The organism is Paraburkholderia sp. Cy-641, assembly GCF_011752945.1.
Lineage (GTDB): Bacteria > Pseudomonadota > Gammaproteobacteria > Burkholderiales > Burkholderiaceae > Paraburkholderia.
The window spans coordinates 1-57671 of record NZ_VWWM01000016.1; the positions used below are offsets into that span (position 1 = coordinate 1).

A 57671-nucleotide genomic window follows, 5' to 3' on the forward strand; every position below is an offset into this window, starting at 1 on the left:
TAGCCGTTCCCGCCGCGTTGCGGCCGCTCGCGGGCGGCCGCCAGATCGTCGGTCGCGCGTAGCGGCCCCGCGTGGTTTTCGGCGCCATCGTGTTGGTGGCCGGCGACGCATGCGAGGGCGCGGCCTCGTCGACGCTGCGGTGGCGGCGCGCTTCCTCGTCGCGCTTCGCGAGTCCGCGCGACAGGCCGAGGCCGAACGCGCCGTCGGCCCATTCGACGACGTCGCGCCAGCGGAAATCGACGAGCCACGGCAGGCTCACCACGAACAGCGCGAGTGCCGCGAGCGGCGTGCCGATATGGCCGAGCAGACGGCCGGGCCCCGCAGCCAACGCATGGCCGAAACCGTTGACGCCATCCATGCCGATCAGCGACGCCTCGAGCGTGCAGCTGGCGATCAGCACGCAAACGAAGCCGAGCCACAGGCGGATCGTGCCGGGGCCGCGCAGCCCCACGCCGCCCGGCAGCACCGACTTCACGAGGCGCCACAGAAGAGGAAGAAACCAGACGGCCGACCCGCCGAACCAGCCGAAAACTACCGTGTGCATACCAGACATCTACGTATGACGGAGCGCGCGCAAGCGCAACCCGTCGAGTTTAAACCGGCGAAGCCCGCGGCTTCGAAGGCCGGCGCAAGTCTGCTTGCGTCGAACGGGATCGCGGACCGGCAAGCGGTCCGCGATCGGGAAAATACTGTTGCGGCTGCGGCGAGCTTCGCGCCTCGCAAGGAGCGTCGCGGCTCCGCATGCATGTCGGCCTGGGGTGGCCGGCGCCTGGCCAGGCAACGCCGTTCGATCCGCGCGGCGGCGATGCGTTCCATCGCGTCGATCGCGAGACGAACCGCTGTACCAACTACGGCATGAACGACGGCACCAACCGCGCGGCAAAGCGCAACGCGCACCGTAAGGCAAACTGCAACACGAACCGTGACGTGATCCATCAGGCGATCCATCACGCGAACGAGGCGCGCTTTGCTCGTCACCGTCACTTGCCGTCGCTGCGATCGAACACGAGCGTCGCGCCGTCATCGAGGATCAACTGCATCTGTTGCGGCGGGCGCATCTGCACGCCGGTGCGATCGATGTGCGCGAGCGCGTCGAGGAACGGCTGTTCGATCTCGCCGCCCGGCGAGGCGCACGCCATGCGCGTGCCCGCGAGCGGACCCAAGCTCAGCTTGCCGTCCTTCAGCATGTACGGGCCCATGAAGCGGTTGCAGCCGGAAAAGCCGCTTGCGTGCCGCTTGCCGCCTTCGGTCGACAACGTCAGCGTGAGCGGCCCCTGATCCTGCGACGGAATTGCGCGCGCCGTGCCGTCCGCCTGCTTCCACGCGCTGAGCGTCCAGCTCGTGTTGTCGAGCAGCTGGGCGGCGGCGGGATTGAACGGATCGGGCGGCGGCGCCGACGTGTCGGGATGCTTCGGCATCGCGCACGCGCCGAGCAGCGCGGCAATGCTCAACGTGGCAACGGCCGTGCGCAGACACGGGGTGAAGCGCGCAAGCCGTCGCGGGCTGGAGCGGGTGAGCATGGGCGTCGTTCTCTTCAAACAGGCGAAGGCGTAAGGGTAACGTACTAAGCTGGCCGTGCGCGAGCAAAGACGCGCGGCGAGGCGCCGGATCGATAGGGCGGCGCCTCGCCCGCGCCGGACGCCCGCACCGCGGTTCCCGTCGCGCGGCAGCAGCCCCGCGAGCGCCGCGCGGCAAGGGGCCCGCATGTTAACATCGCGTCCTGTTCAATCCCACCCTCATCCGACTTTTTCTGGAGACCCCATGCAGATCGGCCAACGGATCGGCACGCCCCTTTCTGAATCCGCGACGCGCGTCATGCTGCTCGGCGCCGGCGAACTCGGCAAGGAAGTGATCATTGCGCTGCAACGGCTGGGCGTCGAGGTGATCGCCGTCGACCGTTACCCGAATGCGCCGGGCCATCAGGTCGCGCATCGCGCGCACGTGATCGACATGACCGACCGCGCCGCGCTGCGCGCGCTGGTCGAACAGGAGCGCCCGCATCTGATCGTCCCCGAGATCGAGGCGATCGCCACCGACGAACTCGCCGCGATCGAAGCCGAAGCGCTCGCCGAGGTGATCCCGACCGCGCGCGCGACGCAACTGACGATGAATCGCGAAGGCATCCGCCGCCTCGCCGCCGAGGAACTGGGCCTCGCGACTTCGCCGTATGCGTTCGCCGATTCGCTCGACGAACTGCGCGCAGGCATCGCGACGGTCGGTTACCCGTGCGTCGTGAAGCCGGTGATGTCGTCCTCGGGCAAGGGGCAGTCGGTGCTGCGCAGCGACGCCGACGTCGAGCCGGCCTGGCAGTACGCGATGGCAGGCGGTCGCGTGAATCACGGCCGGGTGATCGTCGAGGGCTTCATCGACTTCGAATACGAGATCACGCAGCTGACCGTACGCGCGATCGATCCCGCGAGCGGCGCGGTCGGCACGTATTTCTGCGATCCGATCGGCCACGTGCAGGTTGCCGGAGACTATGTCGAATCGTGGCAGCCGCAGCCGATGAGCGCGCTCGCGCTCGAACGCTCGCGCGAGATCGCGCACAAGGTGACGGCGGCGCTCGGCGGCCGCGGCCTGTTCGGCGTGGAACTTTTCGTGCGTGGCGACGACGTATGGTTTTCGGAAGTGAGCCCGCGTCCGCATGACACGGGGCTCGTCACGCTGTGCTCGCAGCGCTTCTCGGAGTTCGAGCTGCATGCGCGCGCGATTCTCGGTCTGCCGGTCGATACGTCGCTGCGCGCGCCGGGTGCGTCGGCGGTGATCTACGGCGGCCGCGACGAAGCCGGCATCGCGTTCGAAGGCGTCGCGGCGGCGCTGGCGGTGCCCAATGCGGACCTGCGCCTGTTCGGCAAGCCCGAGAGCTTCGTCAAGCGCCGCATGGGCGTTGCGCTCGCGACCGGCGAGACGATCGACGAGGCGCGTTCGCGCGCGAAGCAGGCTGCGGCGGCGGTGCGGCCGGTGTCGGCGAAGTAGAGGGGTAGGCGGGGCATCGAGGCGGGCTGCTGCGAAGCGAGGCTTTGAAGCCAGGTGTCGAAGCGCGGCGCGGCGGTTTGCAAAACCCCCGGGATGCCCGATCGAACACGGTGCGCGGCATGTTCGCCGTGCGCGATCCGAATGATCGACGCAAGCAGGCTCGTCGCATGGCCCGGGCTCGTCGACGTGGAAAATCCGAAGCAGAGGAACACATGGCAGTCGAATCGCGCAGTATTCCGTGGCGCCGCAGGGCTCGCCGACTCGGTGCGCTCGGCGTGCTGTTCGCGCTGTGTGCCGGCATGAGCGGCTGCGGTCTCGCGGCCGCGCCGTGCCGCGTCGCATCGGCGGGGCTGAAGATCGTGCCGCTGGTCGGGCACGTCGCCGCCGCGCCGACCGACGCCTGCGCCGACGCGATCGATCCCTGAGCAGGCCGCGGCCGTCGAGCCGCGCTGCGCCGGTCGGTGCGGGGCCGAAACACGAACCTGGCGTGGTCCGCTTGAGGCCGTGCCGGGTTCGCGGCAACATCCACGGCAACTTCACGGCAACAATCGAGGTGTTCGATGAAGACATGGCTCGTTGCGGTTCTCTCGCTGACATCGACGGCCCTCGCGCTCGCGCCTCATGGCGGCGCATGGGCCGCGCCGCTGCGGTTCGGCCAGATCGAGGGCAAGAACCATCAGACGAACAAATACACGTGCGCGACCGGCAAGATTCTGCAGGTTACCTACTGGAACGCGCAGAACGGACAGAGCTTCGCCGTGCTGCCCGTGAAGGGTACGTCGATGCTCTTCGTCAACACGCTCTCGGGGTCCGGCGCGAAATATCAGGCCGGCAGCTATACGTGGTGGACCAAGGGCCCGCGTGCCGATCTGTATGACGCAATGAACGGTGAAAACGCGCCGCCGGTGCTGTCCGACTGCGTGACCGTGGTGCGCTGAACGTGGTGTGCTGACCGTGGACGGCATGCGGCGCTCGTTTCCGCTCGGGCCGGGCCGTCCGCGGTCGTCTCGTGCGTTGCCCGCTGCGCGCCTGCGCGCACGGCTTCGCCGATTGCTTCGCGCGCGCCCATGGCGTCTTCCCGCTACGGGCTTTCGCGGCCCTCATCCCTGTTGTCCCGCCTTGCCTGCACGCGCGCGTCATTGCCTCTCGAGTAGTAAGCTGTCCGGCGTGGCATTCGCCATGCCGTCCGCCATGCCGCGCGCGAGGCGCTGTGCGGCATGCACGTTGTGCGTGTTGTACGCGGCCGTCGTTGTCGTCTTCGATCGTCCGTTTTTGGCCCCGAACTTCGGCCCCTAACCGCGGAGCCAACTGCTGAGCCCGCTGGGCCCGGCCTGCGGCCCGTCGCCGTTCCATCAAGCGAGACCCTTAATGAAAGCATCGGACCTGTTCGTCAAGTCGCTGGAAGCCGAAGGTGTCGAGTACGTGTTTGGCATTCCCGGTGAAGAAAATCTCGATCTGCTCGAGTCGCTGCGGCGCTCGAAAATCCGTCTGATCCTCACGCGCCACGAGCAGGCGGCCGGCTTCATGGCCGCCACCTACGGGCGCCTCACGGGCCGCACGGGCGTGTGCCTGTCGACGCTCGGCCCCGGCGCGACCAACTTCGTGACTGCCGCCGCCTACGCGCAGCTCGGCGGCATGCCGATGCTGATGGTCACGGGCCAGAAGCCGATCAAGTCGAGCAAGCAGGGGCACTTCCAGATCGTCGACGTGGTGCGCATGATGGAGCCGCTCACCAAGTACACGCGGCAGATCGTGTCGATCGGCAATATTCCGGCGACGGTGCGCGAGGCCGTGCGCCGCGCCGAGGAGGAGCGTCCCGGCGCCACGCACCTCGAACTGCCCGAGGACGTCGCGCATGAAGAGGGCGACGGCAAGCCGATTCCGAAGAGCTACAGCCGCCGTCCGGTTGCCGAGGAAAAGGCGGTCGCGCGCGCGGTCGAGGCGATCACGGCCGCGCAGCATCCGCTGCTGATGATCGGCGCGGGCGGCAACCGCAAGACCACGACCAAGATGCTGCGCGAATTCGTCGACCAGATCGGCATTCCGTTCTTCACGACGCAGATGGGCAAGGGCGTGATCGACGAATCGCATCCGATGTGGCTCGGCAACGCGACGCTCTCCGACGGCGACTTCGTGCACCGCGCGATCGAGCACGCGGACTGCATCATCAACGTCGGCCACGACGTGATCGAGAAGCCGCCGTTCTTCATGCGCAGCGGCGAGGCGGGCGAGAAGACCGTGATCCACGTGAACTTCCTCGGCGCCGAAGTCGATCCGGTGTATTTCCCGCAGATCGAAGTGGTCGGCGATATCGCCAACGCGGTGTGGCAGTTGAAAGAGCGCCTGAAGCAGCGCCAGGAGCATTGGGACTTCACGCGCTTCAAGGAGATCAAGGAGCACTTCGAGGCGCATCTCGTGAAGGGCCAGCACGACGACCGCTTTCCGATGTACCCGGTGCGGATCGTCAACGACGTCTACGAGACCACGCCGGTGGACGGCATCGTCTGTCTCGACAACGGCATGTACAAGATCTGGTTCGCGCGCTACTACCGCGCGCACGAGCCGAATTCGCTGCTGCTCGACAACGCGCTGGCCTCGATGGGCGCGGGGCTGCCGTCGGCGATCGCGAGCAAGATCGTGCATCCGGACCGCAAGGTGATCGCCGTGTGCGGCGACGGCGGCTTCATGATGAACTCGCAGGAGCTCGAAACGGCGGTGCGCCTGAAGCTCGATCTCGTGATCCTGATTCTGCGCGACGACGCGTTCGGCATGATCCGCTGGAAGCAGGAGAACATGAACTTCCCCGACTACGGCATGACGCTGGCGAACCCGGATTTCGTCGCCTATGCGCAGAGCTATGGCGCGCAGGGGCATCGCATCGAGGCCGCCGAGCAGTTCGCGCCGCTTCTGCGCGAGTGCTTCGCGACGCCGGGCGTGCATGTGATCGACGTGCCGATCGACTACTCGGACAACGAGCGCGTGCTCAATCGCGAGATCAAGCGGCTGTCCGCGCGGCTGTAAGCCGCGGTGCAGCCAGGCCGCGCATCGACACCGCGTGCCGGCACTGTGTATCGACTCCAGGAGAACCCGATATGTTGCAGAAGACTTACCCGTACTACCTCGCCAACGAGCCGGTGGCCGCCAACACCGATCTCGACGTCACCGACAAATTCAGCGGCGAAGTCGCCACGCGCGTGGCGATGGCCGACGCGGCCGCGATCGACAAGGCGATCGGCCTCGCGGTCGAGGCGATGCCGGCCATGCGCGCCTACCCGCCGTTCAAGCGCCAGGCGGTGCTCGAACACTGCGTGACGCGCTTTCGCGAGCGCTACGACGAACTCGCGCTCGCGCTGTGCATCGAGGCGGGCAAGCCGATCAACGATTCGCGCGGCGAGGTGACGCGCCTGATCGATACGTTCAAGGTGGCCGCCGAGGAAAGCGTGCGGATCGACGGCGAGATCGTCAATCTGCAGATTTCGCCGCGCGCGAAGGGCTATCACGGCTATGTGAAGCGCGTGCCGATCGGGCCGTGCTCGTTCATCTCGCCGTTCAATTTCCCGTTGAACCTGACCGCGCACAAGGTCGCGCCGGCGATCGCGGCGGGCGTGCCGTTCGTGCTGAAGCCGGCGAGCCGCACACCGGTCGGCGCGCTGATCATGGGCGAGATTCTCGCGGAAACCGATCTGCCGAAGGGCGCGTTCTCGATCCTGCCCGCGCATCGCGACGGCGCCGACCTGTTCACGACCGACGAGCGCTTCAAGCTGCTGTCGTTCACGGGGTCGCCCGCGGTCGGCTGGGAGCTGAAGCGCAAGGCCGGCAAGAAGAAGGTGATTCTGGAGCTGGGCGGCAACGCGGCCGCGATCGTCGACGGCGATCAGGGCGGCAAGCTCGACTACGTAGTCGAGCGGCTCGCGTTCGGCGCGTTCTACCAGTCGGGGCAAAGCTGCATCGGCGTGCAGCGGATTCTCGCGCATGCGAGCGTCTACGACGCGCTGCGCGAGAAGCTGATCGCGAAGACGAAGTCGCTCGTGATGGGCGACCCGAAGAACGAGAAGACCTTCGTCGGGCCGATGATCTCCGAGTCGGAAGCGAAGCGGCTCGCCGGCTGGATGGACGGCGCCGTGCAGGCGGGCGCGCAGATCGTCGCGGGCGGCAAGGTCGATGGCGCGATGTTCGAGGCGACGCTGCTCGAAGGCGTGCGGCGCGACACCGATCTGTATCGCAAGGAAGCGTTCGGGCCGGTCGCGATCCTCGAGCGTTTCGACGACTTCGAAGCGGCGCTCGCGCAGGTCAACGACAGCGACTTCGGGCTGCAGGCCGGCCTATTTACCGATTCGCTCGCGCATGCGCATCGCGCGTGGGATGCGCTCGAAGTGGGCGGCGTGGTCATCAACGACGTGCCGTCGTTCCGCGTCGACAACATGCCGTATGGCGGCGTCAAGGATTCGGGGCTCGGGCGCGAGGGCGTGCGCTACGCGATCGAGGACATGACCGAGCTGCGCCTGATGGTGATGCGCGAGACGTGGTGAGCCGAACTCAGCCGGCGCGAGGACGATGGGCGCGGGGGGCGGTTGCGCTGTCATGCAACTGTCGCCCGCGCGCGTTACGCTGCGAGCGCGGCGGGCACGGGCGATTTTGCAGTGTGTATCGTTTTCGGCCGTTTTCGGTGGTTTCCGGCGCAGCGATTTCCGCCGCGCGCCGCTCGCGAAACGGCAGGCGAGATGGGCGAGCGCGGTGCCTGCAAGGAGCGCAGGCTCCCGCCGCCTGAGCAGAAATCCGCCGTTCGCGCCATGAGTGTTTTTGCTGAAGTGCTACAATACCGGCCTTTCGGCGGGGGTTCCCGCCGGCCGGAGCCGGCCGCATTGTCCGAACTCTGACGGGTCCCGTGCGGAACGCCGTGGCTCCGCCTTCATCCTGATGCCCGCCGCGGTTGCGACCGCTGCCGCGCGCATTGCGCCAGGCGCATTTTTAGCGAAAGCCACCATGTCCGACACAGCCGTCACGCCCAGCACCGAGACTTTTGATCAATTCGGCCTCGCGCCCGACATCCTGAAAGCCATCAAGGAATCGGGCTACACCACGCCCACGCCGATCCAGGCGCAGGCGATTCCCGTGGTGATGGCGGGCCGCGACGTGATGGGCGCGGCGCAAACCGGCACCGGCAAGACCGCCAGCTTCTCGCTGCCGATCATCCAGCGCCTGCTGCCGCAGGCCAATACCAGCGCTTCGCCGGCGCGCCATCCGGTGCGCGCGCTGATCCTCACGCCGACGCGCGAACTCGCCGACCAGGTCGCCGCGAACGTGCACGCGTACGCGAAGCACACGGCGCTGCGCAGCGCGGTCGTGTTCGGCGGCGTCGACATGAACCCGCAGTCCGAGCAACTGCGCCGCGGCGTCGAAATCCTCATCGCGACGCCGGGCCGCCTGCTCGATCACGTGCAGCAGAAAACCGCCAACCTGGGCCAGGTGCAGATGCTCGTGCTCGACGAAGCCGACCGCATGCTCGACATGGGCTTCCTGCCTGACCTGCAGCGCATCCTGAACCTGCTGCCGAAGGAGCGTCAGACGCTGCTGTTCTCGGCCACGTTCTCGGGCGAAATCAAGAAGCTGGCCGCGACCTACCTGCGCAACCCCCAGACCATCGAAGTCGCGCGCAGCAACTCGACCGCCACCAACGTCACGCAGATCGTCTACGAGGTCGCCGAGGGCGACAAGACCGGCGCGGTCGTGCAGCTGATCCGCGAGCGCAGCCTCAAGCAGGTGATCGTGTTCTGCAACAGCAAGATCGGCGCGAGCCGGCTCGCGCGCTCGCTCGAACGGGACGGCGTGGTGGCGACCGCGATTCACGGCGACCGCTCGCAGAGCGAACGCATGCAGGCGCTCGATGCGTTCAAGCGTGGCGAAGTCGCGGCCCTCGTCGCGACCGACGTCGCGGCGCGCGGTCTCGACATCGCCGAGTTGCCGGCCGTCATCAACTTCGACCTGCCGTTCAATGCCGAAGACTACGTGCACCGGATCGGCCGCACGGGCCGCGCGGGCGCGTCGGGCGACGCGCTTTCGCTGTGCAGCCCGAACGAGCGCAAGCAGCTGGCCGACATCGAGAAGCTCATCAAGCGTCCGCTCGAATTGCAGCGCCTGACCGTCGATGCGCCGGTGCGCCATCATCACGAAGACCGCCCGCCGCGCCGCGATCGCAGCGAGGCACGCGACGAGCGCAGCCGCCGCCGCACGGGTGGTGCGTCGGGTTCGTACGACCGGCCGCATCATCATCGCGCGCAACCGGTCGACGATTTCTTCCTGAAGCCGTATGAGCCGTCGCCGGCTTCGGTGCGCAAGGTCGAAGAGAGCGCGGCGTCCGATGCGGCGCCGCAGAAGCAGGCGCCGAAGCGGCAACTGGCGGCGCTGCTCGGCGGCTTCGGGATGCCGCGGAAGACGCCTTCGTCGTCGTAAGGCGAGTTGCGCTTGCGCTGCCGTACCGGGGCTTGCCGTTGCGCGAATCCCGTGAGTGACCGGCAGCATGTTGCAAGCGTTTGCAGCGGCTGTGCTTCGAATCCCGTGCTCCCGCGCGCGACGCATGTTACGCGTGCCTCAGGCCGATGCCCCCACCTTCATCCGTTTGACCCATGCCGCCGTCGCGGCACGATAGAACTGCTCGAGCGTCGTGGGCGGTTCGCCGCCGAGGTCGAGTTCCAGATGCCGCGCCGCCGCGCCTAGCGCTTCGAGCGGGTTGGCGCTGTCGAGCGCGGTCGCGCCGTTCTGCTTGCTCAGTTTCTCGCCGTGTTCGTTCGCGACGACCGGCACATGCAGATACCCGGGCGTCGCCACACCGAGACAGCGTTGCAGATAGATCTGCCGCGCCGTCGAATCCAGCAGGTCCGCGCCGCGCACGACGTGCGTGATGCCCGCGTCCGCATCGTCCACTACCACCGCGAGTTGATAGGCCCACTGGTCGTCGGCGCGACGCAGCACGAAATCGCCGACTTCGGTCGCGAGATTCTGCGTCTGCCGGCCTTGCCAGCGGTCGTCGAATTCGATCACGGCGGCCTTGCCGTCGGGCACGCGCAGACGCCATGCGCGCGCCGGCTTGCCGTGCAGCCCCGTGCGGCAGGTGCCCGGATAGGCGAGCGTCGTGTTGCGCGCGTGCGCGTTGAGCAGCGAATCGGCGATTTCCTTGCGCGTGCAGCCGCACGGATAGACTAGGCCGCTGGACTTCAACAGGTCGAGCGCCTGCTGATAGCGCGCCATGCGCCGGCTTTGCCAGATCGGCGTTTCGTCGGCGCGCATGCCGAAGCGTTCGAGCGTCGCGAGGATGTCCTCGGCGGCGCCGGGCACGGTGCGCGGGCCGTCGATGTCCTCGATGCGCACGAGCCACGCGCCGCGATGCGCGCGCGCATCGAGCCAGCTGGCGAGCGCGCCGACCAGCGAGCCGAAGTGCAGCGGGCCGGTCGGCGACGGCGCGAAGCGTCCGCGATAGGTCATGATGAGCGGGGCAAGGGGTTGGCGGATGACGGCGTCAGCGCCCGGGCGCGGCCGCTGGCGGGGACGTCAGGGCACGTTGGGACACAGCGTGACCGGTCGGCACATGCCGCGGCGCACGCGCGGGCAGTGGCCAGGCCCATGCCCGACGGCGCACGCCGTTTGCGGCGACTTGCGTCTGCCATGCGCGCTTTGCCATTTGCGTTTGCCATTGACATCCGCGACCCGCATCGATTACGCGGCCGTGCCGTCCGGATGGCACGCCGGGCACGTCTTGCCCGCCACGTACAGCGGCGATTGCTGCTGTTCGGGCGTGACCACCGCGCGGCAGCCGAAGCACTGCGCGGTCGCGGTCGGTTCCAGTTGCGGATTGAGCGCGGTGCGATAGTCGAACACGAAGCAGTCGCCGTGATAATGCGCGCCGCCGACTTCCTCGAAGTACTTCAGGATGCCGCCTTCGAGCTGGTACACGTTCTCGATGCCGACGTCCTTCATATGGATCGCCGCTTTCTCGCAGCGGATGCCGCCCGTGCAGAACGACACGACCGTCTTGCCTTCGAGGACGGCGCGATTTTTTTCGATCACCTCGGGGAATTCGCTGAATTTCGCGATGCGATAGTCGAGCGCGTTGTCGAACGTGCCGACGTCGACTTCGAACGCATTGCGCGTATCGAGCATCACGACCGGACGGCCTGCGTCGTCGTGACCGCGATCGAGCCAGCTTTTCAGCGTGGGCGCGTCGACAAACGGCGCGCGGCCGAGCTCCGGGCGGATTGCCGGCTTTTTCATCGTGATGATTTCGCGCTTGAGCTTGACGAGCATGCGCGTGAACGGCTGCTTGTCCGACAGGCTTTCCTTGAATTGCAGATTCGCGAACTTGCCTTCGAAGAGGGCGTCGTGGCGGAGGTAGTCGATGAACGCGTCGGTGTGCTCGCGCGTGCCCGCGACGAACAGGTTGATGCCTTCCGGCGCGAGCAGGATGGTGCCGCGCAGGCCGAGCGCATTGCAGCGTTCGGTGACGAGCGGGCGCCAGGCGGCGGTGTCTTCGATGGTCGCGAATTGATACGCGGCGAGATTGACGATACTCATGTGTGTTCAGCGGTAAAAATGGCCGGCGTGGCAAAGGGCGGAGCGGCTGGCGGTGGGTTGCGCCGCGGGCGTTGTCGGGCCGGCGTCGTGCCGGATCGGGCCCGTGTTCTCGCGCGCTGGCGGCCACGTCGAATGAGGCGAAACCGCTATTATCCCTCAAGCCGGCGGTTTCCCCGACCTGGCCGAATGGCCAGGTGTTTGCTTCGGCGCAAACGCCGCGCGTTATGGCGAGCGGCACTGCAAAATCCCGCGCGTATCGTCACGAGCGTGGTCGTTGGGCGGCCCGAAGCGCCACGGCGCCGCGCCCGCGCGCCCATGCTGCCGGCCATGCCTTGGCCGAATGGCTAACGCGCCGCTTTGGGCTGAAATCTGCGGAATGGTGGAGTTACAATGTCGCCCATGTCAGATCCCCGCTTCGTTCATCTCCGCGTTCACTCCGAATTCTCGATTGCCGACGGCATCGTGCGTCTCGACGACATCGTCAAGGCGGCGGCCAAAGACGGTCAGGGCGCGCTCGCGCTCACCGACCTCGGCAACGCGTTCGGCCTCGTCCGTTTCTACCAGGAAGCGCGTGGCAAGGGGGTCAAACCCATTGCCGGCTGCGACGTCTGGATCGCCAATCCGGACGACCGCGACAAGCCTTCGCGTCTGCTGCTGCTGGTCAAGGACCGCGGCGGTTACCTGAACCTCTGCGAACTGCTCAGCAAGGCGTCGCTCACGAACCAGTACCGCGGCCGCGCGGAAATCGAAGCCGGCTGGCTCGAATCCGGTCTCGGCGAAGGGCTGCTCGCGCTGTCGGGCGCGCAGCAGGGCGACATCGGTCTCGCGCTCGCGGCCGGCAACGTGGAAGCGGCGAAACGCAACGCGCAGCATTGGGCGAAGGTGTTCCCCGACGGTTTCTATATCGAGTTGCAGCGCTGCGGCCAGCCGGGCGGCGAGCAGTACGTGCAGCAGGCGGTCGCGATTGCGGCGTCGCTGAAACTCCCGGTGGTCGCCACGCACCCGATGCAGTTCATGACGCCGGACGACTTCACCGCGCACGAAGCGCGCGTGTGTATCTCGGAAGGCGATATTCTCGCGAATCCGCGCCGCCAGAAGCGGTTTACCGACGAGCAGTATTTCCGCACGCAAGAAGACATGGCCGCGCTGTTCGCGGACATTCCCTCGGCGCTCGCCAACACGGTGCAGATCGCAAAGCGCTGCAATCTCACGCTCGAACTCGGCAAGCCGAAGCTGCCGCTCTTTCCGACGCCCGACGGCATGTCGCTCGACGACTACCTCGTGCAGCTCTCGAAAGAGGGCCTCGAAAAGCGCCTCGAACAGCTTTATCCGGACGAGGCCGAGCGCGACACGCAGCGCGCCACGTACTACCAGCGCCTCGAATTCGAGTGCGGCACGATCATCAAGATGGGCTTTCCGGGCTACTTCCTGATCGTCGCGGACTTCATCAACTGGGCGAAGAACAACGGCGTGCCGGTGGGCCCGGGCCGGGGCTCGGGCGCGGGCTCGCTGGTCGCTTACGCGCTCGGCGTGACCGACCTCGATCCGCTGCGCTACAACCTGCTGTTCGAGCGTTTCCTGAATCCGGAGCGGGTGTCGATGCCCGACTTCGATATCGACTTCTGCCAGCACGGCCGCGATCGCGTGATCCAGTACGTGAAGGAGAAATACGGCGCGAACGCGGTGTCGCAGATCGCCACCTTCGGCACGATGGCGGCGAAGGCGGCGGTGCGCGACATCGGCCGCGTGCTCGATCTCGGCTATATGTTCACCGACGGCGTCGCGAAGCTGATTCCGTTCAAGCCGGGCAAGCACGTCACGATTGCCGACGCGATGAAGGAAGAGCCGCTGCTGCAGGAGCGTTTCGACAACGAAGACGAAGTGCATCAGCTGCTCGAACTCGCGCAGCGCGTGGAAGGCCTGACGCGTAACGTCGGCATGCACGCGGGTGGTGTGCTGATCGCACCGGGCAAGCTGACCGATTTCTGCCCGCTCTACACGCAGGGCGACGAAAGCGGCGTCGTGAGCCAGTACGACAAGGACGACGTCGAAGCGGTCGGCCTCGTGAAGTTCGACTTTCTGGGCCTCACCACGCTGACCATTCTCGACTGGGCCGAGCGCTATATCCGCCGGCTCGATCCGTCGAAGCAGGACTGGTCGTTGGCCCAGGTGCCGCTCGACGATCCCGCGTCGTTCTCGATCCTGAAGAAAGCGAATACGGTCGCCGTGTTCCAGCTGGAAAGCCGCGGCATGCAGGGCATGCTGAAGGACGCGCAGCCCGATCGCTTCGAGGACATCATCGCGCTCGTGGCGTTGTACCGTCCGGGCCCGATGGACCTGATCCCGAGCTTCTGCGCGCGCAAGCACGGCCGCGAGGTGGTGGAGTATCCCGACCCGCGCGTCGAACCTGTTCTGAAAGAGACCTACGGCATCATGGTCTACCAGGAGCAGGTGATGCAGATGGCGCAGATCATCGGCGGTTACTCGCTCGGCGGCGCCGACCTGCTGCGCCGCGCGATGGGCAAGAAGAAGCCCGAGGAAATGGCCAAGCACCGCGAGATTTTCGCGGAAGGCGCGGCGAAGAACGGCCTCACGCGCGAGAAGGCGGACGAGACCTTCGACCTGATGGAGAAGTTCGCGGGCTACGGCTTCAACAAGTCGCACGCGGCCGCCTACGCGCTGCTCGCGTATCACACCGCGTGGCTCAAGGCGCACCATCCGGCCGAATTCATGGCGGCCAATATGTCGCTCGCGATGGACGACACGGACAAGGTCAAGATCCTGTTCGAAGACTGCCTCACGAACAGGATGGCCGTGCTGCCGCCGGACGTGAATCTGTCGGCGTATCGCTTCGAGCCGGTTGCCGAGGCGGACGGCAAGCGCTCGCGCACGATCCGCTACGGTCTCGGCGCGATCAAGGGCAGCGGCCAGAACGCGATCGAAGAAATTCTGCGCGCGCGCGAGGAAAGCCCGTTTATCGACATCTTCGATTTCTGCAATCGCGTCGATCGCCGCATCGTCAATCGCCGCACGGTCGAGGCGCTGATTCGCGCCGGCGCGTTCGATGCCCTGCACGCGAATCGCGCGCAGCTTATCGCGTCGGTGTCGCTCGCGATGGAAGCGGCCGAGCAGGCGAGCGCCAATGCGCTGCAAGCGGGCCTGTTCGACATGGGCGACGCGCCGTCGCAAGGCCATGAACTTGTCGACGAAGCCGAGTGGCCGGAAAAGAAAAAGCTCCAGGAAGAAAAGGCCGCGCTCGGCTTCTACCTGTCGGGCCACCTGTTCGACGCATATAAGGACGAAGTGCGCCGCTTCGTGCGCCAGAAGATCGGCGAGCTGAAGGAAGGGCGCGACAAGCTCGTTGCCGGCGTGATCGTGTCGCTGCGCACGCAGATGACCCAGCGCGGCAAGATGCTGATTGCGTTGCTCGACGACGGCACCGGCCAGTGTGAAGTGACGGTGTTCAACGAAGTCTTCGAAGAACACAAGCAGCTTTTCAAGGAAGACGAACTGCTCGTCGTGCAGGGCATGGCGCGCAACGACGCGTTCACGGGCGGCATCCGCTTTACCGTCGACACGGTTATGGATCTCGGCCGCGCGCGTTGCCGTTACGCGGATTCGGTCAAGGTGCAGATGAACGGCAACGCCGATGCGCTGGCGTTGCGGCGGGTGCTCGAAGCGCACTGCGCGGGCAAGGACGAGCCGGCCGCGGCCGCTGCGCCGGCGGCTGCCGCACGTGGCAACGGCGGCGGCAACGGCGGTGGACGCAACGGTGGACGAGGCGGCTTCGGCGGCGACAACGGCCGGCAGCCGGTGCAGATTCCGAACGGACTCGCGGTGCAGGTCGTCTATCGCAGCGAGAATGCGCAAGGCGAAATGCGCCTCGGCGACGCATGGCGCGTGAAGCCGACCGACGAACTGCTCGCCGCATTGCGTGGCGAGTTCGAGGGCAGCTCGATCGAGATCGTTTATTGATCGATGGTGGTGGTTTTGCGCGTACGGTTTATCCGGGCGGGCAAGACCTCACTGGATGGTCTCAGGCTACGGCGGGCGGGTCTTCGCGATGCGAATCTGTCTGCGACGAGTCTCGGTTGTATTGCGCTGAGTACCGGCGGCGGCAGATAGCGAAACGCAGCGGCAAGCAAATGCAAAAAACAAAAGCAGCCGCCATCGTCGCGCAGAATCGGCACAAAGGCCAAAGGCGGTCCGTCATCCAACGGCCGCCTTTTTTATCGCCGCCTAGCGTCCGCCCGTTTTCTCCAGGTGCGCGAGCTTCAGAAACCGGTAGTACACCGTTTCGGCATTGAACAGGGCGATCATGAAGCCCGCGCGGCCGTCCAGAAAACCGCGCCGCAGCAGGTAGGTCCGCACGAACGCCCACAAGCCGCGTCCGAGCGCCTTGCCGAAGCTGCCGCGCTGTTCCGCTGCATAACGCTGTCGCGCACCGGCCGTCGAATAGGCGTCGAGCTTGCGCAGCACGCTCTCGTAGTCCTCGTACGAGTAGTGCATGAGCTTGCCGGTGAGGCGTTGCGCGGGCGTGTCGAACACGAGGCGCTCGTGGACGAGGTCGTCGGAGAAGCGCGCGCGGCCGCGTTTGAAGAGGCGCGGAATCCAGTCCGGATACCAGCCGCTGTGGTGAACCCAGTGGCCGCAGAAGCTCGACAGGCGGTCCACCGCATAGACGTCGGCCGTGGGTGCCGCGAGCGCCGCGCGAATCGACGCGGCCAGCTCCGGCGTGACGATTTCGTCGGCATCGATCGACAGGACCCAGTCTGTCGCGAGCGCATCCACCGCGCGGTTTTTCTGCGGGCCGAAGCCGGGCCAGTCCGTCTGTTCGATTACGCGGGCGCCGTGCGCGCGGGCGATCCCGGCCGTGCCGTCGGTGCTGCCGCCGTCGATCACGACGATCTGGTCGGCGAAGGCCAGCGCCCGCAGGCATTCGGCCAGCCGCGCCGCCGCGTTCCGGGTGATGATGGCGACGCCGAGGGTGGTTTCTTGCATACCTGAGTTCGTGAGGGACGACATGACGGAGCGGGCTACGCATGCGGGCCGGTTGCGTTCGCGTATCCATACCCGTATCGGCGCACGGCCGTGCTTGCCGGATCGAGCGAGCCCGAACCCGAGCCGGAGAGGCAGCGCACGATACACAGCCTCGGGCGAATCCGCGAGCCCGCCGACGGGCAACGAGGAGCAACGAGGAGCAACGGGCAGCGAGGAGTATACACAGCCCATCCGGCCCCACACCAGCGCACCGGCCCGTCAACCCTTGCGTGCATCCGGTCGCGCGCGGTGCACCGGCCATCATCTGCGAGCGATTACAATGCTCTCTTTTAATATTTCGCGCGGCGGCAACGCCCTGTGCCGCGTGTTCGCTGTTCCGCATTTCCAGAGGATTCCTTGAGCGCGAAGCCAACGTTAAGCAAACCCATGGGTTCAGGCGATGCGTCGTCGCCGGCCGTCGTCATGCGCCGCCTGTGGCCGTTCATCAAGCCGCTGCTGTGGGTCGTGGTTGGCGCGATTGTCGCGATGGCGGTGAGCGCCGGCACCGACGCCGCCATTCCGGCGCTGCTCAAGCCGCTGCTCGACAAAGGCTTCGGCTCCCATGCCATCGACAAGACCAAGTGGCTCGTGCCGGTCGCCGTGATCGGCCTTGCGCTGATCCGCGGCGTCTCGCAATATGCATCGGGCTATCTGCTCGCCTACGTGTCGAACAAGATCCTGCTCGAACTGCGCCTGAAGATGTTCGACCGCATGATCCATACGAGCGTCGCTTTCTTCCAGCGCGAAACCGCGAGCACCGTCATCAACGCGATCGTCTTCGAGGTCAACCAGATTCTCAACGTGCTGCTGAGTGTGATGGTCACGCTCGTGCGCGATTCGCTGACTGTGATCTTCCTGCTCGGCTATCTGTTCTATCTGAACTGGCGCCTGACGCTGATTGTCGCGGTGCTGCTGCCGGGCATCGGCTGGCTGGTCGGCAAGATCAATCGCCGGCTGCGGCGTCTGAACCGCGAGCATCAGCTGCTCACCAACGAGCTGTCGTATATCGTCGAGGAGACCGTGGGCGGCTACAAGGTCGTCAAGGTGCATAATGGCGAGCAATACGAGACAGACCGCTTCACGGCGATGAGCAAGCGCCTGCGCGGCTACGCCATGCGCATGACCGCCTCGGGCGGCCTCGCGCAGCCGTTGACGCAGTTCCTCGCCTCGATCGCGCTCGCGGTCGTGATTACGATCGCGGTGGTGCAGTCGTCGTCGGATCAGACCACGGTCGGCGGCTTCGTCGCGTTCGTCACGTCGATGCTGCTGATCATCTCGCCGCTCAAGCATCTGATGGACGTGAACCAGCCGTTGCAGCGCGGCATGACCGCAGCCGAGCTGATCTTCGGCCTGATCGACGAGCCGGCCGAGCCGGAAGGCGGCGGCCAGCCGCTCGAGCGCGCGCGCGGCGAGGTCGAATTCCGCGACGTGTCGTTCTCGTACGGCGCGAACGCCACGCATAGCCGCCACACGCTCGACCAGGTCTCGTTCAAAGTCGCGCCGGGAGAGATGGTCGCGCTCGCGGGGCCGTCGGGCAGCGGCAAGACCACGCTCGTGAACCTGCTGCCGCGCTTTTTCGATCCGACCGGCGGCGCGATTCTGGTCGATGGCGTCGCGCTGCCCGACTACGATCTGCACGCGCTGCGCAGCCAGATCGCGATGGTGAGCCAGGACGTCGTGCTGTTCAACGACACGATCGCGCACAACGTCGCCTACGGTCAGGAGGTCGACGCCGACAAGGTCAAGGCGGCGCTGCGCGCGGCCAACCTGTGGGACACCGTGCAGTCGATGCCGCAAGGTATCGAAACGCTGGTCGGCGACAACGGCATGATGCTCTCGGGCGGCCAGCGCCAGCGTCTTGCGATTGCGCGCGCGATCTACAAGGACGCGCCGATCCTGATTCTCGACGAGGCGACCTCGGCGCTCGATTCCGAATCCGAACGCCACGTGCAGGCGGCGCTCGAAACGCTGATGAAGGGCCGCACGACGCTCGTGATCGCGCACCGTCTTTCGACGATCGAGCGCGCCGACCGCATCCTCGTGATGGAAGCGGGGCGGATCGTCGAGCGCGGCAGCCACCGCGAACTGCTGGCGCAGGACGGGTTGTACGCGCATCTGCATCGCATCCAGTTCCAGCAGAGCGCGGCCTGATCCAGGGTGTTTGAGCGGCGCGCGCCGGCGCGCGTGTTCGCGTCGCGTGGCGCTGGTCGCATTCGTGATGAACCGCCGCGCCAGCGGGACCTTGATCCGCACGGCGAAGATGCTGAGGCGCTTGCGGCGCAGCGTGCCGGGCATCGGCGCCGAGATGCTGCCGCCGGGAATCGAGCGGCGTTCGGCCTCGGCGCTATGGCGCGGCCTCGCTGTTCAGCCTTGCTATTCAGCCTCGCTTCCCACGCACGACGCGCTTGAGCCAGATCCCCGGCGCATACACCGCTGGGCAGCTCGCATACAGAAACATACGGATACGCAGCCCGAGCTTCACGCCGGCGCCGCGTGTCAGCAGCGCGACACGCTCGCCGAAGCTTCGCGCCTCGAACATCGCCGCGATGAACCGTTCGCGCGCGAGCTTCGGCGCCATCGCGGCGCGCATGCGCTCGCCGAGGCCGGCGACGTCCGCGTCGCGCTGCAACTGCGCGAGTTCGGCGAGGCCATAACGATTGCTCTGGCGCATCCGCGCGATCAGTTCATCGACCGACCGGTAGCGGCGTTTGCGCGACAGCCCGCCGCGCCGGTAGCGCACGAGCGGCTCGCGCAGGCTGATCGCGCCACCCGAGAGGATCGCGCGCAGCACCATGATCTGGTCTTCGGCCGCGGCGCCCGGCAGCATCGGCCCGAAGCGCTCGAAGAGCCGCCGCGACCACGTGTGCGCCGCGCCGATCAGCCACGGGCGGCCGGCGAGCCAGTCGTCGAAGCTGCGATAGCGGTCGAGTTCGTCCGGGCTCACGCGCTCGTGCACGTGGCCCGCTTCGGCCATGTCGGCGAGATCGGTGGCGATCAGGTCGGGGCGGCGCTCGTGGGCGAGCCAGCAGTCGACCACGCGCTCGCAGCGCTCGGGCGCGGACATGTCGTCGCCCGCCGCGACGAACAGCAGCTCGCCGTGCGCCATCAGGGCGAGCTGCGACAGGTGCGCGCTGATGCCCTGGTTGACCGTGTTGCGCCGGGCGATCACGCGATGCGGTCCGGCGTAGCCGGCGAGCGCCGCTTCGATCGCGGTGAAGGTGGCGTCGCTGGACGCATCGTCGGACACGATGATTTCGAGCGGCTCGTAGGTCTGCGCGAGCGCGCTGCGCACGGCATCGCCGATCTGCTGCGCCTGGTTGTAGGCGATCACGAGCATCGAGACGAGCGGGCGCGCGGTGTTGGAGGCGGATGTGGCGGACATGCCGGATTCATCTGCCCCGGCGGGCCCGCCGGTCGGGACGCCGGCGTTGGACGCACCCGACGCGGAGGGCACGTCGGGCGTATCAGGCGCATCGGGTCCATCTGACGCACCCATGCCCGACGCCGCGAACCGCGCGGGCGCGTCGGACGGGTCCGGCGGATCAGACAGGGAAAACGAGGCGGGCGGCAGGCTGTCGGTCATGGAGTCGAAGCGGAAGCGATTGGCCTAGATTCTAGCCGTTGGCGGCCATGCCGCGCGACGCGGGCGGCTTGCGGCATGGTGGCCGCGAACCTGAGCGGGTCCGCACCCGATTTCCGCCCGAGCCCCGGCAGGCCGCCCGACATGAGTCTCCCGAAACCCATCCTTTACAATTGCCGCTGCCCCGAAACTCCGCGCGCGGCTTGCTGTGAGCGTGCGCCTCACCGAGACCCGAGCCTTGCCTGAGTCAACCCGAGAGCCGTCCCGCGACGCGCACCGCCTGCCCCTCACTGACATCGCACTGACCGCCCAGGCGCTCAAGAACAGCGGCGGCGCCGAGCGCTACACGCGCGACGTGATCGCCGGTCTGCATCGGCTCGGTCTGCGCCCGACGCTGTTCGCCCGCGAGATCGACCGCGCGCTGCCCGAGGCGGCGTGGATCGACGCGCAGCCGCTCGACGTGCGCTGGGCGCCGCGCAAGCTGCGTAACCTCGCGTTCGACTGGCGCCTGAAGCAGCGCCTGAAGCGCCATCGTCCCGCCTGCGTGTTCTCGATCAATCACTCGACGCATGCCGACGTCGCGCTGTGCGGCGGCACGCATCCGGGTTCGCTCGAAGCCGCAGGCCGCGCGCCGCGCCGCAGCGACACATGGCAGATCGAACTGGAGCGGCGCGTCTACACGCGCGCGCGCTCGATCGTCGCGCATTCGCAATTGATGAGCCGCGAGTTGCAGCGTTTCTATGACGTGCCGGCGGAGCGTATCGACGTGCTCTATCCGCCGGTCGATACCGCGCGCTTCAAGCCGCTCGACGCGGCCGAGCGCGCCGCCGTGCGCCGCCAGTTCGAGCTGCCCGAGGACCGCGTGATTTTCCTGTTCTCGTCGACGAGTCATGAGCGCAAAGGCTACCCGCTGCTCGAAGCGTTTTTCGAGCGCACGACGCTGCCGGTGTGCCTCGTGGTCGTCGGCCGGCCGGTGCCGAAGACCGGCGACACGATCCGCTACGCGGGCTACAGCAAGGAGATCGGCAAGCTGTTCGCGGCCGCCGATTTTACGGTCGTGGCGTCGGCGTACGAGCCGTTCGGCCTCGTCGGCGTCGAGTCGGTGATGTGCGGCACGCCGCTCGTGATCGCGGATAACGTCGGCTCGGCCGAGACCGTGACCGGCGCGGCGAAGATCGAGTTTTCGCGGCAAGAGGCGGGTAGCTTCGAGCGCGCGATCGGCGAGGCGGTGGAGCGCGTGAAGCGCGGCAATGCGCGGATCGCGGAGCCGCGCGCGAGTCTCGTCTACGACCCGGGCGTCGATGCGCATGTCGCGGCGCTTTACGAACTGTTCACACGCTGATGAGAGGGTTCAAGCATGGGCTCAATCACGGGCTCAAGCATGAGCCCAGCCCTGCGCCGAGCCGTGCCGGGCGCCTTAGCCCGGTCGCGCGCCCGTGGTCGTGCGCGCAACTTCCGCCAGCTCCCGCTTTCTCGCGTCGATCATCGCCAGCAGCGTCGCGACGAGCAGTGCGAGCAGCACCGTCACCATGATCGGCACGAGCACGTCGATCGTGAGCCCGAAGATCACGGTGCTCGTCGCGACCGCGAGACCTGTGTACGAGGCCGCGCGGATCACCGGATCGGCCATGTGCCGGTGCCGCCAGAAATACACCGCCATGCCGTGATAGAACAGCAGCAGCGCGATCACGCCGATCGCGCCCATTTCGGCGAGCGTCGAGAAAAAGTCGCTGTGCGCGCGCTCGTTGACGATCTCGGCCTTCACCTGGCCGCGCTTGGCCATCGCGCCGAGCTCATCGACCAGATGTCCCTTGCCGATGCCATAGAGCGGATGCCGCTCGAAGATCATCCGCGATGCGTTCCACAGTTGCAGGCGCAAGCCGGTGGCCGTGTCGTCATCGCCCTTGTGCATCATCGACACGTCGTTCGGCACTTCGGCGAGGCGCTTGTGAATCCGCCCGGTCGAGAGCAGCGCGCCCGCCGCGAGCACGATCGCGAGCGTCACGATCACGAGACGCTTTTTTTGCGCGAACCACCGGTACTGGATGCCGAGCAGCACGACGAACACCGGCACCGCGAGCCAGCCGCCGCGCGTGCCCGACAGATACGACGCATAGCCGCCGCCGACGAGCGCCGCGAGGCGCGGCAGCAGCATGCGCCAGTCGCGCGGGTTGTCCCAGCCGAGCGTAAACACCGACAGGAAGCCGAGCAGCAGCGCGGTGTCGCCGAACGGAATCGCGTTCGTGTAGGAGTTGTTGAGCCGGTTCGCATCGGTCCAGCCGCCCGGCGGCTGGTCGAGGAACGCCCACAGGCCGACCGCGAGCGCGCCGGCCGCGCAGCCCCAGCCGATCATGCGCAGATTGCGCGACGGCAATTGCCGCAGCAGCAGGAACACCGGCAGCGCGAGCACGAAGCGCGACAGCGCGTCGAACTGCCGGGGCAGCCAGTAGCCGAGCACGAGCTGCTGCGCGCCGATCGCGACGACGAGCGCGAGCATCCCGACGGTGAACCAGCGGTAAGTGCGCAGCGCGGAGAAATAGCCCGGCATGCGCCGGTTGACGACGGCCGCGCCCAGCGCGAGCGCGACGATGACGAAAAAGCAGTAGCCGGTGCCGCCGCGCCACATCAGATTGACCGCGGGGGCGAAAAACAGCAGGGCCGTAGTGAGACAGACCAGACTGGGAGCAAAAATCATAGGCCTACGATATGAATGAACACTACCGTTCCGGTGGTGAAATTGCGGGGACGCCGGACCCTTCGAGTCGTTGCAAGACGGTAGAGCGATCCGGATTATAACCATGCGTCTCCTTGCAAAATGCTTGCTGCCGAACGCGGTAAGGCAGCCGCCGCCTCGCGCCCATGCGCGGGCGACGGCGGTACAATCGCGCGAAACTCATGGCCGGCGCGCGGCGCATGCCGCGCCCAAGCCCCGCTCAACGGACCGAATCGATGTTCTCAATCATCATCCCGACCTGGAACAACCTGCCGTATCTGCGCCTCGTGATCGAGAGCCTGCGGCGTCACTCGACGCACGCGCACCAGATCATCGTGCACGTGAACGACGGCTCGGACGGCACGCTCGCCTGGGTGCGCGACGAGGGCATCGAGCACACAGCGTCGCCGGGCAATATCGGCATCTGCCATGCCGTCAACATCGCGGCGGCGCGCGCGCGCGCGGACTACGTCGTCTACATGAACGACGACATGTACTGCTGCCCCGGCTGGGACGACGCGCTCGCGCGGCGCCTCGCGCAGATGCCGGCCGATCACCTCTTCATGCTGTCGGGCACGATGATCGAGCCGGTCGATTCCGGCAATCCCTGCGTGGTCGTGCAGAACTTCGGCCGCGACGTCGAGACGTTCCGCGCCGACGAGCTGGTCGCCGCCGCGCCGCGGCTCGCGCGGGCCGACTGGCGCGGCGCGACGTGGCCGCCCACGCTCGTGCATCGCGACTGGTGGCACAAGCTCGGCGGCTACAGCAGCGAGCTGAGCCCCGGCATGAGCAGCGACAACGACTTCTCGATGAAACTCTGGGATGCCGGGTGCCGCGTGTTTCTCGGCGTCGGCGACAGCCTCGTCTATCACTTCCAGCAGAAAAGCACCGGCAAGATCGTCAAGAACGACGGGCGCCGGCAGTTTCTCAACAAGTGGGGCATGACGCAGGCGACGTTCGACCGCTACTACCTGCGTCGCGGCAGCGCGGTCGAGGGCGGCCTGGCGGTCAGCGAGCCTGAGCGCACGGGGCGTCTGCGGCGCGCGCTGCTGAAGTCGCGCATCAAGCGGGCGTTCGGTTAGGGGCTGGAAGGGCGGGGTGGTGAGGCTGGCGGGCGCGAAGGGCGAATGCGCGACTACATGCGACTCAGTGCGGCGCTGCGGCACGAGGCGCGCGGTAATACGGGTCCCGAACTGGCGCGTTAGCACGACAGCGCCAGCCTTAAGCTGTACGCAACTGCGCCGCACGCAGGCGCTGCAACATGGAATGCAGACGCTGCATATGGACGTCACACGCCGCATGCAGCGCCTCGCACCCGCGCATCACCGCGCATCAAACGCCGCCGGTCACGAGCGGCAGCACTGTCAGATCAGGATGCGTGCCGTCGACGATACTGCGTCCCACGTGCACCGCTTCGTAGAGCGCTTCGTCCTGGCTCGCGAAACTTTCTTCTCCGTCCGCATGAAACGGCACCGAGTGGCCGGGGATATGCGGATCGGCGCCGGGATGGCAGACGTAACCGAGATACGTGTAGCGGCTCTCTCGCGCGTCCTGCGCATGGGCCGGGTCGGGCGGACTCGTCGGAACGGGCGAGACGTGTATTTCGAAGCCTTCGTAGGCCACCGTCTGCCAGGCTGCGGTGTCATCGGCCATGGCCGCCTCCGTCTTGATCTTCCTGTCAGAAAGTCTAGGTGATTTGCCGCCAAAACGCGCGTGCGGGCGGCTACGGCAAAACCATGACGACGCGAGCGCCCCGTGCGCTTCCGTCAGATAAAATGGCGCGCTTTGCCCGGATTCGACTTCGCCCATGTGGTTCAAAAACCTTCAGTTGCACCGTCTTCCCGCTCCGTGGTCCGCCACCCCCGAACAGATGCAGAAATGGCTCGCGCCGTACGCGTTCGCGCCGGGCGGCGGTCTCGAGACGCAAAACCAGGGCTGGGCGCCGCCGCGCGAGGGCGACTCGCTCGTCTACGCGCTCAACGGCCAGATGCTGCTGACGTTTCGTGCCGAAAAGAAGCTGCTGCCGGCCTCGGTCGTCACCCAGGTGACGCGCGAGCGCGCGCTCGAACTCGAGGAACAGCAGGGCTTCAAGCCCGGCCGCAAGCAGATGCGCGAACTCAAGGAGCAGGTCACCGACGAACTGCTGCCGCGCGCGTTCAGCATCCGCCGCGACACGCGCGTGTGGATCGACTGCAAGAACGGCTGGCTCGTGATCGACGCGGCTTCGCAGGCGGTGGCCGATGAAGTGCGCGGGCTGCTCGTGAAGTCGATCGATCAGCTGCCGCTTGCCACGGTGCGCGTCGCGCAGTCGCCGGTGGCGGCGATGACGGGCTGGCTGCTCGACGGCGACGGCGACGGCCCGGCCGGCTTCACGCTCGACCAGGACACCGAGCTGCGCTCGCCGACCGAAGGCAATGCGACGGTGCGCTACGTCGGCCACACGCTCGACGCCGAGGACATGCGCCGCCACATCGAAGCGGGCAAGCAATGCATGCGGCTCGCGATGACGTGGAACGATCGCGTGTCGTTCGTGCTGACGCCGTCGCTCGCGATCAAGCGTGTCGCGCCGCTCGACGTGCTCAAGGAAGCGAGCGATCCGACCGCGCAGGACGACGACGAGCGCTTCGATTCCGACGTCGCGCTGATGACGGCCGAACTCGACCGCATGCTGGGCGATCTCGTCGACGCGCTCGGCGGGGAGCCGGGGGATGAGGCGCTGGGCTTGCCGCGGGCTGTGGCGGCTTGAGCGAAACGCGGGGCCATGCGTGGGCTCGCCTGAGTTGAGTGCGGCGGCCTGGGTGTGGCCTGGGTGTGAGCCCAGTGTGGCTCATACGCGGACAAAAAGCGGACAACGAGCGGGCAAAGCGCAGACACGGCGCACATAAAGCCCCGCGCAGCCCCTGCCCAAATCAGCGTCTGCGGAAAAACGATTGCCGCATCAACAGCTTGCGGATCTTTCCGGAAAGTTACCCACAGATTTGCCAACAAAATCTGTGGGTAACTTTGCGCGGGGTCCGTCTTCGGGATGCGGGCGATGCGTTCAAGGCCACCTCGCCCGTCCCGTCATTCCTCGATCAGCAACGCGCGCCTGCGCCGCAGCAGCGCCGCGCCGAGCGAAACCGCCGCGCCGATGCCGCCCATCGTCAGAGAGAGCGCGACGATCAGCGGCCCGGTTTGCGTACGCGCGGAGAACACGCTCACGAGCAGGCCGGCGAGCGGCTGCGTCATGTTGTTCAGCAGGATCGCCACGCCGATCGTCTTGCCGTAGTCCTCGGGCGGAATGATCTGCAGACGCGCGCTGCGGATGTAGACGTTGAACATCTTGTCGAAGCCGACGATCAGCAGAAAGCCGAGCGCATAACCCCACGGCGCCGCGCTCGCGCCCGCGATCACGCCGCCCGCGCAGATCGTCACGAAGGCGACGAGGCCGAGCACGCGCGCGGGCCAGCCGGCGCGCGCGACCGTCAGCAGCACCAGCACCGTGGCGATCGCGCCGGCCGTTTGCAGCCCCGCGTAGTCGCGGCTCGATTGCGCATGCAGGCCCGTCACCATCGCCGCCGAGGTCGCGAGCGTCACGCCGATCACGAGGTTTTCCGCCGCCGCGAGCATGATGACCTTCTTCAGGCCCGGCAGCGTCCAGACATGATGCAGCGCGATGCGCAGCGGCTGCGTCCAGTGGCCGGCCGGCGCACGCGCGAGCGCGGGCGCGCGAAAGCCGCTCAGGCGCTGCCACAGGAACAGGGCGGCGTCGGCGGCGAGAAACAGCACGCCGGTCGCGGCGACCACGCTTTCCCAGTGCCACAGGCCGAGCAGCAGCGCGGCCAGCATCGGCCCGAGCACGAAGCCTAGCTGGTCGGCCAGTTGCGAATAAGCGAGCACGCGCTGGATCTGCTGCGTGCTGAAAATCTGCGGCAGCATCACTTCGCGCGCCACGAGGCCTTGGCTCGTCAGCACGCCGCACGCGGCCGACAGCCCGATCAGCCAGCCGATGCCGCCGAACAGCACATAGGCGGCGATGCCGCCGAAGCAGGCGAGCGCGCGCACCGCCTGGCTCAGGCGCATGAGCCTGAGCGGCGCAAAGCGGTCGCAGAGCGCGCCGAAAAACGGGAACACGAGATAGCGCGGCAGCGTTTCGATGAAAAACGCGAGACCCGACCACGAGACGTCGTGCGTCGTCTGGAATACGACGAGCGGCACGAGAAAGAGCAGGATCTGATCGGCGAGGCGCGCGACGAATAGCGAGCAGAAGAAGGCGTAATGGTTGACGCGCACCGTGAATGTCTCGCCGCTGATAGTTGGATAAAGGGGCGAGACCGATGCTATCAAAGATCATGCGGGCGCGGCGGCGCGCCGTGCCACACGGCATCGCGCCATGCCGCGCGGGGGCTACTCGCCGCGATACGCCTGTTCGAGCGGCGCGATATCGAGCTTGACCATTTTCATCATCGCCGCCATCACGCGGCTCGCTTTCTCGCGGTCCGGGTCGAGCAGCATCTTCAGCAGCACGGTGGGCGCGATCTGCCACGACACACCGAAGCGGTCGCGCAGCCAGCCGCACGCCCACGGCTCGCCGCCGTCGAGCAGCCTCGACCAGTAGCGGTCGACTTCTTCCTGCGAGTCGCAATGTACGAACAGCGAGATCGCCGGCGTGAACGAATACTGCGGGCCGCCGTTCAGGGCCATGAACTCCTGGCCCTCGATTTCGAACGTGACGGCCACGACCTTGCCCGCCGGCCCGGGGCCGGCATCCGTGTAGTGCAGGGTGGTGGCGATGCGGGACTCGGAGAACACCGAGATGTAGAACTGCGCGGCTTCTTCCGCATTGCCGTCGAACCACAGGCACGGCGCGATTTTCTGCATGACGTTGCTCCTTGGGGATTGCTGCGGGTTGAGCGTTGGGTTGGCGTCAGTTGGGGCGTGGGCGCATCGGCGAGTGTGTCGTCAGGCACGCGGGGCGTGCCTGACGGTCGCTCGCTCGATGGTTCGTCTGGCGGAGGGCGGCTTGCGGCCGGTCCGTGGTCGCTGTATGGCCGCTTATGGCCGTTGATGGCGACTGAGTGAGCGCGGCGTGGCCGCAAGGCGAGGGTTATTTCCGCTCTTCCGACGGGCACTGCATCGTCGTCATCGCCTGCTGGATTTCCTCGGCGCTCAGGTCGCGCTTGTGCGTCGCGAGCGACCAGCTATGCCCGAACGGGTCCTTGACCTGGCCGTAGCGATCGCCCCAGAACATATCGGTGACGGGCATCGTGACGGTCGCGCCCGCGTCGACGGCCTGCTTGAAGCTTGCGTCGACGTCCTCGACGTAGTGATGGATCGTGACCGGCGTGCCCTTCAGCGTGTTCGGGCCGAACGCCTGATGCTCGGGCCATTCGTCGGTCAGCATCAGCATCGAATCGCCGATTTTCAGCATGGCGTGCATGACCTTGCCGTTCGGCCCCGGCAGACGCATCTGCTCGACGGCGTTGAAGGCTTTCGTATAGAACGCGATCGCTTCGGCGGCGTTCGCGCAGATCAGGTACGGCGTAAGCGAGTGCATCCCGTCCGGGATGGCTTTGACGGTGCTGCTGGTCATGACGGCGACTCCTTCGGGTAACGGTTCGATCAATGGAAAGACCGGCTGGGCGAGCCAGGTCTTCAACGTTACGACGAGTCGGTGACCGTTGAATCGACACTTTGGAAAAAATATTTTTGAGGGGTGTAGGGGCGCTATGTGGCCCCCGTTTTCGCCCTCGCTTAGCCCTCATGGCCGGCGTGCCAACCGGTCCGCTAACCCGCCGGATTGTCTTCGTCCGGCGGCGGTGCGGACGATGGCGCCGCGTTGCCCATCGGGGCGCCGAGAATGCTGATCTGGAACGTCGGAGTGGCCGCGAGCGATTGCAGGGTCGCGTCCTCGGGGATGCGCGCGTAGAGCGGCAGGATCACCGAGCCGCCGATCACCGCGCGCCGGCTGTTGTCGGCGGGACGCAGCCCCCACACGTCCTGATAGACGACCGGCACCGTCACGCCGTCGCGCGTCGTGTTGCCGATGTAGAGCATCACGTGACCGCCGATGTAGATCAGCGTGCGCAGCGGTTCGCCGTGCCCGGCGAGATAGTCGAGCCGCTCGGCGGGTGTCGACCCGGACAGGTCGATCATGCGCCCAGCGCTCATCTGCGTCGACGAATGGCGCGGCAGCCATACGCCGAACGCCGCGAAAATGCTTTGCAGTTCCGACGAGCAGTCGTTGTAGAGCCCGCTATTGCCCCAGCCGTACGGCCGCCCGATCAGCGCTTTCATCAGCATCGCGAGATGGCGTGGCGTTGCGGCGAGCGGCATCGGCGCGATCTGCGCGGCGTCGAGCGACGCGGTGCGGATCAGCGCGCGGCCATCGACGTCGCGGGCGGGGGCGAGGAGTGTGTATGTGACGGTAGCGGCCTTGCTTGCGGATTCGTTGGTGGTTGCGCTTGCCGATTCGCGTTCGGCGTCGGTAGTGGGCTCATTGACGGTTTTGTTGGCGGTTGCATGTGCGTTGTCGCCGGTAGCGGAGCCGTCGCCGACACGGGCCGTGCCATGCGCCTTCGCTGTCGTTGCCGCCGCCGGGGAAGAAGCCGGCACCAACGGCAATAACGTTCCCGCCGGCGCGTCGAAACGGAACACGCCGTGGCTGTCGCGCACCGCCGCCGACGCCACGATCACCGCGCCAAGCGATTTCCCGGCCGCCGCGCGCCATTTGTCGACGAAACGGTCGTTGGCGAATGCGACGCCGTCGCTGCGCACCCAGCCCTGCACATCGGGCGTCTGCACGTAATCCCACGCGCCGTCGACGCTGCTGCCGAGCACGTAAAGCGGCGTGCCCGGCCGCACCGCTGAAATCTGCAGGTTGTCGAACGGATAGCCTTCGCCAGCCAGATGGCGGTCGTAGAACGACGGATCGGTGGTCGGCAACTCGCGCACCAGCAGGTTGCCGGTGGCGATTGCGCGGCGTTCGGGCTGATAGGCAGGCGTCTGCGCGAACTGCTCCACGTTCATGTTGCGTGCGATCGCATCGATCCAAGTCTTGTCGTGCGGACGGAAGTTCTCACCATAGCCGAGCGCGGCACCGTGCTTGCCGGTGTTGTCGAATTTACCGATGCGGCGCTGCTGCAGCGCGACGATGTCGGCGCCCTGCTCGCGAAAGACGCGCGCCGTCACGTAAGCGGCGTTCCATGGCGACGGGGCGTTCGCGCCGGTGCCGAAATAGCGCGCATAGAGCGCGTGAAAGTGCGCCTGCTGATCTTCGGCGCTGAAGAACGGCCGGTCGTAGTCCGGGCTGTGCGGATCGAGCCAGTGATCGACGTTCTGGTCGTAGTGGTCGAGCGGGAACAGCGTGAGGTTGTCGACGAAGGCGTGCGTGTCGCGCGGCGGCGTCGGATTGCTGCACGCGACGAGCGTCGTGACGGCGGCGCCGAGCACAGTGGCGCGGCACAGGCGGCGCGCGCAGCGCCACGAAAAAGCGGAGCGGGGCGGAACGGCAACGGGCATGGAGATCTGGCGTAGGGGGTCCAAGGGCACGATGATACGGGCTCGGCGATTCGCGCGGGTCTTCCTGGGGCTTTCCTGTGGGTTTTGCCTCGTGTTGTCCACGTTGTTGTCCATTACACTCGCCTTATCTATCAACACCGTGCCTCGCAACGTTGCGCCGCAACACCGAATACCCATGCGAAGCATGCAGACCGACAAGGAGCACGATATGAAAACCAGCGCACGCAACCAGTTCAGCGGCGAAGTGACCGGCGTCAAGCACGGCGCCGTCAACGATGAAGTGATCTTGCGTACCGGGGACGGTCTCGAGATCGTCGCGATCATTACGCATGGCAGCGCGCAGTCGCTTGGACTGGTGGCCGGCAAGAAGGCGTTTGCGCTCGTGAAGGCTTCGTCGGTGATCGTGATGGTCGACGTGGCGAAGCACCAGGTGTCGGCACGCAACTGCATCGCGGGGAGCGTGGCGTCGGTCACGAAGGGCGCGGTCAACTCGGAAGTGACGATCAGCGCCGACGGTGCGCAGATTGCCGCGATCATCACGAACGACAGCGTCGAGCGCCTCGGGCTCGCGAGCGGTAAGCCGGCGACCGCGATCTTCAAGGCGTCGAGCGTGATCGTCGGCGTCGAGTGAGCTTGCAACCCGCTGAGTCTTGTTGGGCAAGGCTCGCTGTTTTGCTTGCCGAGCCCCTTGCCTGACGGCTGCCCTGATTGTGCCGGGCGCCCAGCGGACGGCAAGGGGCCGGTTCACCGTGGTTTGGCGTTCGTGCCGTAACACGCTGCTTACAGCCTCGCCAGTTCCGCTAGACAGGCCTTTTTGACGTCTCGCAACGAACGGTCATGGACCTTGCCGAGCGCAGCTTTAGCGCGTTTGACATAGGCAGGGATATCCGGAACGGTGTCTTCGATAAACGGCGCGGAGCAAACGCGATTGACACCCAGCACCGGCCCGTTGCCGGGATCGATGGCCTTGAGAACCGCGCGCGGACTTTTGGGGAGCGCGTACGCTAATCCGATGCCAAGGTCTTCGGCGTTGCCGCTGTCCGCTCCCTCTGCCAGCTTGGGGACCAGTGCGATCCACGCCATGCTGCCGGAATCGATATGGGTGAGCACGTTGTCCCATTCCGATTCAGACATTCCATTCACCACCGCTTTTGCGCCCTGGTCGTTGATTTGCCTGGCAAGGGCGGAGGGATTTGCTTCGGCGCTTGCGTTTGCCGCGGCGCAGGCCAGGGCGAACGTGAATGCGAAAGCGAAACCGGATGCACGTTTCATTGAACAACCTCGAGCCGATGATCGCCGCTCGCCCATATGCGATGACGAGTCTGGGGACCCAGGATAATGCAGCCCTCGGACGCCGTACCCGGATGATTCCGGTTATCGCCATGAATGCGGAAAGCACTTCGTCCGAACGTATTGGTACCGGGCAGCGGCGACAGATTGAGCGTGCCGGGCCCGGTGTGGGGGGACGTGTGAGGCGAGCTTATCTGGTAATTGCCGCGCGGGATGGGGCCGATGTTGGAAATCGCCTGCATGGCGGGATTGTTTTTACCGGTTGCCGCGCCGGAGTAACCACGTTCGACGAGTTCACCATTAAACGAGAGGTTTCCGGTGCTTTGCTGATAGGACCACGGCATTTTCTGTTTGTCTCCCAAGTGCCAAAAAGATAAGGCTAGTCGAATGGGGGGGCGGTGAATATGGGCCGTGGCCCAAATACGGATGAAAGCGAAAATGCTGCGCGGTGTACCGCTCCCGACTTCGGTGCTTGTAATCATCGGGGCTCTGAAGGAGCAGGGGCAGTACGATGCGCGGGTATTTTCGTCGCCGCGCGTTGATGGATTCCTGAGCGCGGCACGTTTTTTGATGGAACTGATTCGGTTGCAATCAGGTAAAGAGAGGCCCGCATAGCGGGCCTTTGGGCCACTCTTTAGTGTGCTGACTATTCAGTTCCTTCAAGCGTTCGCTATCCCATACGCCAAGCTCGATGGCATGTTGAAGCATGGCGACGGTGAGCGGCTCTCGCTTCGGTTCCTTCTTAATCCTGTGAAATAGAAAACGTACAATTGACGTAAACGGATCAAATACTCCTTCCCCTTCGAAATATCTATTGCAATCAAAATCGCCAGGACCAACATTGAACCGGTCGAAAAATGCTTCCATGAATTTGGGGGAGTCATCTCCGGTCACGCCGAGATGGTCTTCCACGCTGGTCTCTGGGTTTATAGGAAGTCTTTCAGGATATAGGATTTTTTTCCGGATAAATTCAGTAAGCTCAACTGAAGCGTCATGACTGTCCATATTTTTATCGCAGGGAGATATTTAACTGACACTTTTCATGGTTGCATCGTTATAGTGAAGCATCGCTAGAACGGCGATTTTTATCAAATATCGCTAGATATCAAATTCGAAGCGTCAGCCGCCGATACGGTACAAGCGCCTCTCAGCGGCCCGTTTGCATACTCCGGATGGACACGCAAACCCGACGTCAATCCTTCACAAAGCCACGGCAATCCGACATCAGACAAAGATGAAAATAAGCCTGCCGGGCACGACCGCCATACCGTCCCACCGCCAACCCGCCCCACATCGCCGCGCACCGCTCGAACACGCCGCTTGCTTTACACTGCACCCCTTGCCGTTTTTCTTTCCCGCTTTCATCACGGATGCCGTCATGTTCGAAGTTTCCGCCACCTCGCATCTGCCCAAAGCCGCGCAATACGAAGAACTCGTCGCGCAGGCGCGCTCGCTGCTCGCCGGCGAAACCGACTGGATCGCCAATGCGGCGAATTTTTCCTCGTTCGTGTTTCATTCGCTGAGCGATCTGAACTGGGCCGGTTTCTACTTTCACGATGGCCGCGAGCTGGTGGTCGGTCCGTTCCAGGGCAAGCCCGCGTGCGTGCGCATTCCGCTCGGCAAGGGCGTCTGCGGCACGGCCGCGCAAACCCGGCAGACTCAGGTCGTACGCGACGTGCACGAGTTTCCCGGCCATATCGCTTGCGATTCGGCGTCGCAATCGGAAATCGTCGTGCCGCTCGTCGCACCCGACGGCACGCTGATCGGCGTGTGGGACGTGGATAGCCCGCTCGTCGCGCGCTTCGACGAAGAGGACGCGAAGGGCATGGAAGCGCTGTGCGCGGCGTTCATCGAAGCGGCGCTGCCGCGCGGCGTGTAGTTTTTGCACGTTTTTTCCCGCCTGCAATTCGAGGTGCGCCGGCATTTGCCGCGAGGGTTCCCGCCGCAGGCGTTTCATTTATCCGCATGAATGTGTATGACAGGTGCGCCAATGCGGCGCAATACGGCCCGACACGGCGAAGCGCAACGGCCCGCACCGCGCCGACGTATCCGCCGGCATTCGCCCGGCTTCCGTTTTAAACCACGGTCATCGGCTACCCGACGCTACCGGTGTTTATTTCATTCCGGTCTTCGCCAGCGGTGTTTTTCGCCGCGCCGGTCCGCCGGATCGCATGCGAAAGCCGCTATCATGCGCATGGTTGCCGCGCGCGGCGTGGAGCAGGACGCGCCGGCATGACCGTTTGCGCCCCGCGCGTAACGCATACATTCAATCGTCTTGAGGACTCGGGACCATAAGGCCGGCGCAATGCACGACCCCATCAACGTCGAAGCGCGCACGCGCGACGCTGCCTTGGCGTGCGCGCCGTATGGCATGTTCATCTGCACAGCGGACGGCGTCTTCGAGACCGTCAACGCCGTCTTCGAGAAACTGACCGGCTACACGGCGCAGGAACTGATCGGCTGGCGCTCGCTCGAGTCGCTGCACGATCCGGCCGAACTGCTGAAGCGCCGCGCGGAATGGCCGCAGCTCGCGGCGCTCCGTTCGCGCTACGAAGGCGAGTGGACTTATCTGCGGCGCAATGGCTCGCGGGTTCGCGTCGCGTTCGCCCTCGCGCCCCTGAGCGCAGCTCAAGCCGATGCGTCGAATGGTGCGCCGGAGCGCTACGTCGGCATTGCGGTCGACATGACGCGCTATGCGCAATCCGAGGCGCGTCTCTGGTACGTCGCGCATCACGATGGCGTGACCCGTCTGCCGAATCAGACGCTGTTCATCGAACGGCTCGAACTGACGATCGCACGTTGCAAGCGCAACGGTCATGGTTTTACCGTGCTGATCGCCGAACTCGATCACCTGCGCAAGCTGCGCGATGCACTCGGTCTGCATGCGGCCGAACTCGTGCTGCAGATCGTCGGCGAGCGGCTGCGCGGCCTGTTTCCGCACGACGGCACGATCGCGTCGGTCGGCGGCACGCAGTTCGCGCTGCTCATCAACGAAAGCGGCGCGGCCGCCGATGCGTTCGCTGCCGAAGCGCTCGGCCGCCTCGCCGAACCGATCGATTACGCGGGGACCGCGCTGAACATCACCGCGAGCATCGGCATCGCCGCGTATCCGGCCGACGGCGCCGATGCGCCGACGCTGATGCGCCGCGCCGGCGTGGCGTTGTCGGCGGCATCGGCGGTGAGCCGCAACGCCGTGCGGCGTTTTTCGACCGCGCTCGAAGGGCAGGCCGCGCGTCGCTTCGAACTCGAGACGATGCTGCGCGACGCGCTCGAGCGTCAGCAACTGCACCTCGTGTACCAGCCGCAGGTGACGCTCGCGACGGGCCGCATCGCGCAGGTCGAGACGCTGCTGCGCTGGCATCATCCGCAGCGCGGCCTGATCAGCCCGGTCGAGTTCGTGCCGGTCGCGGAAGAGGCGGGGCTGATCGAGCGCATCGGCGAATGGGTGATTCGCACCGCGTGCCGCGACGCCGGTCTTCTGCTACGGCAGACCGGCACGTTGCCGCGTTTTGCGGTGAACGTGTCGCCGCAGCAGTTCCAGCGGCAGAATCTGTTCAACACGATTCGCGAGGCGCTCGAAGACGCGGCGCTCGATTCGTCCTGTCTCGAAGTCGAAATCACCGAGGGCGTGCTGCTCGGCGATACCGATCAGGCCTTGCAGACGCTGCATGCGCTGCGCGAACTGGGCGTCGAGGTCGCGGTGGACGACTTCGGCACCGGCTATTCGAGCCTCGCCTATCTGACGCGTTTTCCGCTCAACCGTATCAAGATCGACCGCTCGTTCGTGCTCGGCATGAGCACCGATCCGCAAAGCGCGGCGCTCGTCGGCGCGATCATCGCGATGGCACATGCGCTCAAGCTGCGCGTGACCGCCGAGGGCGTCGAAACGGCCGACCAGGCCGCGCAACTCGAAGCGCTCGGGTGCGATGAAGCACAGGGGTTCTGGTTCTCGCGTCCGCTGACCATCGCGATGCTGCGCAATGTGCTGAAGCCGTTGGGGACGGTTTGAGGGGCGCGGTGCCCGTTTGCGCATTCGCCAGTTTCGTTAGTTTCGTCAGTCGATCGATGCAGTGCAAAAGCGATCCTTTCTTGCTTTTTCGTCTTCTCGCCTTCTCGCGTTGTCGTTGCCGATTTACCGGCACTCGTCGATCTCGAGCGCGCCATTTGTCGTTCCCACCGATTTCTCCAATTCTTCTGCACCGCCGTTGACGGCGTTCGGGGTGGGTTCGAACGGCCGTGTATCGCCGAACTGTGTGGCAACAAGCATGGCGATGTTCTTGTGCCGGATGTCTTGCGACTCCGTCAGCAAATTGAATCGTCATCCTTAAAGAGTTGCCGACGCCTGGCGGCCTGATGCAGCAACATGCCGCGACACCAGAACAACGCCGTGCCGTTTGCCGGTGCCGCCGAGCCCGGCGGATTCCGCGCCGCCTGCCCGATGAAGGGTTTGTCCTGGGTATCCGTGAAGGGTTTGTCCCGATCCATTGCGAAAAATATCGGTGGGACAATTTGTTCTCCAGACAAGCACATCGTTCTCTACAGTGAAACAACTCGCCTATCTGCTGAATGCGCTGGACGTATTGGAAGCGGTCGCGCGTCCGCGCTCCGGTTCTTCCTTGTCCGCTATTGCGCGCGATCTGGAGTTCTCCAAATCCGGCGTTTTCCGCATACTCGCAACCCTCGAAAGCCGTGGTTACGTTCTCAAGAACGAGAGCGGCAATTTCGAAATCGGCCCCCGTCTGTTCGAATTGGGGGCCAGCATGCCGCAGAAGCAATTGCTGACAATCGCTACACCACTCATGGAAAGGGTGACGGCCAGCACCAACGAAAGTACTTACCTCTCGGTGTTAACCGGTTTTTCGATGGTGACGATTCACACGGTCGAGCCGACGCAGACGATCCGGGTACATATGCCCGTCGGCGCGAGTGCCCCGGCGAATTGCACTGTTAGCGGTCTCGCCATGCTGGCGAATTTGCACGACCACGAGCTTCAGGCGATTCTTCCCGAACACCTGGAAGGAACCGCGCCGGACTCGATCGTCGACAAAGCGAAACTGCTCGCCGAACTCGGACGGATTCGGGCTCGCGGCTATGCCATTTCCGTGGGGAGCTGGAAGCCCGACACCGGCGGGGGCGCGGCACCGATCTTCAACAAGCAGGGACGCGTCATTGCAACCTTCGGCGCGGCGGCACCGATTTCCCGTCTGTCGCCTGAACGGTTAGAGATGCTTGCGATTGAGTCGCAGAAGGCCGCCACCGAAATATCCGCTGCCATGGGTTTTGTTGCCCATGCTTTATCCGGCAGCCTCGCGGCGAGAGGAAACTCCGAGGAAGAGCCATGACCGCTAGCCAGAACCTGTTGGTATTCATCTCCGACGAACATAACCCGAAGATCATGGGCTGCAGCGGTTCGTCCATTGCCGTGACGCCGCATCTGGACGCATTGGCGGCGCGCGGCACCCGTTTCTCCGCCGCGTATTGCAATTCGCCGGCCTGCGTGCCGGCCCGTGCCGTCCTGGCCACCGGGCGATACGTGCAGGATCTCGGCAACTGGGACAATGCGCAGCCGTTCGACGGTTCGGCGATGAGTTGGCACAGGCGGATTCGCGATAGCGGGTCCGACGTGACCGCGATCGGGAAATTGCACTTCCGCTCCAGCGACGACGACAACGGCTTCACCGAGGAGATCGTCCCGATGCATGTCGTGGATGGCGTCGGCGATCTGGGCGATCTGATTCGCGACGAATTGCCCGTACGCGGGGGCGTCGCCCAGATGGCGATGAGCGCGGGACCGGGGGAGTCGTCCTATACCGCATACGACCGGGACATTGCGGCGCGGGCCCAAGCCTGGCTGAAGAACAAGTCGGCGGAAGCCTCGACGAAGCCGTGGGTGCTTTTCGTCTCGTTCGTCGCCCCGCATTTCCCGCTGACCGCGCCCCCCGAACATTTTTTCCGCTTCTACAACAACCCCGATCTGCCGTGGCCGAAGCTTTACGGCGAGTCCGAGCGCCCGAATCATCCTTATCTGCGGGATTACGCACACAGTCTTCCCTACGACGATTATTTCGACTCGCCAGAAAAGGTGAGGGCGGGGCTGGCCGGATATCTGGGACTCTGCTCGTTTCTGGACGAGCAGATCGGCCAGGTCATGTCATGCCTCGAGCGTTGCGGACTGGCCGACCAGACCCGCATCGTCTATACGAGCGATCATGGCGAAAACCTCGGCGCCCGAGGTTTGTGGGGTAAAACCACGATGTACGAAGAATCGGCGGGCGTGCCATTGATTATTGCCGGCGCAGGCTTTGGCGTCGGCCACGTCTGCACGACACCCGTTTCGCACGTCGATCTTTATCCTACGTTTCTCGAAGCCACTGGCGTGGAGCGTTTGCCGTCCGAAGCGGATCTGCCGGGGCAGTCGCTATTCGACGTGTGGAAGATGGAGAACGGCAGAACCGCATTCGCCGAATTCCACGGCATGGGCTCTAAAACGGCTGCCTATATGCTGCGGGACGATCAATACAAATACATCTATTACGTCGGTTATCCCGCGCAGCTTTTCGATCTGACGTCCGATCCGGAAGAGAAGCACGACCTTGCCGCGCTGCCTGAGCAGCGCGAACGCCTGATCGCGTTCGAAAAGAAGCTCAGAACGTACTGCGATCCCGAAGCCGTCGATGCAAAAGCAAAGGCGGCGCAGAAAGCATTGCTGATCCAGCATGGCGGACGGGAGAAGGTACTCGAGAAAGGCGACTTTTCGTTTTCTCCGGCACCGGGAACAGCAGCGGTTTTCGAAAAGGCCAGTTGATCTTACTGACGTATGAATTAATTAGTACGCTTAATAGAGACGATTTCCGATTGGAGGACTCCGTGTCAGTGAACGAACAGCAGGAAACGTTGATCATCAACGCAAACGTCCTTACGCTGGACGCCAACAATACGATCGCGGAGGCCGTTCTGGTCCGCAATGGGCTCATTGCCGCCGTCGGCACCAACGCCGACGTGGCGGCGCTAAAGCATGACGGCGCCGTGGTAATCGACGCCGGGGGGCAGACCGTTTTGCCGGGATTCGTCGACGCGCATTCCCATGTGATGTTCGGCGGGCTGGTCAGCGAAGCGGTGGATCTGCTGGGCGCCGAATCCATAGACGAGATTGTCGACAAGGTTGCCAAACGCGCGCTTGAAACACCCGAGGGCGAGTGGGTTCGCGCCTCGGGCTATGACCCCGACAAACTTCGCGAAAAGCGTCACCCGGGCATGGCCGATCTCGATCGTGCGTCGACGAGGCACAAGATCTGGATGTCTTCGGATTCGTTTCATTCGAGTACCGCAAACACGCTGGGGTTCGAGGCAATCGGCATCGGGAAGGGAACGCCGGGTCTCGAGGTCGACGCGGCCGGCAATCCGACCGGTGCGTATGCGGGCGACGTGGCCCATGTTCCGGCGCGGCAAAAGGTATTCGGCTTCATTTCGGACTCCGACGCCGAACGGATGATCCGTCTCATGGCCGATCGTGCCATCGAACGCGGCATTACCACCATTCATGCATTCGAAGGCAGCAAGATGGACGGTGACCGGGATATAGACATCATGATGCGAATCAAGGATTCGCTGCCCATTCATATCGTGCCGTACTACGAGACTTTCGATATCCCGCGCGCGCAGGCGCTCGGGGTACACGGTGTCGGTGGCTGCGGACGGTCCTGTCTCGACGGCATGCCGAATACTTTCGGTGCCGCGCTGCACAGCGGTTATGCCGACTGCTGCTCGAATCATGGCGTTCTGCTGCATGCGCAGGACGACATTAATACCCTGGTGAGCGAAGCCTGCGCTGCGGGGTTGCAAGTGGGCGTACACGCGATGGGCGACGCCGCGATCGACCAGCTGCTCGATGCGTTCGAAAACGCGGAGGGAATCGCGCAGGGCCGCTCACGGCGCCATCGCATCGAGCATTTTCACGTTCCGACCACCGAGCAGATCGAGCGTGCGGCGAATCTCGGCGTCGTGCTCAGCATGCAGCCCGTTTTCACCTACCTGTGGGGCGGCACCGATGGCATCTTTTTCGAGCGCTACGGCGCGGAACGCTATAAACGGATCGACACGTACAAGGATATTCTGAACGCCGGTGTGGTCGTCGCGTGCGGAGCCGACCTGCCTGTCTATCCGGCCGATCCTTTCCTGTGGCTTCAATTGCTGGTCGAGAATCCCGTCGATCCGCGCCAAAGCGTTTCGATGGACGATGCACTCAGGATGTGCATCAGCAATGGAGCCTGGGCCGCCTTCGAAGAAGAAAAAAAAGGTTCTCTGGAAGCCGGGAAATTCGCGGACTTGATCATCGTCGATCGAAATCCTCTGACGTGTCCCCCGAAGGACTTGCGACAGACCAACGTCACGACAACGATGAAAAACGGTGAGGTGGTTTACTCGGTGCGGTGAACGCAATATTTGATAGGAGAAAAGCATGAAACGCCATTTCTTCAATCTAGCACTTCTTGCTGTAACGCTGATGGCCGGGGCTTTTGCCGGCAGCGCGGTTGCCGCGCCGATTCGCCTCGCCACCGGAGCGGACGGAAGCTTCATGTCCCTGATCGTCGCCGTGGATCAGGGGTTTATGAAAAATCAGGGCCTCGATGCCACGATCAAGCAATTCCCCGCAGGGGGGCTGGCTCTGGAATCGGTCGTGGCGGGCGATTCGGATATCGCGCTCGTCGCCGAACTGCCGGCGATCATCGCGGCGGCGAAGGGCGCCAAAGTCAAGGCCGTCGCCCGCGGCGTCTACAGCAATCACCTGATTGGCCTCGCTGCGATAAACGGCATCAATAACGCGGGCGATCTCGTCGGTAAGAGCGTGGGCTACTCGAAGGGCACGGCCAGCGACTACTACCTGAATCGCTACCTCGACCATTACGGTATCGCCCGGGAGAAACTGAAGCTCGTGAATGTCGCTCCGCCTGAACTGGTCGCGACCATGGCGCGCGGCGACATTCAGGCCATGTTTTCGTGGGACCCGTGGTTCACCCGCCTGAAGGCGGTGATGCCGAACACGAAGGTGATCGGATGGTCGGGCGATAACGGCATCTATACGATGCAGTTCTTCCTGATGTTTTCGGACGAATTGCTGAATCAGCGTCCTGAGGATGCCAAAAAAGCCTTTACCGCCATCAGGAATGCGACGGCCTGGCTGAACGACAGGAAGAACCGTCCGGCTGCGGTGGCCTTGATGTCGAAAACCTTCCGGATTTCCACGGCGGATGCCGAACAGATGATGGATAGCGTGCAGTTCGTCGTCGACATGCCGCCTGCCTTTCCAAAGGACATGGTGAGCATCGCCGAATGGGTGAAACAGCAGGGAACGGTGCAGCCCTTCGATCCGAAGGCGCTGATCGACAAATTGATCACCCCTGTTCTCATCGACCGCTCGAATGCCGACGCGTCGTCAAAGGCGAATTCTCAACCGAAATCGTGACGGAGCAGGTGCAGCCATGAGCAATGCGAGCCTGGTATCGATTCGAGATGTGTCGTTCAAACATGCTTCCTTGCCGGCGGATAGCCCCGACATTCTGCGGGATTTATCGTTGTCGCTGGTGCGCGGCGAGTTCATGTGCATTCTCGGTCCGAGCGGTTGCGGAAAGACGACCGTACTGAATCTGATCGCCGGATTCGAGTCGCCCACGGCGGGCAGCATCCATATGGACGGCCGCCCGATCGACGGCCCGGGTGTGGAGCGCGGCGTCGTATTTCAGGGCGACGATTCTCTCTATCACTGGCTTACCGCGCAGGCCAATGTCGAATTCGGCCTGCGCGTGTCGGGAATGAAAAAAACCGAGCGCGCGGCCAAGGCGCGGCAATATCTGGCACTCGTCGGTCTGCGCGGACAGGAGCACAAATATCCGGCTGAACTGTCGGGCGGCATGAAGCAGCGCGTGAATGTCGCACGAGTACTGGCCTGCGAGTCGAAAGTCCTGCTGATGGACGAACCATTCGGCCAGCTCGATGCGCAGACCCGAATCGTGCTGCAAGACGAACTGGCGACCATCTGGCAAAAGACGCAGCGCACGGTGTTTTTCGTCACGCATGACATTGCCGAGGCGATCACGCTCGCCGACCGGATCGTTGTCTTGAAGCGCGGACCGCGTTCCAACGTCAAGGAGATCGTGAACTGTGATCTCGACCGCCCCCGGGACCGCAGCAACCCCAGGTTCGGCGAGCTTTATTCCCGCATTTCGAGCCTGATTGCCGACGAAGTGCTTGGTGTTCAAACCGATCGCGTGACATCATGAGCCCAGAGACCTCCGGTATTATGCAAACCCCCTTCGGATCACTGAAAAAGAAGCGGGCGTCGAAGCGTCGTTCCACGTTGGCTTCGACCATCATGTTGCTCGCCTCGTTGTCGGCCGGTGTGCTCATCTGGCATCTGGTGAGTACCTATATGTTCTCCTCGATCCTGTTTCCGGGGCCTTTGCAGGTCGGCACCGAGGCCATCGCGGAGATCCAGAGCGGCAGTATCTTCGTCGACATCGGCGCGAGCATGTTCCGTATTCTGGCCGGCTTTTTAATCGGCTCCGTGATCGGCATCGTTCTGGGCCTGCTGGTCGGTTTTTTCCCGATAGTCCGCTCGCTGTTCAATCCGTATCTGCAGTTCTTCCGTTTCATTCCGCCTATTGCCTGGGTCTCGCCCGCGATGATCTGGTTTGGCGTCGGCGAGGAATCGAAGATCTTCATCATCATCTACGGCACGGTTTTTACCGTATCGCTGAGTACCGCGCTTGGCGTAGCCGGTGTTCACACCAACAAGATTCGCGCGGCCCAGATGTTCGGCGCCACGGAATGGCAGATCTTCAGATGGGTGATCGTGCCGGCCGCCGTGACGCCGATTCTGCAGGGGATGCGCATTGCCATGGGCATCGCCTTCATGACGGTCATCGCCGCCGAGATGCTCGCGGCCAATGCGGGGATAGGTTATTCGATTCTCAATGCCCGGCTCTGGATGGCAACCGACAAAATCTTCGTGGGTATTTTCACTCTGGGCATCCTCGGCTATCTGACCGACAAAATTCTGGAAGTGGCGATCCACAGGTTTGGCCGGCGTTTCGATTCCAACGCGAAGAGATAGCAGGTACGAATCTGTTCTGACGGGAGCTGACCTCGATGAAGCTGACGGACGAAGAAATCGCCATGCTCAATGGAGAGCACGGCGAGGTAATGCGCGTAGCGCTGAAGATGCAGGTCGAAGTCGGCGAATACTTCGGCGCCGAAGATATGGTGAAGATCAGCTCGGTGCATGCTTCGGGCGACGTCGAGGAATTGGGTCTGGCCGGAGTCGAATATCTGGAGCAGGTCGCGCGCAGCGGCGCCCGCTGTGCCGTGAAAGCGGTCACGGACCCGCGAGGCTATGCGTTCGAGCCTCGATGCACGTTGAAGCAGTTGGAAACGACGAAGGAAATCGAAACGCGGACCGTCGCCGCATTCGAGAAGATCGGTCTTCTGAATTGCAGTAACTGCATCGTGTATCAAACCACGCTGCAACCGTATTTTGGCGAGCATGTAGCGTGGGGAGATACCGGGTCCGTGATCTATGCCAACTCCGTATTCGGCGCCCGATCGAATTACGAGTCGGGTCCTGCGGCATTGGCCGCGTCGCTGACAGGGCGCGTGCCCCGATACGGTTTTCATCTGGACGAATGCCGGAAAGCCAATGTCGTCGTGCATGTCGAAGATCAGCCGAAGGAATTGGCCGACTGGGGCGCGCTCGGCTGTTGCGTCGGCCGGCAACTGAACGGCTATTGGGATGTGCCGGTATTCGAGGGATTGACGTCGAAACCCGACAGCGACGCGCTCAAACACCTCGGCGCCGCACTCGCGAGCTATGGCTCGGCGGCGATGTTTCACATAGTCGGCGTGACGCCTGAGGCCCGGTCGCTGGAAGCGGCTATGTCGACCCAAAGAGAAATCCGTCATCTTCAGGTGCCCGAAGGCGCACTCGATAGTGTCTACCACGGTTGGAGCGGCGATTTCACGGAGGCCGATCTGGTGGTTTTCAGCGCGCCTCAACTCTCGCTCTTCGAGATCGTTTCCATTGCCGAGGCTCTGGAAGGCAAGAAGGTCCACCCGACAGTCAAGCTGATCGTCACGACGAATTCGCAGATCGCGGCTTCCACCGAGCAACTCGGTATTCGTGCGCGGCTCGAAGCGTCCGGCGCGGAACTGATCGCCGGCGTCTGTTTTTACCTCATGACGCCCCGGCAATTGTCCGAGTTGAATGGCTTCAGCCGGCTCGTCACGAACTCGGCGAAACTCGCGAACATCATGGCGGGGCAGGGCTATCAGGTGAAATTCCGGCGATTCGACGATTGCATCCGGGCGGCGACGCTGGGTACGCTGGCTTAATGAGGACACTATGCTTGAGCGCACTTTTTTCAATGCAAGCCAGAGCATGACAATGAGCCTCGAAGGCGAAGTCATCGTGTCGAATCATGGTTTGAGCGTTCGATACGATATCGACCCCGACCTTGGCGTTATCGCTCGACCCGACCATGATCTCTACGGCATGAGCGTGGTCAATAAGATCATCGTATTCAAATCGACGAAGGGCGGCGTATCGACAGGCTGGGCGCTGCTGAATCTCAGGAAGCGCGGCACCTGTCCCGCCGCCCTGGTTTGCGATATGACCAATCCCGTTTTCGTTCAAGGCGCGGTATTGGCGGGCATTCCGATCATGGACGGGTTTACCGACTCGCCGCGCAAGTACCTCAAATCGGGCGACCGCGTATTGTTCGACGGCGCGCGCCGCATTCTGTCGCTGAAGACACGCGCCTGAGCGGAAAAACAAGCGGAGTCGTTGCCGGCCGAAGGAGGACTGATTGACGTCGCGGTGTCTTGCCCGATGCCGCCGCGCGTGATCGTTGCCGCCATGAAACTTGACACTGCCATCCGGGAGACCGTTCTTCGCGAAGCGGAAGTCGTGGCCGGAAGCGAACAGCTTGGCCGGGACATCACCTGGGTCCATATGGTCGACCACCCGGACATCGTCCAGTGGGTCAAGCCCGGCGAACTACTGCTGACTACCGGCTATAACTGGCCCGCGCGCGGCGAGGCATCGCGGCAGCTCGTCCGTGAACTGAGCCATGCGGGGCTTGCCGGCGTCGTGCTGGCCGTGCCGCATTTCCGCGATCACTTTCCGCCGGAGGCCATAGCGGAAGCTAGCGCGGTTGGTCTGCCGTTGCTCGAAATGCCGTGGGCGGTGCCGTTCAGCCAGATCACGCATGAAATCCTCGCGAAGATCATCAACTTCCAGTCCGAGATCATCGCGCGAGCAGACCAGTTGCATCGGGCACTGACGAATGCCGCCGTGTCCGCAAGCAGCCTTTCCGACATTGCCACCACGCTGCAAACGCTGGTGGGCCGCGCGGTCTCGTTCACGAATCCGTCCGGACATATCCTGGGAAGCTCCGCGCCGGCCTCGGACATCACCATGCTGGAGGCGCAGTTTACGCGTTCTCTTTCGGATGCCCCCGTCGATGCCAGTACTGTCCGGCGACCCGCGACAGTACGCTTCAAGCTCGCAAGCGATCGCGTATTGCATCGGATGCAACTGGCCGTTCGCCTGCACGACACGATTGTCGCAATACTTTGGCTCGATCTGGACAACCCGGACATCGACGAACTCGACAGGCGTGCAATGGAGCATGCCAGCGTCGTCGCCGCTTTGCATCTGACGCATCAACAGCAACTCGCGCAGCAGGAGGATCGCCTTGGGTATGCGCTCGTTACCGCGCTGCTCGATGGCGAATTCACCGCGACTGCGAGTGCGCTCGAGCGCGCGCGCGTATGCGGCTGGAGTCAGACCGCGTCGTATCGCATCTGTCTCGTGCTGCTCGGCGAACCCGTTCCTTTGACGACAGAAGCACTCGAATGCAGGGAGCGATGGGTCGAGCTTCTGAAATGCCAATTGAGAGCGCAGAGGCAGTCCGCGTTGATTGCGGTGTGGCTGAATCAGATCAAGTTCATCCTGCCTGCCGAGGCGTCCGTGGAGACCCTGTGGGCGGCAATCGGAGACCGGCACGCGGCGATGGCCGTCAGTCGCGCGCATACGGGCATCGACGGCATGGCGGTCGGCTCGAAAGACGTCGACGCACTGCTTCCGATGCTTCGTCCCGGAAGGCTGCACCGTTTCGAGGAAATTCTTTTTCCGCGGGCATTGCTCGGGGATGCCGATGCGCGCGAGATGCTGATCGAGCGGCTGGTCGTGCCGCTCGTCCATCGTCCGCGCGGCGAATCGCTGCTCGATACGCTCTACACGCTCGCCGACGAAGGTTTCCAGCTTGTACACGCCGCACGTGCCCTGGGTATTCATATCAGCACGCTGCGCTATCGGCTGGAGCGCATCGAGCAGATTCTCGGCGTCACGCTCGACGACCCGAACGTGCGCTTTCAGCTTCAGGTTGCCATAGCGCTCTATCGTCTCCGGGAAAATTAGTGGCCGGTTTTACTACTTTTGATAGGAAGACTGTGCACGAGTGTCGCGGTTTAATGGGTGCAAATGGGTACAAATGGGTGCAGGCAGTTTCCCTGTTGCTTATCCGATAGAAGCGCTTATCAAGGAGCCCGAAAATGTCGCTCACCTCGCTTATCGAATCAGACCGTCAACATCTTATTCACCCCGTAGTCAGCTATCGCGCCCACGAAGCGCGCGGCGTCACCGTGCTGAAATCCGGTAAGGGCGCGTGGCTTTACGACGCCGACGGCAACGAGCTGCTGGATGCCTTCGCCGGCCTCTGGTGCGTGAACACAGGCTATGGGCACGAGAGCATTGTCAGGGCGGCAGCCGGGCAGATGTCGAAATTGCCTTATGCCACCGGGTACTTCCATTTCGGCTCGGAGCCGGCCATCGAGCTGGCTCAACGCCTCATCGATCTTGCCCCCGCGTCATTGCGCCATGTCTATTTCTCGCTGGGCGGTTCGGACGCAATAGATTCCGCGATCCGCTTTATCACGCACTACTACAACGCCATTGGCAAGCCATCGAAAAAGCAGTTCATCGCACTCGAACGCGGCTATCACGGTTCGTCGTCGATGGGGGCGGGCATGACGGCGATCGCCAGTTTTCATCGCAACTTCGACGTGCCGCTGGCGACGCAGCATCACATTCCCTCGTCATATCCTTACCGTAGCGAAACGCCTGACGATCCCGAGGCAATCATCGTGGCTTCCGTGCGCGCCTTGGAAGCGAAAGTCGAACAACTCGGCGCGGGGAATGTCGCGGCGTTTTTCTGCGAGCCGGTGCAAGGGTCCGGCGGTGTGATCGTTCCGCCGCAAGGCTGGCTGAAGGCGATGTGCGACGCGTGTCGTCGACTGGATATTCTGTTCGTCGCGGATGAAGTCATCACCGGTTTCGGTCGCACGGGCCCGCTGTTCGCCTGCGAGGCGGAACACGTCGAACCCGACCTCATGACGGTAGCCAAGGGACTAACGGCAGGCTATGCGCCGATGGGCGCGCTGCTCCTGTCCGACGAGGTCTATCAGGGAATCGCCGACGGCGCCAAAGCGGGCGAGGCAATCGGCCACGGGCAAACCTATTCGGCACATCCGGTCAGCGCCGCTGTCGCCCTCGAAGTCCTGCGTCTTTATCTCGAAGGCGGACTGCTTGCCAACGGTCAGAAGCAGGGCGCCCGTTTCGCGCGCGGACTCGACAGTCTGCTCGATCATCCGCTCGTCGGCGATTCGCGCCACCGCGGTCTGCTCGGCGCCGTCGAACTGGTTGCGGACAAGAAGACGAAAGCCCGTTTCGATCCGTCGTTGAAACTGCCGGAGCGTATCGCCGATGCCGCATATCGCAACCGGATTATCTTTCGCGCGTTTGGCGACAACATCCTCGGCTTCGCGCCGGCACTCTGCTATTCCGAAGGCGAGATCGACGAGCTGGTGACACGCGTGCGCAAGACGCTCGACGAAATGCTCGAGCACGTCGACGTGCGCAATGCACTGAAGGGCTGACAGAAACTCTGTATGGCCCGGCATGCGTCGATCCGGGCACACCTATTATCAGAGGCACGCATCATGGCTTTAAAGTTCAAGCGCGAAGAACTGGTCAGAACCCGGAACCTGATCGGCGGCGAGTGGAGCGAGGCGGTATCCCGCGCACGCTATCCGGTGACGAATCCGGCCACCGGCGAAATCATTGCGGAAGTGGCGAATAGCGGTCCCGCCGACGCGCGTGCCGCGACAAACTCGGCATACCAGGCCGCCGAAAGCTGGCGCAATCGCCTGCCACGCGAGCGCGCCGCGATACTCCGCCGCTGGCATGCACTTCTCGTGGAGAACAGCGAAGACCTGGCCACGCTGATGTCGATGGAGCAGGGCAAGCCAATGGCCGAAAGCCGGGGCGAAGTCGCCTATGGCGCGTCGTATGTCGCATGGTTCGCGGAAGAAGCCACGCGCACTTACGGCGACCTCATTCCGCAACAGCAGCGTGGCAAACAGATGCGGGCGATGAAAGAGCCCGTGGGTATCGTCGCGGCCATCACGCCATGGAATTTTCCGCTTGCGATGATTGCGCGGAAAATCGCCCCCGCTCTGGCCGCGGGCTGCACGGTAGTCGGCAAACCCGCGGAAGACACGCCGCTTACCGCACTGGCATTGGCTGCACTCGCCGGGGAAGCCGGCGTGCCGGCCGGTGTGCTGAACATGCTGAGCGCGTCGCGGGAGCAGGGCATCGAAGCCGTGGCGGACTGGCTCGCGGATGACCGGGTACGCAAGGTCACGTTCACCGGATCGACGGCGGTCGGCAAGTATCTGGCGCGCGAATCGGCGGGCACGCTCAAGAAGCTCTCTCTCGAACTGGGCGGCAATGCGCCGTTTATCGTTTTCGACGACGCGGACCTCGACGCGGCAATCGCCGGGTTGATGGCCGCCAAATTCCGCAACGGCGGACAGACCTGTGTTTGTCCGAATCGGATCTATGTGCAGGCGGGCGTATTCGACCGATTCGCCGAACTGCTTGCCGCTCGTGTCGGCGCGTTGAAAGTGGCCTCGGCCACCGACCCCGAGGCACAGATCGGCCCCATGATCAACGCGAAGGCGATCGACAAGATTGCCCGCCACGTCGAAGACGCCGTATCGAAAGGCGCGATCGTGCTGACGGGCGGCAAACGGCTGACCGAGTTAGGACCGAACTACTATGCCCCGACCGTTTTCACCCATGCCTCGAACGATATGCTCGTGACGTGCGAGGAGACGTTCGGGCCCGTCGCGCCGCTTTATCGGTTCGATCAGGAAGAAGAAGCAGTGCGCCTGGCCAATGACTCGCCATTCGGGCTCGCCGCCTATTTCTACACTCGCGACATGCGGCGGGCCGAGCGTGTGGCGCGGCGACTCGAAGCTGGCGTTGTCGGCCTGAACGAAGGGGCCGTGTCGAGTGAGGCCGCACCATTCGGCGGCGTCAAGGAGTCCGGTTACGGCCGCGAGGGCTCGAAATATGGTCTCGACGATTACCTGACCATCAAGTACGTCTGTCAGGGCAATCTCGACTGATGTGCGGTGACGGTTAGCTTGAGGAAAAAACAGAGGCAAAAAAAACCGCCCGACAGAAAGTCGGACGGTTTTTCACGAGACTCGTACCGCGACGCGGCGGGCAGTGATGGCCCAGGAGTTACTGCCCAGGCGAGCCGATCGACGCCGCTTTAGCCGGCTCGGATTTGCCGCCGTTCACGCCCACCACGGCTTCGACATAGTTGGGCGCCGAGGTGGAAACGGTATCCCACACCGCAGACACCTTCGCATTGCCGCCGACGAAGACGGCACCCGCATGATTGCCGGCGGCAACGAGCGTGGCATCCGTACCCAGGGCCGACGGAATCGCTTTCAGCGTTCCATCGCCCTGCGTGGCCTCGATGGGCGTGCCGTAGTTCATCGCGGCCACGACATTGCCATTCGCGTCATAGACGATCACCGCATCGCCCTTGCCCAGGCCGATAGGATTCGCCGGATCGTTATTGACGTTCAGCATCGCCATGACCGGCACCGTGCCTGCCAGCCCCCAGGTCGTGCGGAACGTATTTTCGTCCGTGCCCGGCACACCCGGAACCACGACCAGATGCTCGCCCGGCGAAAGGATCGTGCCGGCCGCAAAGGCCGCGCTATTGTTGGCATCGTTGACGTCGGCATGACTGTCGCCCCACTTCCAGCCGGTCAGATCGATTGCCGTGCTGCCGTAGTTATAGAGCTCGAAGAAGTCCTGGCCGCCGTCGGCATTCGAATTCACTTCCGAGATCAGCACGGTCGGCACGGGCGCACCGGCGGCCGCGGTCGTGAAGCTTTGTGTCAGACCGGCATAGGCGTTGCCATACAGGTCGGTGATCACGCCGCTAGCCAGTTTCACGCTGTAGCGCGAACTATCCTGCAAGGGTGTCGCGAGCGTGACGGTGACCCGGCCGCCGTTGAATTTGACTTGCGTCGTATCGTCGATCGAAACATTGCGCGTATCGGAGCCGTTGCTGATAACGAGGTTGCCCGTACCGGCCTGAACGACCTTGCTGAACGACAGCGTGAGGTGATTGCCGATAATGCCCGTCGCGCCATCGACCGGCGCACTGCTGCTCAAGGTCGGCGCGGTCTTGTCGACGGTGCCGATCGTCTTGAACGAGAATGTGGACGCATCGGACACGGCGGGGAGATTGCTGCCCGTCGTGGTCTTGACCGTACCTGCCGGATACGTGATGTTGTACGCGGTATTGGCGACCATGAAGAACTTCGGATGAATCTTCATCACGCCGCCGCTGAACGTCACCTGCGTGGGGTCGGTGACCGGAATCGTGCGCGTATCGTCGGCGCCGTTGCTGAGAACGATATTGCCGGCTCCGGCCTGCACCGCCTGATCGAACTTCAGGTACAGGTTGCTGCCGATGCCGACATTGGTCTTGTCGGTGGTGGGCTTGAAGATGGTCAGGCCCGGCAGGCTCGGTCCCGCTGCCTGCTCGCCGACCGCATAAATGATGCCGTCCGAGCCCATGGTGACGCCTTCGTTCTGGGCGGTGGCGCTCATATACAGGCTGCTCAGCAACCGGCCGGTACGATCCATCTTGACGATCTTGCCATCCGGCGCGCCGATGATGATGACGTTGTCGTAGTCCGGCGCGGTGCCCGGGACGATGTTCGAGAGCGAGAACACGTCATTGAATGCGGAGAGGCCGGTCTTGTCCGCATCGAACAACACGGGCGGATTGTCCGTGCTCGGCAGGATGGGCGTACCGTCCGACGCCGTCGCCGAGCCGCCGGCAAAATTGATCGCAGCCTGAAAAATGCTGGTCGGCTGCGACTGGCGCACGGCGATATAACCACCCGTTTTGGTATCGAAGCTCACGCCCTCGATACCGACGTTGCCAACCGTCGTGCCCAGTTTGACGGACTGCACGTCGGCTCTTTTCAGCGTTCCGCCCGCGGTATAAGTGAACATATCGACCTGGCGAAGGCGCTCTTCCACCAGCACGAACTTGCCGCCGCCGACGTAGGTGATGCCTTCCGTGTCTTCGAAATCTCCGGCATTGAGCGTCATGGAATCGAGAACATGACCGTCGCTCTTCGCGACCTGCACGACCGCGGTGCCGCCGTCGCCGATGACGAACAGCGAATCGGTATCCTTATCGTAGGCCACACCCGATGCCTCGGCATTCAGCAGATTGGTGCCGCTCGTCGCGTATTGCAGAGGGAAACTATCTGTCTGCGTATAGTTGTTCAGATCGTAGGTGCTTTGCGGATCGGTGAACGTCAGCACGGGAATCTTGCTGTCAACCGTGCCGCCGCCGTTATTGCCGCCTGTGTTGCCGTTGCCACCATTGCTGCCGTTGTTGCCGCCCGCGGCGCCGATGTTGCTGTCACCACCGCCACATGCGCTGAGACTGGCTGCCAGAATTGCGGAAAGCAAGATTGAATAGGTGCGGGTCGAGTTTTTGGTCTTCACGATATTGTTGTAAGTTGGCTGATTGACAGAAACGTCGGGCAGTTGACAGGAACCGCGACACTATCGGTCTTGTATTTCAGCTTCGTGAAAGGATCTGTATTTTTCTTGCAAGCTCGCTTGTTTGAGAAGAGAAAGTTATCGTGAACTTCCGCAGGATTCAGACTGGGCCGTGGGTCAATCGCGGGTCGATCGCAAGTCGGCCGATGAGTCCGGCCGTTGCAGGAAAAGCCGGGGCGCTGCGCCTCGCCTGCAACGGCCTGTGGCACGCCAGTCACGCGGACGTGGCATGTATGAACGGGCGCTCTATCGCGTGCCGCCTTGCGCGGCCGCTTTTGCGATGGCTACGACGGCTTGATGCAGCGCGTCGGCGGTATCGAGCGGCGCGTGGCCGATCGCGCCACCTGTTGCGCTCGTCGGCCGCGCGGCCTGATCGGGCGACGACGAGAGCTTCACGACCGTGAGCCGCTCGCGAGGATCGACGATGATCGCCTGGCCGAAGCGGCCGCTCGCCGCGAAGGAACCGTCGCCATCCTTCAACTGATACCAGTAGTCGCGATAGCCGTAGCCCGGCCGGCCCGGCGCGAGATTGCCCTTGGCGAAGGCCGCGCTGTTAGTGGCCGGTTGCAGCGCGAGATGCGTAACGTTCGAAGGAAAACGCGTGCCGTCGCCGGCCGCGCTCATGCGCACGAGTTCGCCGAAGCGTGCCGCGTCGCGCAGCGTGGTGTTGAGACCGCCGCTGGCCATCTCGGTGCCGGTGTGATCGACCACGATGTCGGCATCGTCGTCGGCGAGCTTGCTCCAGATTTCACGCGATGCCAGCTTGCTCCACGATTCGCCGGTTACGTTGCGGATCGCCCACGCCACCGCTTCGGGCGATCCGTTCTGGTAGTACCACAGCCCGTCCGCATGCGCATCCGGCGACGCCAGCGCGACCCGCAGGAAACGATGGATGCTGTCGGGCGCGCCGCTCGCTCGCGGCACGAAGCCGACCGCCGCGAACAGCCCGAGGTCGGGTGGCAGCGCGGCCGGATAGCGCACGGCAACCTCCATGTCGAGGTTCTGCTGGAGCGTCGCGTCGCCAAACGGCGTGCCCGAGAGTTCCGGTACATACCTCGAAAGCGGCGCGTCGGGCGAGAGCTTGCCGGCGACGATCAACTGCGCGGCGAGAAGGCCCGTCACCGATTTCGTCATCGATGCCCACATATGCGTCTGATGCGGACCGAAGCCGTCGAAGTAGCGCTCGAGCACCACGCGTCCATCGCGCACGACAATGAAGCCGTCGGTCTGCGTGCGGCGCAGATAGTCGCTCAGCGTGAGCGTCGTGCCGTCGACCGTGAACGTGATCGCATCGGGATCGAGCGGGCGGCCATCGGGCAGCGCGAGGGGCTCGCGCGAGCGCTCGACGTTCGCGGTCGGGATCATCATGCGCGTATTGCGCAGCTTCCAGCTCAACGTGGTTGCGGTTTGCGAGGCGGCGGGCGTCATGCTGCCGGCCTGGGCGTCGGCGGCGTGTGGGGTGTCCGCGCGCGTGGTGGGTGCAAATGCGCACGCCGCGCCCAGCAGAAACGCGAGCAGCGCGCGTGACGCGCCCTTTGAACGAGGCACGAGGCAATTCATGTCGATGCAGTCTCCGATGTGATTGATTGTTCCGGCGCGCATTGGCAATGTCGACTACGCTGTCGGCGTGCATAACAGGCGTAAAGCGGGGCGTAAAGCAGCGCGTTCCTGACGGAGATTGAAAGACGCGGGCAGTGGCGTCAAGGCTGCGTCAGGCATAAGGTGATAACCGCCTGGCATGCCTGAGCTTGGGAAGGGAGCCAGCAAGGCGAGGCTTGCCTTGCTGGCTGTACGTAGGGCTATGTATGCTCCCCGACGCTTGCATTGCAGCCGTCGTGCAGCACGACGACGGCCCTGATCGAGCTGCGGCACATGTCATGCATCACATCAACACGATATCGTACTGCTCCTGGCTCAAATTCGACTCCACCTGCAACGACACCGGCTTGCCGATGAAATCGATCAGCATCGCCAGATGCTGCGACTCTTCTTCGAGAAACAGATCGATCACCTGCTGCGACGCCACCACGCGAAACTCGCGCGGATTGAACTGCCGCGACTCGCGCAGAATCTCGCGCAGCACGTCGTAGCAAACGGTGCGCGCCGTTTTCACCTGCCCCTTGCCCTGGCACACCGGACACGGTTCGCACAGCACATGCGCGAGCGATTCACGCGTGCGCTTGCGGGTCATCTCCACGAGCCCGAGTTGCGAGAAGCCATTCACGGTCACGCGCGTGCGATCGCGCGACAACGCCTTCTTCAGTTCCCCCAACACCTGGTCGCGATGCTCGGCGTTTTCCATATCGATGAAATCGATGATGATCACGCCGCCCAGGTTGCGCAGCCGCAATTGCCGCGCGATCGTATGCGCGGCTTCGAGGTTGGTCTTGAAGATCGTATCGTCGAAATTGCGCGCGCCGACATATCCGCCGGTGTTGACGTCGATCGTCGTCATCGCCTCGGTCTGATCGATCACGAGGTAGCCGCCCGACTTCAGATCCACGCGGCGCGACAGCGCGCGCTGAATTTCGGCCTCGATGTTGTAGAGATCGAAGAGCGGCCGCTCGCCGGTGTAGTGATGCAGTTTCGACGACACCGCCGGCGTAAACTCCGCGGCGAAATCGGCCAGCATCTGATGCGTCTCGCGCGAGTCGACCTGGATGCGCGAGGTCTCGTCGTTGACGAAATCGCGCAGCACGCGCTGCGCGAGGTTCAGGTCCTGGTAGAGCAGGCTCGTGGGTGGCATGCGCTGCGCCTGCGACAGGATCGTCGCCCACGTCTTGCGCAGATAGGCGACGTCGGCAGCAAGCTCCTCGCTCGTCGCATCCTCGGCGATCGTGCGCACGATGTAGCCGCCTTTCTCGTCGGCGGGCAGCACGGCGGTCAGGCGCGCACGCACGGCCTCGCGCTCGGCTTCGCTTTCGATCTTCTGCGAGATGCCGATATGCGGCTCCTGCGGCAGATACACGAGCGTGCGCCCGGCAATGCTTACTTGCGTGGACAGCCGCGCGCCTTTCGTGCCGATCGGGTCCTTGACGACCTGCACCATCAGCGTTTGACCTTCGAAGACGATCTTTTCGATCGGCTGATGCGGTGCTTGATGTTGCGCTTCGCCGGCCATGCGCGGATGCCAGATGTCGGCGACATGAAGAAACGCGGCGCGTTCGAGGCCGATGTCGATGAACGCCGATTGCATGCCCGGCAGCACGCGCACGACCTTGCCGAGATAGACATTGCCGACGCGCCCGCGCGACAGCGTTCGTTCGACATGAAGTTCCTGGACGGCGCCTTGTTGAACGAGCGCGACGCGCGTTTCCTGCGGCGTGACATTGATCAGGATTTCTTCATTCATAGTGTTGTTCTAGAAGTCGATGCGCGCTGCGCGCAGGAGGGCAGCAGTTTCAAAAAGCGGCAAACCCATGATACCCGAATAGGACCCGTCGATATGCTCGATAAACTCCGCCGCGCGTCCCTGCACGCCATAAGCGCCGGCCTTGCCGAGCGGCTCGCCGCTGGCCGCGTAGCGGCGGATCGCGTCGGCGTGCGGCGCAGCAAAGCGCACCTTCGACACCGACAGCGCCGCGGGCAGCAAGGCACCGTCGGCGTCGATCACCGCGACGGCGGTCAGCACGTCGTGCGTGCGGCCCGCGAGGCGCGTGAGCATCGCGACCGCGTCGTCGGCATCGGCGGGCTTGCCGAGAATCGAGTCGTCGATCGTGACGGTCGTGTCCGCCACGAGGATCGGCCGCCTCGCATGACCGCCGGCCACGAGCCGGGCACGCGCGGCATGCGCTTTCGCGACGCACACGCGCTGCACGTAGTCGCGCGCGTGCTCGCCGGGCAACTCGGCTTCGAGCGCTTCGGCATCTTCGTCGGGCCGCGGCAGCAGCAGTTCGAAACGCACGCCGAGCTGTTGCAGCAGCTCCTGGCGGCGTGGACTTTGCGAGGCGAGGTAGACGAACGGATGCAGCGAAGCGGCGGGCGTGGGCATGAACGGGTCTCGAAGGAGGGGATTCGGATGGCGTGGAGGCGGTGGGCGCGGTGACGGTAGCAGAGGGAGATGAGCGGGCAGGGTGAGCGGGTAGACTGAGCGTTGCATCGGCGCGCCGCAACGAGCCGCGCAGCGATCATTACATCAAGCGGGGCGCGGAGCAAATGTCTGGACACGCTACGTCGAAACGCATCGTTCGGCGCATCGACGAGTATCGGTGGCCGGTGCCCCGTGAGTCGTCGCCCGGCAATGCCTGATCTGCAATACGCAGGGACACGGGCACGGACATCGCGCATCGCCGCGCATCAGCACGCGGCACACGCCTTATGCGCTCACACGCTCACGCGCGATGATACGGGTGATTCTGCGTGATGGTCCACGCGCGGTAAAGCTGTTCGGCAAGCAGCACGCGCACCATCGCATGCGGCAAGGTGAGGCTCGATACGCGCAGCATCATGTCGGCGCGCGCCTTCAGTTCGGGATCGAGCCCGTCCGCGCCGCCGATCAGAAAGGCCACGTCGCGCCCGTCCTGCTGCCAGCCGGGCAGTGCGCCCGCCAGCTGCATCGTGGTCCAGTCCTTGCCGCGCTCGTCGAGCGCGACGATGCGCGCGTTCTTCGGCAACGCGGCTTCGATCTTCTGCCGCTCGGCGGCCATCACGCTCTCGGCCGAACGTCCCGACGAACGCTGCTCGGGCTTGATCTCGCGCAGCTCGATGCGTAGCTCGGGCGGCATGCGTTTCGCGTATTCGTCAAAGCCGGTGGCGATCCAGTCCGGCATCTTGTGGCCGACGGCGAGGATATGCAGTTTCATCGCGAGGAAGGTAGCGGTGTTTCCGGTGTGCCGGATCAGGCCGGCTTACTTGCGACGCGCCGCCGTCTTGCGCGCGGGTTTCGCGGCCGGCGCTTCCTCGTCTTCGTCCTCCTCGTCGGACTCGCTCGCGCGCGCGCCGCCGAACGGATTCGGCGTCGACAGCTTGATGCGCACCGGCTTGTCGCCCCAGATCTCTTCGAGGTTGTAGTACTGGCGCAGCGCCGGTTGCAGGATGTGGACGATCGCGTCGCCGCAATCGACCAGCACCCATTCGCCGATATCCTCGCCCTCGGTGCTGACGATCTCGCCGCCGGCTTCCTTCACGCCTTCGCGCACGCTCGAGGCGAGCGCCTTGGTTTGCCGGTTCGAGGTGCCGCTCGCGACGATCACGCGATCGAACAGCGAGGTCAGGTGGGTGGTGTTGAACACCCTGATGTCTTGCGCCTTGACGTCTTCGAGAGCGTCGACGATCACGCGTTGCAGTTTGCGAATATCCATGGAGTTACCGGTGGTACAGATGATGTTGAAGAATATAGTCCCACACCGCGGCCGGGACATGACTCGCGGCCTTGTCGTGGGTTGCGCCGTGGGCCTCGTTTTGCGCCTGGTGACCCGCTTTCCTGTCCGCGTTGCCGCCCGTCGGGTCGTCCGCCAGCGCGAGTTCGCGGCTCACCTGGTCGCGCAGATGCGCGCGAATGTCGGTGGCCGAGACGTCGAACGCGAGCGTCGTGTCGATCAGCAGATGCCCGCACGGCGTCGCCTGCAGCACGTCGGCGCCGGCTTCGCGCGCGGCGATTTCCTGTGCGACCGCGGGCGGTATCGACGCGAGGTCGAAGCCGGGCCGCGTGGCCGCGCAGATGTGCGCGAAGTCGAACAACTGCCGCCAGCCGTGCCACGTATCGAGATGCACGAGCTGGTCGGCGCCCATCAGCAGCGTGATCGACGCATCCTCGCCTTCGCGCTCGCGCCAGCGGCGCAGCGTGTCGACCGTGTAGGTCGGGCCGTCGTGATCGATCTCGTCGGTCGCGACGCGCACGCTCGCGCCGGGCAGCGCGAGCGAGGCGGCCGCCGCGCGCGTCATCGCGAGCCGGTGCACGGCCGGCGAGACGTCCGCCTTCTGCCACGGCTGGCCGGCCGGCAGCAGCACCAGCTCGGTGAGCCGCAGCACGTCGGCGAACCGTCGCGCGAGCGCGAGGT

48 protein-coding genes and 1 pseudogene (1 of these 49 running past the window's edge) are annotated in these 57671 nt (G+C 64.4%); 25 read left to right on the forward strand and 24 right to left on the reverse strand.

Annotated features, from left to right (window positions below; all coding sequences use genetic code 11):
- A pseudogene (locus F3J20_RS10385) lies at positions 1–544 on the reverse strand (DNA translocase FtsK 4TM domain-containing protein); the annotation flags it as partial.
- Positions 545–980: 436 nt separating this feature from the next.
- The gene (locus tag F3J20_RS10390) at positions 981–1520 is read right to left on the reverse strand and encodes an META domain-containing protein (protein ID WP_167283327.1); all 540 of its coding nucleotides are present in this window, start codon (positions 1518–1520) and stop codon (positions 981–983) included.
- A 241-nt stretch (positions 1521–1761) separates the two neighbouring features.
- On the opposite strand from F3J20_RS10390, the gene purT reads away from it, so the two are divergent.
- The 6 genes from purT to F3J20_RS10420 all read left to right on the forward strand — a co-directional run bounded on the left by purT (position 1762) and on the right by F3J20_RS10420 (position 9426).
- Positions 1762–2976, forward strand: coding sequence for a formate-dependent phosphoribosylglycinamide formyltransferase (purT, locus tag F3J20_RS10395; protein ID WP_167047986.1), 1215 nt, complete (start codon positions 1762–1764; stop codon positions 2974–2976).
- 212 nt (positions 2977–3188) lie between these two features.
- Positions 3189–3401, forward strand: a complete 213-nt coding sequence (locus tag F3J20_RS10400) for a DUF6726 family protein (protein WP_167047983.1) — start codon at positions 3189–3191, stop codon at positions 3399–3401.
- 135 nt (positions 3402–3536) lie between these two features.
- Positions 3537–3914, forward strand: a complete 378-nt coding sequence (locus tag F3J20_RS10405) for an MliC family protein (protein WP_167283328.1) — start codon at positions 3537–3539, stop codon at positions 3912–3914.
- Between the two features lie 430 nt (positions 3915–4344).
- Complete coding sequence (locus tag F3J20_RS10410) at positions 4345–5997, forward strand: acetolactate synthase large subunit (RefSeq protein WP_167283329.1); 1653 nt, start codon at positions 4345–4347, stop codon at positions 5995–5997.
- A gap of 71 nt (positions 5998–6068) precedes the next feature.
- Positions 6069–7505, forward strand: coding sequence for an aldehyde dehydrogenase family protein (locus F3J20_RS10415; RefSeq protein ID WP_167283330.1), 1437 nt, complete (start codon positions 6069–6071; stop codon positions 7503–7505).
- A gap of 454 nt (positions 7506–7959) precedes the next feature.
- On the forward strand, positions 7960–9426 hold the full coding sequence (locus tag F3J20_RS10420) for a DEAD/DEAH box helicase (protein WP_167047971.1): 1467 nt from the start codon (positions 7960–7962) through the stop codon (positions 9424–9426).
- 138 nt (positions 9427–9564) lie between these two features.
- Here the strand turns inward: F3J20_RS10420 and gluQRS are convergent, their stop codons facing one another.
- Together gluQRS and F3J20_RS10430 are read right to left on the reverse strand one after the other, a co-directional pair.
- Positions 9565–10455, reverse strand: coding sequence for a tRNA glutamyl-Q(34) synthetase GluQRS (gluQRS, locus tag F3J20_RS10425; RefSeq protein ID WP_167283331.1), 891 nt, complete (start codon positions 10453–10455; stop codon positions 9565–9567).
- Positions 10456–10686: 231 nt separating this feature from the next.
- Positions 10687–11541 carry a sulfurtransferase gene (locus F3J20_RS10430; RefSeq protein ID WP_167283332.1) on the reverse strand — a complete coding sequence of 285 codons (855 nt, stop codon included), beginning with the start codon at positions 11539–11541 and terminating at the stop codon, positions 10687–10689.
- Between the two features lie 390 nt (positions 11542–11931).
- Here F3J20_RS10430 and dnaE point away from each other — a divergent pair, with 390 nt between their 5' ends.
- Positions 11932–15516 (forward strand): DNA polymerase III subunit alpha, encoded by a 3585-nt coding sequence (gene dnaE / locus F3J20_RS10435; protein WP_167283333.1) that lies wholly within the window; start codon positions 11932–11934, stop codon positions 15514–15516.
- A gap of 264 nt (positions 15517–15780) precedes the next feature.
- On the opposite strand, the gene F3J20_RS10440 is transcribed toward dnaE, so the two are convergent.
- Positions 15781–16542 (reverse strand): glycosyltransferase family 2 protein, encoded by a 762-nt coding sequence (locus F3J20_RS10440; RefSeq protein ID WP_167047959.1) that lies wholly within the window; start codon positions 16540–16542, stop codon positions 15781–15783.
- 396 nt (positions 16543–16938) lie between these two features.
- Here F3J20_RS10440 and msbA point away from each other — a divergent pair, with 396 nt between their 5' ends.
- Complete coding sequence (gene msbA, locus F3J20_RS10445; protein ID WP_167047956.1) at positions 16939–18732, forward strand: lipid A export permease/ATP-binding protein MsbA; 1794 nt, start codon at positions 16939–16941, stop codon at positions 18730–18732.
- A gap of 226 nt (positions 18733–18958) precedes the next feature.
- Here the strand turns inward: msbA and F3J20_RS10450 are convergent, their stop codons facing one another.
- Positions 18959–19963 carry a glycosyltransferase family 2 protein gene (locus F3J20_RS10450; protein WP_167283334.1) on the reverse strand — a complete coding sequence of 335 codons (1005 nt, stop codon included), beginning with the start codon at positions 19961–19963 and terminating at the stop codon, positions 18959–18961.
- A gap of 436 nt (positions 19964–20399) precedes the next feature.
- Here F3J20_RS10450 and F3J20_RS10455 point away from each other — a divergent pair, with 436 nt between their 5' ends.
- Positions 20400–21503, forward strand: a complete 1104-nt coding sequence (locus F3J20_RS10455; protein ID WP_167047950.1) for a glycosyltransferase family 4 protein — start codon at positions 20400–20402, stop codon at positions 21501–21503.
- A gap of 75 nt (positions 21504–21578) precedes the next feature.
- Here F3J20_RS10455 and F3J20_RS10460 read toward each other — a convergent pair whose 3' ends face one another.
- A complete protein-coding gene (locus F3J20_RS10460; protein WP_167047947.1) occupies positions 21579–22856 on the reverse strand; it encodes an O-antigen ligase family protein in 1278 nt (425 codons plus the stop codon).
- A gap of 254 nt (positions 22857–23110) precedes the next feature.
- Here F3J20_RS10460 and F3J20_RS10465 point away from each other — a divergent pair, with 254 nt between their 5' ends.
- Positions 23111–23956, forward strand: a complete 846-nt coding sequence (locus tag F3J20_RS10465; protein WP_167047944.1) for a glycosyltransferase family A protein — start codon at positions 23111–23113, stop codon at positions 23954–23956.
- Between the two features lie 250 nt (positions 23957–24206).
- On the opposite strand, the gene F3J20_RS10470 is transcribed toward F3J20_RS10465, so the two are convergent.
- Complete coding sequence (locus F3J20_RS10470; RefSeq protein WP_167047941.1) at positions 24207–24527, reverse strand: hypothetical protein; 321 nt, start codon at positions 24525–24527, stop codon at positions 24207–24209.
- A 154-nt stretch (positions 24528–24681) separates the two neighbouring features.
- Between F3J20_RS10470 and F3J20_RS10475 the strand changes: the two genes are divergently transcribed.
- Positions 24682–25620, forward strand: coding sequence for a recombination-associated protein RdgC (locus F3J20_RS10475; protein ID WP_167047938.1), 939 nt, complete (start codon positions 24682–24684; stop codon positions 25618–25620).
- A gap of 317 nt (positions 25621–25937) precedes the next feature.
- On the opposite strand, the gene F3J20_RS10480 is transcribed toward F3J20_RS10475, so the two are convergent.
- The 4 genes from F3J20_RS10480 to F3J20_RS10495 all read right to left on the reverse strand — a co-directional run bounded on the left by F3J20_RS10480 (position 25938) and on the right by F3J20_RS10495 (position 30374).
- Positions 25938–27146: an MFS transporter gene (locus tag F3J20_RS10480; RefSeq protein ID WP_167047935.1), complete on the reverse strand. Its 1209-nt coding sequence runs from the start codon at positions 27144–27146 to the stop codon at positions 25938–25940.
- A gap of 114 nt (positions 27147–27260) precedes the next feature.
- The gene (locus tag F3J20_RS10485) at positions 27261–27734 is read right to left on the reverse strand and encodes a VOC family protein (RefSeq protein WP_167047932.1); all 474 of its coding nucleotides are present in this window, start codon (positions 27732–27734) and stop codon (positions 27261–27263) included.
- Positions 27735–27960: 226 nt separating this feature from the next.
- A complete protein-coding gene (locus tag F3J20_RS10490) occupies positions 27961–28446 on the reverse strand; it encodes a VOC family protein (RefSeq protein WP_167047929.1) in 486 nt (161 codons plus the stop codon).
- Positions 28447–28640: 194 nt separating this feature from the next.
- Positions 28641–30374, reverse strand: coding sequence for an SH3 domain-containing C40 family peptidase (locus F3J20_RS10495; protein WP_240162753.1), 1734 nt, complete (start codon positions 30372–30374; stop codon positions 28641–28643).
- A gap of 208 nt (positions 30375–30582) precedes the next feature.
- Between F3J20_RS10495 and F3J20_RS10500 the strand changes: the two genes are divergently transcribed.
- Complete coding sequence (locus F3J20_RS10500; RefSeq protein ID WP_167283335.1) at positions 30583–31005, forward strand: TOBE domain-containing protein; 423 nt, start codon at positions 30583–30585, stop codon at positions 31003–31005.
- Between the two features lie 149 nt (positions 31006–31154).
- Here F3J20_RS10500 and F3J20_RS10505 read toward each other — a convergent pair whose 3' ends face one another.
- The 3 genes from F3J20_RS10505 to F3J20_RS10515 all read right to left on the reverse strand — a co-directional run bounded on the left by F3J20_RS10505 (position 31155) and on the right by F3J20_RS10515 (position 32669).
- The gene (locus F3J20_RS10505; RefSeq protein WP_167283336.1) at positions 31155–31646 is read right to left on the reverse strand and encodes a hypothetical protein; all 492 of its coding nucleotides are present in this window, start codon (positions 31644–31646) and stop codon (positions 31155–31157) included.
- On the reverse strand, positions 31643–32008 hold the full coding sequence (locus F3J20_RS10510; protein ID WP_167283337.1) for a tlde1 domain-containing protein: 366 nt from the start codon (positions 32006–32008) through the stop codon (positions 31643–31645). Before F3J20_RS10510 ends, F3J20_RS10505 begins: the two co-directional genes overlap by 4 nt.
- Before the next feature lie 247 nt (positions 32009–32255).
- The gene (locus tag F3J20_RS10515) at positions 32256–32669 is read right to left on the reverse strand and encodes a DUF1493 family protein (RefSeq protein WP_167283338.1); all 414 of its coding nucleotides are present in this window, start codon (positions 32667–32669) and stop codon (positions 32256–32258) included.
- Between the two features lie 373 nt (positions 32670–33042).
- Here F3J20_RS10515 and F3J20_RS10520 point away from each other — a divergent pair, with 373 nt between their 5' ends.
- Together F3J20_RS10520 and F3J20_RS10525 are read left to right on the forward strand one after the other, a co-directional pair.
- Positions 33043–33543 (forward strand): GAF domain-containing protein, encoded by a 501-nt coding sequence (locus tag F3J20_RS10520; protein WP_167047914.1) that lies wholly within the window; start codon positions 33043–33045, stop codon positions 33541–33543.
- A 426-nt stretch (positions 33544–33969) separates the two neighbouring features.
- Positions 33970–35673: a GGDEF domain-containing phosphodiesterase gene (locus F3J20_RS10525; protein WP_167283339.1), complete on the forward strand. Its 1704-nt coding sequence runs from the start codon at positions 33970–33972 to the stop codon at positions 35671–35673.
- Positions 35674–35796: 123 nt separating this feature from the next.
- Here F3J20_RS10525 and F3J20_RS10530 read toward each other — a convergent pair whose 3' ends face one another.
- Positions 35797–35973 (reverse strand): hypothetical protein, encoded by a 177-nt coding sequence (locus F3J20_RS10530; protein ID WP_167283340.1) that lies wholly within the window; start codon positions 35971–35973, stop codon positions 35797–35799.
- Positions 35967–36149: a hypothetical protein gene (locus F3J20_RS10535; protein ID WP_167047905.1), complete on the reverse strand. Its 183-nt coding sequence runs from the start codon at positions 36147–36149 to the stop codon at positions 35967–35969. Before F3J20_RS10535 ends, F3J20_RS10530 begins: the two co-directional genes overlap by 7 nt.
- 56 nt (positions 36150–36205) lie before the next feature.
- Here F3J20_RS10535 and F3J20_RS10540 point away from each other — a divergent pair, with 56 nt between their 5' ends.
- The 11 genes from F3J20_RS10540 (at position 36206) to F3J20_RS10590 (ending at position 49190) form a co-directional block, all read left to right on the forward strand.
- The gene (locus F3J20_RS10540) at positions 36206–37006 is read left to right on the forward strand and encodes an IclR family transcriptional regulator (RefSeq protein ID WP_167047902.1); all 801 of its coding nucleotides are present in this window, start codon (positions 36206–36208) and stop codon (positions 37004–37006) included.
- Entirely contained in the window at positions 37003–38469 is a 1467-nt protein-coding gene (locus F3J20_RS10545) for a sulfatase-like hydrolase/transferase (protein WP_167283341.1), read from the forward strand. The genes F3J20_RS10540 and F3J20_RS10545 overlap by 4 nt, the downstream gene beginning before the upstream one ends.
- Before the next feature lie 68 nt (positions 38470–38537).
- Positions 38538–40097: an amidohydrolase gene (locus F3J20_RS10550; protein ID WP_167283342.1), complete on the forward strand. Its 1560-nt coding sequence runs from the start codon at positions 38538–38540 to the stop codon at positions 40095–40097.
- A 25-nt stretch (positions 40098–40122) separates the two neighbouring features.
- Positions 40123–41127: an ABC transporter substrate-binding protein gene (locus F3J20_RS10555; protein ID WP_167283343.1), complete on the forward strand. Its 1005-nt coding sequence runs from the start codon at positions 40123–40125 to the stop codon at positions 41125–41127.
- Positions 41084–41941 (forward strand): ABC transporter ATP-binding protein, encoded by an 858-nt coding sequence (locus tag F3J20_RS10560; RefSeq protein ID WP_240159221.1) that lies wholly within the window; start codon positions 41084–41086, stop codon positions 41939–41941. The genes F3J20_RS10555 and F3J20_RS10560 overlap by 44 nt, the downstream gene beginning before the upstream one ends.
- Positions 41938–42774 (forward strand): ABC transporter permease, encoded by an 837-nt coding sequence (locus F3J20_RS10565; RefSeq protein WP_240159220.1) that lies wholly within the window; start codon positions 41938–41940, stop codon positions 42772–42774. The genes F3J20_RS10560 and F3J20_RS10565 overlap by 4 nt, the downstream gene beginning before the upstream one ends.
- A gap of 35 nt (positions 42775–42809) precedes the next feature.
- Complete coding sequence (locus F3J20_RS10570) at positions 42810–44048, forward strand: aconitase X catalytic domain-containing protein (RefSeq protein ID WP_167283344.1); 1239 nt, start codon at positions 42810–42812, stop codon at positions 44046–44048.
- A gap of 52 nt (positions 44049–44100) precedes the next feature.
- Positions 44101–44478, forward strand: a complete 378-nt coding sequence (locus F3J20_RS10575; protein ID WP_240159219.1) for a DUF126 domain-containing protein — start codon at positions 44101–44103, stop codon at positions 44476–44478.
- A 93-nt stretch (positions 44479–44571) separates the two neighbouring features.
- Positions 44572–46137 (forward strand): PucR family transcriptional regulator, encoded by a 1566-nt coding sequence (locus F3J20_RS10580; RefSeq protein WP_167283345.1) that lies wholly within the window; start codon positions 44572–44574, stop codon positions 46135–46137.
- A 134-nt stretch (positions 46138–46271) separates the two neighbouring features.
- Complete coding sequence (locus F3J20_RS10585; protein ID WP_167283346.1) at positions 46272–47654, forward strand: aspartate aminotransferase family protein; 1383 nt, start codon at positions 46272–46274, stop codon at positions 47652–47654.
- Positions 47655–47717: 63 nt separating this feature from the next.
- On the forward strand, positions 47718–49190 hold the full coding sequence (locus F3J20_RS10590; RefSeq protein ID WP_167283347.1) for an NAD-dependent succinate-semialdehyde dehydrogenase: 1473 nt from the start codon (positions 47718–47720) through the stop codon (positions 49188–49190).
- A 118-nt stretch (positions 49191–49308) separates the two neighbouring features.
- On the opposite strand, the gene F3J20_RS10595 is transcribed toward F3J20_RS10590, so the two are convergent.
- The 7 genes from F3J20_RS10595 to F3J20_RS10625 form a co-directional block, all read right to left on the reverse strand.
- Positions 49309–51615 carry an SdiA-regulated domain-containing protein gene (locus F3J20_RS10595; protein ID WP_345889861.1) on the reverse strand — a complete coding sequence of 769 codons (2307 nt, stop codon included), beginning with the start codon at positions 51613–51615 and terminating at the stop codon, positions 49309–49311.
- A 303-nt stretch (positions 51616–51918) separates the two neighbouring features.
- On the reverse strand, positions 51919–53220 hold the full coding sequence (locus F3J20_RS10600) for a serine hydrolase (RefSeq protein WP_345889862.1): 1302 nt from the start codon (positions 53218–53220) through the stop codon (positions 51919–51921).
- A gap of 334 nt (positions 53221–53554) precedes the next feature.
- The gene (rng, locus tag F3J20_RS10605) at positions 53555–55024 is read right to left on the reverse strand and encodes a ribonuclease G (RefSeq protein ID WP_167047872.1); all 1470 of its coding nucleotides are present in this window, start codon (positions 55022–55024) and stop codon (positions 53555–53557) included.
- Between the two features lie 9 nt (positions 55025–55033).
- A complete protein-coding gene (locus F3J20_RS10610) occupies positions 55034–55663 on the reverse strand; it encodes a Maf family protein (RefSeq protein WP_167047869.1) in 630 nt (209 codons plus the stop codon).
- Between the two features lie 340 nt (positions 55664–56003).
- On the reverse strand, positions 56004–56474 hold the full coding sequence (gene rlmH, locus F3J20_RS10615; protein WP_008919684.1) for a 23S rRNA (pseudouridine(1915)-N(3))-methyltransferase RlmH: 471 nt from the start codon (positions 56472–56474) through the stop codon (positions 56004–56006).
- 45 nt (positions 56475–56519) lie between these two features.
- Positions 56520–56972, reverse strand: a complete 453-nt coding sequence (rsfS, locus tag F3J20_RS10620) for a ribosome silencing factor (RefSeq protein WP_167047866.1) — start codon at positions 56970–56972, stop codon at positions 56520–56522.
- Between the two features lie 4 nt (positions 56973–56976).
- A protein-coding gene (locus tag F3J20_RS10625; RefSeq protein WP_167048004.1) for a nicotinate-nucleotide adenylyltransferase crosses the window boundary here: on the reverse strand, positions 56977–57671 show its 3' portion. 82 nt of this gene lie beyond the right edge of the window; only the last 695 of its 777 coding nucleotides appear in the window; its start codon lies beyond the right edge, outside the window — the gene reads right to left on this strand; it ends in the stop codon at positions 56977–56979.

What these genes read in the sequence shown, in the direction of transcription:
- F3J20_RS10390 (WP_167283327.1), bottom strand. Translation starts at nt 1,520, where the DNA reads ATGCTCACCCGCTCCAGCCCGCGACGGCTTGCGCGCTTCACCCCGTGT.
- purT (WP_167047986.1), top strand. Translation starts at nt 1,762, where the DNA reads ATGCAGATCGGCCAACGGATCGGCACGCCCCTTTCTGAATCCGCGACG.
- F3J20_RS10400 (WP_167047983.1), top strand. Translation starts at nt 3,189, where the DNA reads ATGGCAGTCGAATCGCGCAGTATTCCGTGGCGCCGCAGGGCTCGCCGA.
- F3J20_RS10405 (WP_167283328.1), top strand. Translation starts at nt 3,537, where the DNA reads ATGAAGACATGGCTCGTTGCGGTTCTCTCGCTGACATCGACGGCCCTC.
- F3J20_RS10410 (WP_167283329.1), top strand. Translation starts at nt 4,345, where the DNA reads ATGAAAGCATCGGACCTGTTCGTCAAGTCGCTGGAAGCCGAAGGTGTC.
- F3J20_RS10415 (WP_167283330.1), top strand. Translation starts at nt 6,069, where the DNA reads ATGTTGCAGAAGACTTACCCGTACTACCTCGCCAACGAGCCGGTGGCC.
- F3J20_RS10420 (WP_167047971.1), top strand. Translation starts at nt 7,960, where the DNA reads ATGTCCGACACAGCCGTCACGCCCAGCACCGAGACTTTTGATCAATTC.
- gluQRS (WP_167283331.1), bottom strand. Translation starts at nt 10,455, where the DNA reads ATGACCTATCGCGGACGCTTCGCGCCGTCGCCGACCGGCCCGCTGCAC.
- F3J20_RS10430 (WP_167283332.1), bottom strand. Translation starts at nt 11,541, where the DNA reads ATGAGTATCGTCAATCTCGCCGCGTATCAATTCGCGACCATCGAAGAC.
- dnaE (WP_167283333.1), top strand. Translation starts at nt 11,932, where the DNA reads ATGTCGCCCATGTCAGATCCCCGCTTCGTTCATCTCCGCGTTCACTCC.
- F3J20_RS10440 (WP_167047959.1), bottom strand. Translation starts at nt 16,542, where the DNA reads ATGCAAGAAACCACCCTCGGCGTCGCCATCATCACCCGGAACGCGGCG.
- F3J20_RS10450 (WP_167283334.1), bottom strand. Translation starts at nt 19,963, where the DNA reads ATGTCCGCCACATCCGCCTCCAACACCGCGCGCCCGCTCGTCTCGATG.
- F3J20_RS10460 (WP_167047947.1), bottom strand. Translation starts at nt 22,856, where the DNA reads ATGATTTTTGCTCCCAGTCTGGTCTGTCTCACTACGGCCCTGCTGTTT.
- F3J20_RS10465 (WP_167047944.1), top strand. Translation starts at nt 23,111, where the DNA reads ATGTTCTCAATCATCATCCCGACCTGGAACAACCTGCCGTATCTGCGC.
- F3J20_RS10470 (WP_167047941.1), bottom strand. Translation starts at nt 24,527, where the DNA reads ATGGCCGATGACACCGCAGCCTGGCAGACGGTGGCCTACGAAGGCTTC.
- F3J20_RS10475 (WP_167047938.1), top strand. Translation starts at nt 24,682, where the DNA reads ATGTGGTTCAAAAACCTTCAGTTGCACCGTCTTCCCGCTCCGTGGTCC.
- F3J20_RS10485 (WP_167047932.1), bottom strand. Translation starts at nt 27,734, where the DNA reads ATGCAGAAAATCGCGCCGTGCCTGTGGTTCGACGGCAATGCGGAAGAA.
- F3J20_RS10490 (WP_167047929.1), bottom strand. Translation starts at nt 28,446, where the DNA reads ATGACCAGCAGCACCGTCAAAGCCATCCCGGACGGGATGCACTCGCTT.
- F3J20_RS10495 (WP_240162753.1), bottom strand. Translation starts at nt 30,374, where the DNA reads ATGCCCGTTGCCGTTCCGCCCCGCTCCGCTTTTTCGTGGCGCTGCGCG.
- F3J20_RS10500 (WP_167283335.1), top strand. Translation starts at nt 30,583, where the DNA reads ATGAAAACCAGCGCACGCAACCAGTTCAGCGGCGAAGTGACCGGCGTC.
- F3J20_RS10505 (WP_167283336.1), bottom strand. Translation starts at nt 31,646, where the DNA reads ATGAAACGTGCATCCGGTTTCGCTTTCGCATTCACGTTCGCCCTGGCC.
- F3J20_RS10510 (WP_167283337.1), bottom strand. Translation starts at nt 32,008, where the DNA reads ATGCCGTGGTCCTATCAGCAAAGCACCGGAAACCTCTCGTTTAATGGT.
- F3J20_RS10515 (WP_167283338.1), bottom strand. Translation starts at nt 32,669, where the DNA reads ATGGACAGTCATGACGCTTCAGTTGAGCTTACTGAATTTATCCGGAAA.
- F3J20_RS10520 (WP_167047914.1), top strand. Translation starts at nt 33,043, where the DNA reads ATGTTCGAAGTTTCCGCCACCTCGCATCTGCCCAAAGCCGCGCAATAC.
- F3J20_RS10525 (WP_167283339.1), top strand. Translation starts at nt 33,970, where the DNA reads ATGCACGACCCCATCAACGTCGAAGCGCGCACGCGCGACGCTGCCTTG.
- F3J20_RS10535 (WP_167047905.1), bottom strand. Translation starts at nt 36,149, where the DNA reads ATGGATCGGGACAAACCCTTCACGGATACCCAGGACAAACCCTTCATC.
- F3J20_RS10545 (WP_167283341.1), top strand. Translation starts at nt 37,003, where the DNA reads ATGACCGCTAGCCAGAACCTGTTGGTATTCATCTCCGACGAACATAAC.
- F3J20_RS10555 (WP_167283343.1), top strand. Translation starts at nt 40,123, where the DNA reads ATGAAACGCCATTTCTTCAATCTAGCACTTCTTGCTGTAACGCTGATG.
- F3J20_RS10560 (WP_240159221.1), top strand. Translation starts at nt 41,084, where the DNA reads ATGCCGACGCGTCGTCAAAGGCGAATTCTCAACCGAAATCGTGACGGA.
- F3J20_RS10565 (WP_240159220.1), top strand. Translation starts at nt 41,938, where the DNA reads ATGAGCCCAGAGACCTCCGGTATTATGCAAACCCCCTTCGGATCACTG.
- F3J20_RS10570 (WP_167283344.1), top strand. Translation starts at nt 42,810, where the DNA reads ATGAAGCTGACGGACGAAGAAATCGCCATGCTCAATGGAGAGCACGGC.
- F3J20_RS10575 (WP_240159219.1), top strand. Translation starts at nt 44,101, where the DNA reads ATGAGCCTCGAAGGCGAAGTCATCGTGTCGAATCATGGTTTGAGCGTT.
- F3J20_RS10580 (WP_167283345.1), top strand. Translation starts at nt 44,572, where the DNA reads ATGAAACTTGACACTGCCATCCGGGAGACCGTTCTTCGCGAAGCGGAA.
- F3J20_RS10585 (WP_167283346.1), top strand. Translation starts at nt 46,272, where the DNA reads ATGTCGCTCACCTCGCTTATCGAATCAGACCGTCAACATCTTATTCAC.
- F3J20_RS10590 (WP_167283347.1), top strand. Translation starts at nt 47,718, where the DNA reads ATGGCTTTAAAGTTCAAGCGCGAAGAACTGGTCAGAACCCGGAACCTG.
- rng (WP_167047872.1), bottom strand. Translation starts at nt 55,024, where the DNA reads ATGAATGAAGAAATCCTGATCAATGTCACGCCGCAGGAAACGCGCGTC.
- F3J20_RS10610 (WP_167047869.1), bottom strand. Translation starts at nt 55,663, where the DNA reads ATGCCCACGCCCGCCGCTTCGCTGCATCCGTTCGTCTACCTCGCCTCG.
- rlmH (WP_008919684.1), bottom strand. Translation starts at nt 56,474, where the DNA reads ATGAAACTGCATATCCTCGCCGTCGGCCACAAGATGCCGGACTGGATC.
- rsfS (WP_167047866.1), bottom strand. Translation starts at nt 56,972, where the DNA reads ATGGATATTCGCAAACTGCAACGCGTGATCGTCGACGCTCTCGAAGAC.